53 protein-coding genes and 1 riboswitch (2 of these 54 running past the window's edge) are annotated in these 55,437 nt (G+C 64.1%); of the genes, 39 read left to right on the top strand and 14 right to left on the bottom strand.

Features of this window, described 5'->3' with window-relative positions; all coding sequences use genetic code 11:
* The 4 genes from I6L48_RS09425 to I6L48_RS09440 all read left to right on the top strand — a co-directional run.
* Positions 1-524, top strand: the 3' portion of a protein-coding gene (locus I6L48_RS09425) for an ABC transporter substrate-binding protein (RefSeq protein WP_010673442.1). The gene continues 244 nt to the left of window position 1, outside the view; only the last 524 of its 768 coding nucleotides appear in the window; its start codon lies beyond the left edge, outside the window; its stop codon occupies positions 522-524.
* Between the two features lie 91 nt (positions 525-615).
* Positions 616-2,097 (top strand): murein L,D-transpeptidase, encoded by a 1,482-nt coding sequence (locus I6L48_RS09430; RefSeq protein ID WP_045523555.1) that lies wholly within the window; start codon positions 616-618, stop codon positions 2,095-2,097.
* 148 nt (positions 2,098-2,245) lie between these two features.
* Positions 2,246-2,791, top strand: a complete 546-nt coding sequence (locus I6L48_RS09435; protein ID WP_113069836.1) for a DUF882 domain-containing protein — start codon at positions 2,246-2,248, stop codon at positions 2,789-2,791.
* A gap of 103 nt (positions 2,792-2,894) precedes the next feature.
* A complete protein-coding gene (locus I6L48_RS09440) occupies positions 2,895-3,146 on the top strand; it encodes a hypothetical protein (protein WP_010673445.1) in 252 nt (83 codons plus the stop codon).
* Positions 3,147-3,240: 94 nt separating this feature from the next.
* Here I6L48_RS09440 and I6L48_RS09445 read toward each other — a convergent pair whose 3' ends face one another.
* Positions 3,241-3,855 (bottom strand): trimeric intracellular cation channel family protein, encoded by a 615-nt coding sequence (locus I6L48_RS09445; protein ID WP_113069837.1) that lies wholly within the window; start codon positions 3,853-3,855, stop codon positions 3,241-3,243.
* A 134-nt stretch (positions 3,856-3,989) separates the two neighbouring features.
* A complete protein-coding gene (cysZ, locus tag I6L48_RS09450; protein WP_010673447.1) occupies positions 3,990-4,754 on the bottom strand; it encodes a sulfate transporter CysZ in 765 nt (254 codons plus the stop codon).
* A 110-nt stretch (positions 4,755-4,864) separates the two neighbouring features.
* On the opposite strand from cysZ, the gene I6L48_RS09455 reads away from it, so the two are divergent.
* From I6L48_RS09455 to ligA, 3 genes are all read left to right on the top strand, one after another.
* The gene (locus tag I6L48_RS09455; RefSeq protein ID WP_216988000.1) at positions 4,865-8,239 is read left to right on the top strand and encodes an AAA family ATPase; all 3,375 of its coding nucleotides are present in this window, start codon (positions 4,865-4,867) and stop codon (positions 8,237-8,239) included.
* A gap of 15 nt (positions 8,240-8,254) precedes the next feature.
* Positions 8,255-9,385, top strand: a complete 1,131-nt coding sequence (gene zipA / locus I6L48_RS09460; protein ID WP_113069839.1) for a cell division protein ZipA — start codon at positions 8,255-8,257, stop codon at positions 9,383-9,385.
* Between the two features lie 99 nt (positions 9,386-9,484).
* The gene (gene ligA, locus I6L48_RS09465; RefSeq protein WP_113069840.1) at positions 9,485-11,491 is read left to right on the top strand and encodes an NAD-dependent DNA ligase LigA; all 2,007 of its coding nucleotides are present in this window, start codon (positions 9,485-9,487) and stop codon (positions 11,489-11,491) included.
* 57 nt (positions 11,492-11,548) lie between these two features.
* Here the strand turns inward: ligA and I6L48_RS09470 are convergent, their stop codons facing one another.
* Positions 11,549-12,517 carry an ABC transporter substrate-binding protein gene (locus tag I6L48_RS09470; RefSeq protein WP_216988001.1) on the bottom strand — a complete coding sequence of 323 codons (969 nt, stop codon included), beginning with the start codon at positions 12,515-12,517 and terminating at the stop codon, positions 11,549-11,551.
* Positions 12,518-12,956: 439 nt separating this feature from the next.
* On the opposite strand from I6L48_RS09470, the gene nrdD reads away from it, so the two are divergent.
* The 4 genes from nrdD (at position 12,957) to I6L48_RS09490 (ending at position 16,450) form a co-directional block, all read left to right on the top strand.
* On the top strand, positions 12,957-15,074 hold the full coding sequence (nrdD, locus tag I6L48_RS09475) for an anaerobic ribonucleoside-triphosphate reductase (RefSeq protein ID WP_113069842.1): 2,118 nt from the start codon (positions 12,957-12,959) through the stop codon (positions 15,072-15,074).
* 113 nt (positions 15,075-15,187) lie between these two features.
* Positions 15,188-15,697 (top strand): anaerobic ribonucleoside-triphosphate reductase-activating protein, encoded by a 510-nt coding sequence (gene nrdG / locus I6L48_RS09480; RefSeq protein WP_010673453.1) that lies wholly within the window; start codon positions 15,188-15,190, stop codon positions 15,695-15,697.
* A gap of 57 nt (positions 15,698-15,754) precedes the next feature.
* Positions 15,755-15,925, top strand: coding sequence for a YqaE/Pmp3 family membrane protein (locus tag I6L48_RS09485; RefSeq protein ID WP_010673454.1), 171 nt, complete (start codon positions 15,755-15,757; stop codon positions 15,923-15,925).
* Positions 15,926-16,057: 132 nt separating this feature from the next.
* Positions 16,058-16,450 (top strand): energy transducer TonB, encoded by a 393-nt coding sequence (locus I6L48_RS09490; protein ID WP_254203238.1) that lies wholly within the window; start codon positions 16,058-16,060, stop codon positions 16,448-16,450.
* 58 nt (positions 16,451-16,508) lie between these two features.
* Here I6L48_RS09490 and I6L48_RS09495 read toward each other — a convergent pair whose 3' ends face one another.
* The 4 genes from I6L48_RS09495 to slyA all read right to left on the bottom strand — a co-directional run bounded on the left by I6L48_RS09495 (position 16,509) and on the right by slyA (position 19,621).
* Positions 16,509-16,868, bottom strand: coding sequence for an MliC family protein (locus tag I6L48_RS09495; RefSeq protein ID WP_010673456.1), 360 nt, complete (start codon positions 16,866-16,868; stop codon positions 16,509-16,511).
* A gap of 183 nt (positions 16,869-17,051) precedes the next feature.
* A complete protein-coding gene (locus tag I6L48_RS09500) occupies positions 17,052-18,080 on the bottom strand; it encodes a DUF2955 domain-containing protein (RefSeq protein WP_010673457.1) in 1,029 nt (342 codons plus the stop codon).
* Positions 18,081-18,090: 10 nt separating this feature from the next.
* Positions 18,091-19,146 carry an HlyD family secretion protein gene (locus I6L48_RS09505; RefSeq protein WP_216988002.1) on the bottom strand — a complete coding sequence of 352 codons (1,056 nt, stop codon included), beginning with the start codon at positions 19,144-19,146 and terminating at the stop codon, positions 18,091-18,093.
* A gap of 1 nt (position 19,147) precedes the next feature.
* The gene (slyA, locus tag I6L48_RS09510; RefSeq protein WP_010673459.1) at positions 19,148-19,621 is read right to left on the bottom strand and encodes a transcriptional regulator SlyA; all 474 of its coding nucleotides are present in this window, start codon (positions 19,619-19,621) and stop codon (positions 19,148-19,150) included.
* Positions 19,622-19,879: 258 nt separating this feature from the next.
* Here slyA and I6L48_RS09515 point away from each other — a divergent pair, with 258 nt between their 5' ends.
* Complete coding sequence (locus tag I6L48_RS09515) at positions 19,880-21,445, top strand: sensor histidine kinase (RefSeq protein WP_113069845.1); 1,566 nt, start codon at positions 19,880-19,882, stop codon at positions 21,443-21,445.
* Between the two features lie 3 nt (positions 21,446-21,448).
* Positions 21,449-22,141, top strand: coding sequence for a response regulator (locus I6L48_RS09520; protein ID WP_043152342.1), 693 nt, complete (start codon positions 21,449-21,451; stop codon positions 22,139-22,141).
* Between the two features lie 114 nt (positions 22,142-22,255).
* Here the strand turns inward: I6L48_RS09520 and I6L48_RS09525 are convergent, their stop codons facing one another.
* Positions 22,256-23,164: a LysR family transcriptional regulator gene (locus I6L48_RS09525; RefSeq protein ID WP_113069846.1), complete on the bottom strand. Its 909-nt coding sequence runs from the start codon at positions 23,162-23,164 to the stop codon at positions 22,256-22,258.
* Positions 23,165-23,263: 99 nt separating this feature from the next.
* Here I6L48_RS09525 and I6L48_RS09530 point away from each other — a divergent pair, with 99 nt between their 5' ends.
* Both I6L48_RS09530 and I6L48_RS09535 read left to right on the top strand, forming a co-directional pair.
* The gene (locus I6L48_RS09530; RefSeq protein WP_113069847.1) at positions 23,264-24,247 is read left to right on the top strand and encodes an aldo/keto reductase; all 984 of its coding nucleotides are present in this window, start codon (positions 23,264-23,266) and stop codon (positions 24,245-24,247) included.
* A complete protein-coding gene (locus I6L48_RS09535; protein ID WP_113069848.1) occupies positions 24,244-24,648 on the top strand; it encodes a carboxymuconolactone decarboxylase family protein in 405 nt (134 codons plus the stop codon). Before I6L48_RS09530 ends, I6L48_RS09535 begins: the two co-directional genes overlap by 4 nt.
* Before the next feature lie 94 nt (positions 24,649-24,742).
* Here the strand turns inward: I6L48_RS09535 and I6L48_RS09540 are convergent, their stop codons facing one another.
* Complete coding sequence (locus tag I6L48_RS09540; RefSeq protein ID WP_010673465.1) at positions 24,743-25,630, bottom strand: DMT family transporter; 888 nt, start codon at positions 25,628-25,630, stop codon at positions 24,743-24,745.
* A gap of 96 nt (positions 25,631-25,726) precedes the next feature.
* Here I6L48_RS09540 and I6L48_RS09545 point away from each other — a divergent pair, with 96 nt between their 5' ends.
* The gene (locus I6L48_RS09545) at positions 25,727-26,521 is read left to right on the top strand and encodes a helix-turn-helix transcriptional regulator (RefSeq protein ID WP_010673466.1); all 795 of its coding nucleotides are present in this window, start codon (positions 25,727-25,729) and stop codon (positions 26,519-26,521) included.
* A gap of 51 nt (positions 26,522-26,572) precedes the next feature.
* Here the strand turns inward: I6L48_RS09545 and I6L48_RS09550 are convergent, their stop codons facing one another.
* Complete coding sequence (locus I6L48_RS09550; RefSeq protein ID WP_139700619.1) at positions 26,573-28,090, bottom strand: aldehyde dehydrogenase family protein; 1,518 nt, start codon at positions 28,088-28,090, stop codon at positions 26,573-26,575.
* 290 nt (positions 28,091-28,380) lie between these two features.
* On the opposite strand from I6L48_RS09550, the gene I6L48_RS09555 reads away from it, so the two are divergent.
* From I6L48_RS09555 to I6L48_RS09640, 18 genes are all read left to right on the top strand, one after another.
* Complete coding sequence (locus tag I6L48_RS09555; protein WP_216988003.1) at positions 28,381-30,057, top strand: sigma-54-dependent Fis family transcriptional regulator; 1,677 nt, start codon at positions 28,381-28,383, stop codon at positions 30,055-30,057.
* A 283-nt stretch (positions 30,058-30,340) separates the two neighbouring features.
* Positions 30,341-31,627 carry a GGDEF domain-containing protein gene (locus I6L48_RS09560; RefSeq protein ID WP_201922294.1) on the top strand — a complete coding sequence of 429 codons (1,287 nt, stop codon included), beginning with the start codon at positions 30,341-30,343 and terminating at the stop codon, positions 31,625-31,627.
* Between the two features lie 68 nt (positions 31,628-31,695).
* A complete protein-coding gene (locus tag I6L48_RS09565; protein WP_010673470.1) occupies positions 31,696-32,106 on the top strand; it encodes a VOC family protein in 411 nt (136 codons plus the stop codon).
* Between the two features lie 102 nt (positions 32,107-32,208).
* Complete coding sequence (gene phoB / locus I6L48_RS09570; protein ID WP_010673471.1) at positions 32,209-32,898, top strand: phosphate regulon transcriptional regulator PhoB; 690 nt, start codon at positions 32,209-32,211, stop codon at positions 32,896-32,898.
* A 72-nt stretch (positions 32,899-32,970) separates the two neighbouring features.
* On the top strand, positions 32,971-34,266 hold the full coding sequence (phoR, locus tag I6L48_RS09575) for a phosphate regulon sensor histidine kinase PhoR (RefSeq protein ID WP_042014623.1): 1,296 nt from the start codon (positions 32,971-32,973) through the stop codon (positions 34,264-34,266).
* Positions 34,267-34,539: 273 nt separating this feature from the next.
* Positions 34,540-35,514: a PstS family phosphate ABC transporter substrate-binding protein gene (locus I6L48_RS09580; RefSeq protein WP_039039286.1), complete on the top strand. Its 975-nt coding sequence runs from the start codon at positions 34,540-34,542 to the stop codon at positions 35,512-35,514.
* A 152-nt stretch (positions 35,515-35,666) separates the two neighbouring features.
* Complete coding sequence (locus tag I6L48_RS09585; protein WP_010673474.1) at positions 35,667-36,482, top strand: M48 family metallopeptidase; 816 nt, start codon at positions 35,667-35,669, stop codon at positions 36,480-36,482.
* A complete protein-coding gene (locus I6L48_RS09590; RefSeq protein ID WP_113069851.1) occupies positions 36,470-36,976 on the top strand; it encodes a GNAT family N-acetyltransferase in 507 nt (168 codons plus the stop codon). The genes I6L48_RS09585 and I6L48_RS09590 overlap by 13 nt, the downstream gene beginning before the upstream one ends.
* 109 nt (positions 36,977-37,085) lie before the next feature.
* Positions 37,086-37,988 carry an ROK family protein gene (locus I6L48_RS09595; RefSeq protein ID WP_113069852.1) on the top strand — a complete coding sequence of 301 codons (903 nt, stop codon included), beginning with the start codon at positions 37,086-37,088 and terminating at the stop codon, positions 37,986-37,988.
* A 41-nt stretch (positions 37,989-38,029) separates the two neighbouring features.
* Entirely contained in the window at positions 38,030-38,755 is a 726-nt protein-coding gene (locus I6L48_RS09600) for a copper homeostasis protein CutC (RefSeq protein WP_180898774.1), read from the top strand.
* Positions 38,756-38,946: 191 nt separating this feature from the next.
* Complete coding sequence (locus tag I6L48_RS09605) at positions 38,947-39,558, top strand: FKBP-type peptidyl-prolyl cis-trans isomerase (protein ID WP_010673478.1); 612 nt, start codon at positions 38,947-38,949, stop codon at positions 39,556-39,558.
* Positions 39,559-39,694: 136 nt separating this feature from the next.
* Positions 39,695-40,576 (top strand): ABC transporter ATP-binding protein, encoded by an 882-nt coding sequence (locus I6L48_RS09610; protein ID WP_113069853.1) that lies wholly within the window; start codon positions 39,695-39,697, stop codon positions 40,574-40,576.
* 79 nt (positions 40,577-40,655) lie between these two features.
* Complete coding sequence (locus I6L48_RS09615; RefSeq protein WP_113069854.1) at positions 40,656-41,669, top strand: ABC transporter permease; 1,014 nt, start codon at positions 40,656-40,658, stop codon at positions 41,667-41,669.
* Positions 41,654-41,965: a DUF2845 domain-containing protein gene (locus tag I6L48_RS09620; RefSeq protein WP_029313965.1), complete on the top strand. Its 312-nt coding sequence runs from the start codon at positions 41,654-41,656 to the stop codon at positions 41,963-41,965. Before I6L48_RS09615 ends, I6L48_RS09620 begins: the two co-directional genes overlap by 16 nt.
* A gap of 460 nt (positions 41,966-42,425) precedes the next feature.
* The gene (locus tag I6L48_RS09625; RefSeq protein WP_042015020.1) at positions 42,426-43,445 is read left to right on the top strand and encodes an amino acid ABC transporter substrate-binding protein; all 1,020 of its coding nucleotides are present in this window, start codon (positions 42,426-42,428) and stop codon (positions 43,443-43,445) included.
* A gap of 62 nt (positions 43,446-43,507) precedes the next feature.
* Entirely contained in the window at positions 43,508-44,695 is a 1,188-nt protein-coding gene (locus I6L48_RS09630; protein WP_225159791.1) for an amino acid ABC transporter permease, read from the top strand.
* A 9-nt stretch (positions 44,696-44,704) separates the two neighbouring features.
* Positions 44,705-45,799 carry an amino acid ABC transporter permease gene (locus tag I6L48_RS09635; protein WP_010673484.1) on the top strand — a complete coding sequence of 365 codons (1,095 nt, stop codon included), beginning with the start codon at positions 44,705-44,707 and terminating at the stop codon, positions 45,797-45,799.
* A gap of 13 nt (positions 45,800-45,812) precedes the next feature.
* Complete coding sequence (locus tag I6L48_RS09640) at positions 45,813-46,556, top strand: amino acid ABC transporter ATP-binding protein (RefSeq protein ID WP_010673485.1); 744 nt, start codon at positions 45,813-45,815, stop codon at positions 46,554-46,556.
* Positions 46,557-46,651: 95 nt separating this feature from the next.
* Here I6L48_RS09640 and I6L48_RS09645 read toward each other — a convergent pair whose 3' ends face one another.
* Positions 46,652-46,867 carry a DUF1107 family protein gene (locus tag I6L48_RS09645; RefSeq protein ID WP_010673486.1) on the bottom strand — a complete coding sequence of 72 codons (216 nt, stop codon included), beginning with the start codon at positions 46,865-46,867 and terminating at the stop codon, positions 46,652-46,654.
* A 177-nt stretch (positions 46,868-47,044) separates the two neighbouring features.
* On the opposite strand from I6L48_RS09645, the gene yfcD reads away from it, so the two are divergent.
* The 3 genes from yfcD (at position 47,045) to I6L48_RS09660 (ending at position 49,251) form a co-directional block, all read left to right on the top strand.
* Positions 47,045-47,575: an NUDIX hydrolase YfcD gene (gene yfcD / locus I6L48_RS09650; protein ID WP_102948786.1), complete on the top strand. Its 531-nt coding sequence runs from the start codon at positions 47,045-47,047 to the stop codon at positions 47,573-47,575.
* A 112-nt stretch (positions 47,576-47,687) separates the two neighbouring features.
* A complete protein-coding gene (locus I6L48_RS09655) occupies positions 47,688-48,158 on the top strand; it encodes a peroxiredoxin (protein ID WP_113069855.1) in 471 nt (156 codons plus the stop codon).
* A gap of 124 nt (positions 48,159-48,282) precedes the next feature.
* On the top strand, positions 48,283-49,251 hold the full coding sequence (locus I6L48_RS09660; RefSeq protein WP_113069856.1) for a calcium/sodium antiporter: 969 nt from the start codon (positions 48,283-48,285) through the stop codon (positions 49,249-49,251).
* Between the two features lie 65 nt (positions 49,252-49,316).
* Here the strand turns inward: I6L48_RS09660 and I6L48_RS09665 are convergent, their stop codons facing one another.
* On the bottom strand, positions 49,317-50,465 hold the full coding sequence (locus I6L48_RS09665; RefSeq protein WP_113069857.1) for a type III PLP-dependent enzyme: 1,149 nt from the start codon (positions 50,463-50,465) through the stop codon (positions 49,317-49,319).
* Between the two features lie 507 nt (positions 50,466-50,972).
* Positions 50,973-51,083, top strand: a riboswitch (glycine riboswitch).
* A 107-nt stretch (positions 51,084-51,190) separates the two neighbouring features.
* On the opposite strand from I6L48_RS09665, the gene I6L48_RS09670 reads away from it, so the two are divergent.
* Positions 51,191-52,567, top strand: a complete 1,377-nt coding sequence (locus I6L48_RS09670; RefSeq protein WP_216988004.1) for a sodium:alanine symporter family protein — start codon at positions 51,191-51,193, stop codon at positions 52,565-52,567.
* A 201-nt stretch (positions 52,568-52,768) separates the two neighbouring features.
* Here the strand turns inward: I6L48_RS09670 and I6L48_RS09675 are convergent, their stop codons facing one another.
* Together I6L48_RS09675 and I6L48_RS09680 are read right to left on the bottom strand one after the other, a co-directional pair.
* Complete coding sequence (locus I6L48_RS09675; RefSeq protein ID WP_113069859.1) at positions 52,769-53,482, bottom strand: protein ligase; 714 nt, start codon at positions 53,480-53,482, stop codon at positions 52,769-52,771.
* 100 nt (positions 53,483-53,582) lie between these two features.
* Positions 53,583-54,980, bottom strand: coding sequence for a nucleobase:cation symporter-2 family protein (locus I6L48_RS09680; RefSeq protein WP_041213345.1), 1,398 nt, complete (start codon positions 54,978-54,980; stop codon positions 53,583-53,585).
* 243 nt (positions 54,981-55,223) lie between these two features.
* On the opposite strand from I6L48_RS09680, the gene I6L48_RS09685 reads away from it, so the two are divergent.
* On the top strand, positions 55,224-55,437 hold the 5' portion of the coding sequence (locus I6L48_RS09685) for a diguanylate cyclase (protein ID WP_113069860.1). 926 nt of this gene lie beyond the right edge of the window; 214 of the gene's 1,140 nt are visible here — the first part of the coding sequence; its start codon is at positions 55,224-55,226; its stop codon lies beyond the right edge, outside the window.

Consider the following 55,437-nt stretch of genomic DNA (forward strand, 5'->3'; position numbering starts at 1 on the left):
TTGAGCGGGGTCGGCTGGACATCGTGATGGAGGCGTATTTTGCTGATGAGAGGGCGCGTTATGCCTGGTTCTCCATCCCCTACAACCCGGGCCGGACATCGCTCTGGGTACGCAAATCCGGTACCGGTGAGGAGTCGGATCTGGCGAGCTGGCTGGCCCACGGGCATCGCCTCGGTGTGACCAGGGACTACTATTACGGCCCGGAAATCACCAAGGTTCTGCAGCGATACCGCAACCAGGTGAGCGAGGTCAACGATGTGCAAAACTATCGCAAGCTGCTGCTTGGGCGGATAGACGGTTTTCTCGGGGATAGTCTGGCCACGCCCTGGGGTCTGAAGAGAGAGGGGCTGTCGGATGCGGTCGTCCCCCACACCATGGCGATCCATGAGACGCCCACCTTTTTCATGTTGAGCAAGAAGACCCTGTCCGGGGAATTCGTAGAGCGGTTCAACGAGGCGATAGTGGCCGTCGGCGACAGCGGGGAGCAGGAACTCATCTGGCGTCGTTACACCTCCGTCCGCTAGCAAAGTCGTCGGCATTCACGCATCATGGGGTCCTGACCGTCGCGCCTGACAGGCCGAAATGAACCGATTTGAGGCAAGCGTGGTAAGAAGCATGGGTAAGAAGTATTGGTTGGCATTGGCGAATCTCATCTGGCTGGGCTGCTGGCCGGCCAGCATGGTTCATGCCAGCACGGAACAGGCGGTAGTGGCCAGTCCCAGCATCCAGCATGACTGGTATCAGAACGAGGTGGCCGAGCAGGCTCGTCATGAGCTTGAACAGCAGTTGCAGGAAGCGGTGCTGGCCCAGCTGCATCCGGATTTCTACCGCCTCTGGCAGCAGTTGCAAAAGACCCCGGCGGATCGACGCGGTGCCCTCTACGATGAGGCCTTTGGCAAGCTGGCCCGGTTCCAGCAGGCCTGGCGAGGGATGGATCTGGTCGCGCGCGAACAGATGCAGACCCTCAAGCTGGATCTGAACCGCCCCCTGGCCCATGCCCCCCAGGGAGACAATCTGCTGGAGCAGGTCAGGCAACTCAGGCCACAGGTGGCGGAATACGACGCCGTGCGCGAAGAAGTGCGCAAGCTGCTGGCCATGCCCATGGCCAAGCACTGGCCCACCCTCTCCATGCCGACCCTGCGGGCCGGGGAGAGCTCGACCGAGCTCGGCCAGATCCGCTCCATCCTGAACGAACTGGGGGACAGTGCCCCGACTCACCAGGACAGCCTCTACGATCCCGAGACCGAACAGGCCATCAAGCAGTTCCAGCGCCGCCACGGTCTGACGGCCGACGGCATCATCGGCCGTCAGACCCGCAGCTGGCTCAATACCGGCCCCGAGGTGCGCGCCAGCCTGCTGGTACGCAACCTGTGGCGCCGTGATCTGGTGGATCACCTTGCCGGTCGCTATGTGCTGGTCAACATTCCGGACTACCGCCTGAGCGTGGTGGAGTCGGGCAGCGAGGTCTTCACCAGTCGGGTCATCGTCGGCAAGGAGCAGCGGGCCACCCCCATCCTCGCCAGCGAGATCCGCTCCATCGTGCTGAACCCGGCCTGGCACGTGCCGCGCTCCATCCTGAGCAAGGACATTCTGCCCAAGCTCGGGCGCGATCCTGCCTACCTGGATCGCGAACAGTTCGAGGTGATCGACGGCGAGGGCAATCCGGTGCAGTTCAGCGAAGATGGCTGGCACCATGCGCTGGCCTCGGGTTTCCCATACCGGTTGCGGCAAAAGCCGGGGGATCACAATGCCCTGGGTCGCTACAAGTTCTATCTGCCCAACAACGATGCCATCTATCTCCACTCCACCCCGCGCAAGGCGCTGTTCGAGCAGGGGGCCCGTGCCTTCAGCTCGGGTTGCATCCGGGTGGAACACGCCGACGATCTGGCGGAGCTGCTGCTGGCGGACTCCCGCTATCAGCCGGACAAGGTGGCCAGCATCCTGAAAGAGACCCAGACCAAGTGGCTGCCCCTGAGCAACCCTATCCCGGTGTTTACCGTCTACTGGAGCAGCTGGATTGATGAAGAGGGACGTCAGCAATTGCGCAACGATATCTACGGATTCGACAGAGTCAGCTATCAAAGCCGCTTGCTGTGATCCTCGCCACAGAGTGAAAAGCCCGGCCCGTGCCGGGCTTTTTCATGGGTGAATGGGGTTTGACAGCGCTTTTTCTGGCAGGTAGTTTCGGCCCTTGTATCAAATTCATTCACCTGTGTGACTTCACCATGAGATGGACGGACAACGGATGCTGGGACAAGAGATAAGCCGACGCCGTCTGCTGCTGGGGGCGGGTTGCCTGATGGGGACCAGCCTGCTGTCGTTCCCTGCGCTGGCGAGCCGCAGTACTTCGGGACGGGAACTGAGTTTCTTCAACCTCAATACCGGCGAGCGGGTACGCGCCAGTTATTGGGAAGATGGCCACTATTTGAGCGACGGGCTGGCGGAGCTCAACCATATTTTCCGTGACTACCGTCGCAACGAAGTGTTCAACATCGACAGAAAGCTGTTCGATCAGCTCTTTCTGCTGCAACACAAGCTGGGACGCCACGGCGAAATCCAGCTCATCTCGGGTTATCGCTCCCCGGTCACCAATCAGCAGAAGCGGCGCAAGAGTCGCGGTGTTGCCAAGCACAGCTACCACACCCTGGGGCAGGCGGTTGACGTGCGCATCCCCGGCGTGCAATTGGCACACCTGCGCAAGGCCGCCCTGAACCTCAAGGTGGGCGGTGTGGGTTATTACCCTTCCGACAACTTCGTGCACCTGGACACAGGCCCCGTTCGCAGCTGGTGAGTCGGGATTTCCTCAAGGGTTGAGTGCCGATTGTGTCTTTTTGCCGCTGGCATTGAGGGGGACCAAGCTGCTAGGCTCTGGACTCCAGCCAGAGGAGAGAAAGATGAAGCAGATTGTGATCGGGGGGCTCATCGCCCTGTTGTTGACTGGTTGCGGCAAGCTCAACCGCGAGAGCTACGACAAGCTGAAAGTCGGGATGAGCTATGCCGAAGCGAGTGCCATCCTCGGCAAGGCCGAGCGTTGCGACGATGCTCTCGGTACCACGAGCTGTGTCTGGGGAGGGGAAGGCAAGAACATCAAGGTGCGTTTCATCGCCGACAAGGCGACCTTCTTCAGCTCGGAAGGGATCAACTGACCTTTTACTCTCTTGCCGATGCCCAACAAAAAAGCGCCGTATGGCGCTTTTTTGTTGCTCGTTATCCGTGCGATATGGCCAGGAACTGGCGTGTTCAATGGGTGGCGTACTGATAGTTGAAGGTGGGCAGTCCCCATTTGAAGCGTACCGCCAGGAGCCGCAGCACGAAACCGATGCCGATGGCACTGAAAGCGGCCCAGTCGTTGGGCAGCCCATGGTGCAGCGCAAAGCAGTAGAGCGCTGCGGTGATCAGCGAGACGGCGGCATAGAGCTCGCGCTTGAACACCAGCGGGATACGCTGGCACAGCAAGTCCCGCAGCACCCCCCCGAACACGCCGGTCACCACGGCCATGATGCAGGCGATGCCGGCCCCGTGGCCCATCTCGAGCGCCCGGGCAGCCCCGAAGATGGAGAAGACCACGAGCCCCAGGGCATCGAGCGCCAGGAACAGCTTGCCAAGGTAGCGCATCAGCGGGGCCGAGATGACCCCGGCCATGGCGGCGCCCGCCACCAGCAGCACGTATTCGGGGTGCTCGACCCAGAGCAGGGGATAGTGGCCCAGCAGCACATCCCGAATGGTACCGCCACCGATGGCCGTCGCCGATGCGATGATCACGACGCCAAACAGATCCATCCGTCGCCGACCCGCTGCCAGCGCGCCAGTCATCCCTTCGGCCACCAGGCCGAGCAAGAAGAGTGCATGTAACATGAGATATCCCAGGGTGCGAGAAAGGCCCGCATCCTAACAACCCTGAGCTGGGGCGACAAGCTATCTTGGTTATGCATTAGATTAAGTAATGAAAAGGGGGCTTTCGCCCCCTCTTTTGATCATGATGACGCGGTTCAGCGTCCAAGTTGCTCGCTGCGGTATTGGTCTACCCACATGGCGGTGGCGCCACAGATGGCCACCGGCATCACGAAGAGATTCACCACCGGGATGGCGGAGAAGAGGGTCACCAGGGCGCCGAAGCTCAGGCACTTTCCACGACGTTGCTTGAGGGCGTCGCGCATGGTGATGAAGCCGATCTTGTGGTTGTCGAACGGATAATCGACATACTGGATCGCCATCATCCAGGCGCTGAGCAGGAACCAGAGCACGGGTGCCAGGGTCTGGCCCACTACCGGTATCAGGAAGAGGATCAGGCAGCCGATGGCCTTGGGCAGATAGTATTTCAGCTTGGTCCATTCGCGGCCGAAGGTACGGGGCACATCTTTCACCACATCCAGCATGCCGGTGTCATTCATGGCTTCACCGGTGAGGATCTGTTCCACCTTCTCTGCCAGCAGGCCGTTGAAAGGGGCCGCTATCCAGTTGGCCACCGAGCTGAAGATGAAGGAGAAGACCACCAGTATGGTGATGAGGGCGATGGGCCAGAGCAGGTAATCAAGCCAGGAGAGCCAGCTCGGGATCTGCTGGTGCAGCCAGGCGAACAGGCCGTCCAGTTGTAGCAACAGGGCGTAGAAGGCACCGGCAAAGAGCACGAAGTTGACCAGCAGGGGGATCAGCACGAAGGTGCGGATGCCGGGCTGGCGGATGAGTGAGAACCCGCGCAGGAAGTAGTCTGCACCGCTGACCGAATCTTTGACCATGTGGGGTGATTGGCTCATGTGAGCTCCATCAGTGAATGGGGAAAGTGCCAGCATATTACAAACAAGCCTTTGATTTGGTAAAGTCGCCTGCCCGCCTCCTCTTTATTTCGTTACCCACATAGGCCGCCATGCGTCTGAAATTGATCAAACTCGCCGGTTTCAAGTCGTTTGTCGAGCCGACCCGCATCGAACTCAACGCCGACATGACCGCCGTGGTGGGCCCCAACGGCTGCGGCAAATCCAATGTCATCGACGCCGTGCGCTGGGTGCTGGGGGAGAGCTCCGCCCGCCATCTGCGCGGCGAGAACATGACCGACGTCATCTTCAACGGCTCCATCAACCGCAGCGCCCATGGCCGCGCCTCGGTGGAACTGGTGTTCGACAATCCCCACAACCGGGTACCCGGCGAGTTCGGCCGCTTTACCGAGATCTCGGTGCGCCGCGAAGTGCTGCGCGACGGCTCCAATCACTACCAGATCAACGGCCAGAAGTGCCGCCGCAAGGATGTGACCGATCTTTTCCTCGGCACCGGCCTTGGGCCTCGCAGTTACGCCATCATCGAACAGGGCACCGTCAGCCGGCTGGTGGAGTCCCGCCCCGCCGATCTCAAGCTGTTCATGGAAGAGGCCGCCGGGGTCTCCCGCTACAAGGAGCGGCGCCGCGAGACCGAGCAGCGCATCCGCCATACCCAGGAGAACCTGGAACGCCTTGGCGATATCCGTAGCGAACTGGGCTCGCGCCTCGAACATCTCAAGACCCAGGCCGAGACCGCCGAGCGCTACAAGCAGCTCAAGAGCCGCAGTCGCGCGGCCCGCAGCGAACTGATCGGCTCGGAACTGTGGGCGCTGGAGACGCGTCTTGGCGAAGCCAAGACCGAACTGGCCCAGACCGAGCAGGCGCTGGCGGCCCTCGATGCCAAGCGCACCGCAGACGAAGGACGCCACGTCACCCTGTCGGTGGCCCGCCAGGAGGCGCAGGCCGAGCAGGCCAGCCGCCAGCAGCAGATTTTCCTCGGCGGGCAAGCCATCGCCCGCCTCGAGCAGCAGCAATTGCACCAGAGCGAGCTTGGCCGCGACTGGCAGGCGAGGCGGCAGTCCCTCGGCGAGCGTATCGAGGGGCTCAAGGCCCAGCTGGCCGGCCAGCTGGAGCAACTGGGCGACAGCACGTTGCAGGGGGAGGTCGCGTCGGCGCGCCTCGAGCAGTGTGAGCAGTTGCTTACCGACCAGCAGAGCGTGCGGGCGGCTGCGGGCGATCGGCTCGAGCAGGCGCGCCAGCGTCAGCAGCAGTGGCAGCAGCAGCTGGGCCAGTTGCAGGGGCGGCTCAACCAGACCCGCGCCGAGGTGAATGGCCTGCAGGAGCTGCAGGCCAAGACCCGGCTGGCCCGCCTCAAGCTGGAAGACGAACAGGCCGGCCCCCTCGGCGGCGAAGGGGAGAACCTGCAACCGGCCCTCGATGCCCTGGCGGCGGAACTCTCGCTCTCCCGCGCCCGCCATGAGGAAGCCGATACGGCGTGGCAGGCCGGTGTGTCGCGCCATGAAGCACTCAAGGCAGAGCAGGGTCGCCAGCAGGGCCTGCTGCGCGAGCTGGAGGCGCGCCTCGCCACCCTGGATCAGATCCTGGGGGAGCAGATGGCGGGCGCGACCCTGGCGGATCGGTTGCAGGTTCCCCCCGAGTGGGCCCGGGGGCTGGACAAGGTGCTCGGCCGCTGGCTCACCGCAATCCCGGCGGACGAGTGCAACCTGGCGCAACCTGGACTCTGGATTGGCCCGGCCCAGCCAGCCAGGGCCGGTACCCTGGCGGCGCAACTGGGGGGCGAGCACATTCCGGCTTTCCTCAACGCCATCTGGCTGGCAGAGAGCAGGGAGGAGGCGCTGTCCCGCCTGCACAGCCTCTCTGCCGGTGAGTCGCTGCTCACTCCCGCCGGCGACTGGTTCGGCCCCAACTGGGCGGATCTGGGGGAAGGCATGGCCCTCGGTACCCTGGCGCTGCTCGGTGAGCGTGAGCGGCTGCACACCGAGCTGGCCGCGGGTCGGGAGGCGCTGCACAGACTCGACGAGCAGCTTGTCGCCGCCGATGCAGCGCGGGCCCAGCAGCATGGAGCGCATGAGCTGGCTCAGCGCACCCTGCGCGAGCAGGAGCAGCAGTGGCAGCAACTGCGCGAAGCCTGGAGTCTGCGCGAGGGGCAGCGCCAGGAGCGCTTGCAGCGCCTGGGCCAGCTGGGGGAAGAGCTGGCCCGGCTCGATAAGGAGCAGGCTGAGGAGGCGCAGCGGCTGGCGTCGGCCGGGGAGCGGCTTGAGCAGGATGAAGCGGCCCTTGGCGAGCTGCAGGAGCAGGGGGAGGTACTCGCCGAGGCGCAGCTGCTCGCCCAGGAGCAGGTGAGCGGGGCGGAACGGGCGCTGGAAGAGGCGCGCCTTCGCCGGGAGCAGCAGCAGGCGGCCTGCCAGCGGTTGCAACTGGAGCAGCAGAACCAGCGCCAGCTCATCACGCTGCGCGAGCAGGAGCTGGCCCGTCTCGGCCTGGAGCTGGCGGAACTCAAGGAGCCAGGGGCCGCTCCGAGTCAGGATCTGTCGCCCCTGCTGGCCGAGCAGCGCAATCTTGAGGCGCAGCAACTGGCCTGTCACCAACGGCTCGCAGAGCTGGATCGTCAGCTGACCGAGCTGGAGCAGGCCAGAAGCGCCGATCACAAGCAACTGGTGAAAATTCAGGAGAAGCTGGCGACCCTGCGGCTCGAGCGCGAGCGCAACCTGACGCGCCGGCAGGGACTGCACGAGCAGTTCGAAGAGCTGGGTGTGCGCCTGGTGGACCTCGATCAGGCGGTGCTGATTGCCGCTGATCGCGGCAAGCTGCGCCAGGAGATCCAGACGCTGGAGGCGCAGGTGGAGGCGCTTGGCGCCATCAACCTGGCGGCACTGGAGGAGTATGAGGAGGCGAAAACCCGTTCAAGCTACCTGGAAAATCAGTGCCAGGATCTGGAGCAGGCCCTCGACACCTTGAGCCAAGCCATTAAAAGAATTGATAAAGAAACACAAATACGCTTCCGCGACACTTTCGATAAGGTCAATGAAGATTTAAAATCCCTGTTCCCAAAAGTGTTCGGGGGGGGCAGTGCCTGGCTTGAGCTGACCTCGGATGATCTTTTGGAGGCCGGAGTGAGCATCATGGCAAGACCTCCGGGCAAGAAGAATGCTACCATTGCCCTGCTTTCCGGGGGGGAGAAGGCGCTAACCGCCCTTGCGCTGGTTTTTGCCATCTTCAGACTCAATCCAGCACCATTTTGTCTGCTGGATGAGGTGGATGCACCGCTCGATGAAGTGAACGTCGGTCGCTTCTGTTCTCTTGTCAAAGAGATGTCGAGCACAGTACAGTTCGTTTACATCAGTCATAATAAGGTCTCCATGGAGATGGCCGAGCAGCTGGTTGGCGTCACGATGCAAGAGCCCGGGGTTTCGCGCATAGTGTCGGTCGATATCGGTGAAGCCGTCGCTTTGGCTGAGCAAAACTAGAAAGAGAAGCAGCTAATGCAGGAATTGCGTTACATCTTGGTTGCCCTGGGCGGTATTGCCATCGCGGCATTGCTCATTCACGGGTTGTGGAGCAACAGAAAGAATCGTCAGGCACCGATCAAGGAGAAACCTCTGGGTCGGATGGAGTCCAAGTCCCGTGAGCGTGACAACGACGCCTTCGACAGCGATGGCATCGGTCAGGTGCGTGTGGTGAGCGGTGGCCGTCGTGCCGAGCCCAAACTGCGCGGCGACGAGGCCCGTCAGCCCGAACCCCGCCGTGTCGCCCCCGTTCCCGCCTTCGATGATGAAGATGACGACGCCGATCTGCCGCCTCCCGTGGTGCGCAAGCCTGCCGCTCGCCCTGTCCCCCCTCAGCCTGTGTATGAGGAAGAAGAGGACTATGACGAGCCGGTTGCCGCCCCTGTTGAAGAGGCCCCTGCCGCGCCGGTGCGCAAACCTGCCCAGGTGATCCGCCGTACCCCGGTACACCGTTCCCGTCCGCAGCGCGAGCCCATGATGCAGCCGCTGGACGAAGAGCCGCTGGTGGAGCCGGCCTATGCCCAGGCGCCGACCTTCGGTGCACGCGAGCCGGCACCGGTTGCCCAGCAGGCTCCCCGCTACGCCCAGCCGGCTTATGAAGAGCCCGCTTACGATGACGAGCCAGCCTATGAAGAGCCGGTTCACGCAGCCGAGCCAGAACCCGCCCCGGCCCCGGTCGAGAAGATCTGGCAGGATGTCTATGTCATCAACCTGATGGCCCGTCCCGGCCACGATCTGCAAGGTGCGACCCTGCTCTCTTCCCTGCTGGCGCTGGGCTTCAAGTTTGGCGAGATGGACATCTTCCACCGTCACGAAGATTTGGGCGGCAAGGGGGAGGTGCTCTTCTCCATGATCAACATGGTCAAGCCGGGTACCTTCAACCCCTATCGCATGGAGCAGTTCAGCACCCCGGGTGTGTCCCTCTTCATGCAACTGCCCCTTCGCAGCAATGCCGCCTTCGCCTTCGAGCACATGTTGCAGGCTGCGGATCAGCTGGCGAGCGATCTCGATGCCATGCTGACCGACGCCTCGCGCAGTCCCCTCAGCGACGACGACATCGCCCGCTACCGTCACGAGCTGGCGGCCTACGAGGCCAGCCGCGACTGAAGCGCCATGGGGTTTGAACAATGAAAAGTGCGGTACCCCGGTGCCGCATTTTTGTTTCTGCCCCAGACTGAATGTTCCATCACACTTCGAGACTTTTTCATGAGCGATATCCTCTCCCGCCACCGTCAACTGTGTGAGCTGCTGACCGAGTACGGCCATCAGTACTATGTGCTGGACAACCCCACGGTGCCGGACGCCGAATACGATCGCCTGATGCGCGAGCTGATTGCGCTGGAGGCCGAGCATCCCGAGCTGAAAACTCCGGCCTCGCCGAGCGTGCGGGTGGGAGGCCAGCCGCTGACCGCCTTCAAGCAGGTACGCCACGAGATCCCCATGCTGAGTCTGGATAACGTCTTCAGCAGCGAGGAGTTGCAGGCGTTCGAGCAACGCATGGGTGATCGCCTCAAGCGGGAGGTGACTTTCACCTTCTGTTGCGAACCCAAGCTCGACGGTCTGGCGGTGAGCCTGCTCTACGTGGATGGCCAGCTGGTACAGGCCGCCACTCGCGGGGACGGCACCACGGGGGAGGAGATCACCGAGAACGTGCGCACCATCAAGGCCATTCCCCTGACCCTGCGCGGCCAGGGGTGGCCGGCGCGGCTAGAGGTGCGTGGGGAGGTCTTCATGCCCAAGGCGGGGTTCGAGACGATGAACCGCGATGCGCTGGCGGCGGGGGAGAAGGTGTTCGTCAACCCGCGCAACGCCGCTGCCGGCAGCCTGCGCCAGCTCGATTCACGCATCACCGCCAGCCGCCCCCTCAGCTTCTATGCCTACGGCGTGGGAGTCGGTGGCGACGAGTTGGGGGATTCCCACTTTGGTCGCCTCAATCAGCTCAAGGCCTGGGGTCTGCCGCTCAGCCCCGAGGTGAAGCTGAAAGAGGGTGCCGCCGGCTGCCAGGCGTTTCACGATGATATCCTGGCGCGCCGTGGCGAGCTCCCCTACGAGATCGACGGCGTGGTCTACAAGGTGGATGACATCGCCCTGCAAGGGGAGCTCGGTTTCGTTGCCCGCGCGCCGCGCTGGGCCACCGCCCACAAGTTCCCGGCCGAAGAGGAGATGACGGCGCTTGAGAACGTCGAGTTCCAGGTGGGCCGCACCGGTGCCATCACCCCGGTGGCCAAGCTCAAGCCGGTGTTTGTCGGCGGCGTCACCGTGTCCAACGCCACCTTGCATAATGCGGACGAGATCGCGCGCCTTGGCGTGATGATCGGCGACACCGTGATCGTGCGCCGTGCCGGGGATGTGATCCCCCAGGTCGTGGCTGTGGTGGAGGCGCAGCGCCCGGCGGATGCCCGCGCGATCCTCTTCCCGACCGAGTGCCCGGTGTGTGGCTCGGCGGTGGAGCGGCTGGAAGGGGAGGCCGTGGCCCGCTGTTCCGGTGGTCTCTTCTGCGAGGCCCAGCGGGCGGCCGCCATCAAGCACTTCGCGGCGCGTCGCGCCATGGATGTGGATGGCCTTGGCGACAAGATAGTGGAGCAGCTGGTGGACAAGGGGCTGGTGAAGACCCCGGCGGACCTGTTCAGCCTCAACGCCATCCAGCTGGCCGGGCTCGATCGGATGGGGCAAAAATCGGCCCTCAACCTGGTGGCCGCCATCGATGCCGCCCGCAGCACCACCCTGCCCCGCTTCCTGTTTGCCCTGGGGATCCGCGAAGTAGGGGAGGCGACCGCCTTGAACCTCGCCAACCACTTCCTCACCCTGGATGCCCTGCGCGCCGCCTCGGTGGAGCAGTTGCTGGAAGTGGCCGACGTGGGAGACATAGTGGCCAAGCACGTCTACTACTTCCTGCGCCAGCCCCACAACATCGAGGTGCTCGACGCCCTGCTGGCCGCCGGTATCCACTGGCCGGCCATCGAGAAGAAAGAGACAAGCGATCAGCCCTTTGCCGGCAAGACCTTCGTGCTGACTGGTACCCTCACCGCCTTGTCCCGCAACGACGCCAAGGCGGCGCTGCAGGCCCTGGGGGCCAAGGTGGCGGGCTCGGTGTCGGCCAAGACCGACGTGCTGGTAGCGGGGGAGGCGGCAGGCTCCAAGCTCGCCAAGGCCCAGGAGCTGGGGATCACCATCTGGACCGAAGCCGAGTTGCAGGCGGCCATTCAGCCCTGAGAATGCACGTTTGAGCAGACAAACCCGGCCCACTGGCCGGGTTTGTCGTTGGTGGGCTCACTCGACGTAGCTCACCTTGTCCTGCCAGGCATCGGGAGCCGTCAGGTGCCAGCGTGCCAGTTCGCTCTTGCTGAACAGATATTCCCCGCGGGATGCGGCGCGGGGGGAGAGGGCGCCGGGCGCCGTGCCCGAGAGGATGGCATTGGCCAGTTCGGCGGCTCTCTCTCCCTGGCTGTGGCCGTCGAGCACCAGACCGCCGATGGCGGCTCCCCTGCCCACCGCAAAGGCCCAGAAGCAGAACAGTGGCACCGGACTGTTGGCGCTGGTCCATGCCAGTACCTGTTGCTCGCTTACATGCTGGCCCTGAGCGTCGGTGAGAGTGTGGTAGAGGCCGAGGAAGAGCGCCTGATAGCCGTTTTCCCGGCTGGCGAGCACTGCCTCCTGCCAGTGTCCATAGTCGGTGAACTGGCGGCTGCTGACCCGGGTCTGACCGATCGTCAGCTCGCCTCGCCCCTTGAACTCGTGGGCGACGGCGGTGCGGGACACCTCGCTTTCGTCAAACAGCACCAGGGCACGCTCCAGCCCTCCCATCAACTGACTCATCTCGCTGATGCTGCGCTTGAGCAGGGGGCGTTCCAGGACGCCGGTGATCAGGGGGTGGCCGACCAGCCCCTTGGGGCGCGGATTCTCGTTCATCCCGAGAAACACCACGGGCGTTCCCCGGGCGGCGATGGGTCGGGCGAGGGCGTTGATGGCGTTGTCAGCCCCCAGGATCACCAGCGCCGGCTGGTGGGTCCGGTAGGCGGCCATTCCCTTGGCGAGCAGTTCGTCACGGGTCTGGCCGGGCTGGCGCTTGGTGTCCAGATAGAGATAGCCGAGGTGATGCGCCTGCTTGAGGTGTTTCTCGAGGCCGGCACTGTAGCTCTGATCCCACTGGTTGCTCTGGTGATAGCTGCTGATCACCAGGATCTCGGCGGCCAGCAGCGGGAGGGGGAGGAGGGAGAGCAGGAGCAAGACCTTGGTCACGTGTGTTTTCCGCAAGGGACAGACTGTTCCCCAGTATGTGCTCTCCCGCTCTCTGGCGCCTCGGTCAATTGTTGTCGGAAGGCGTGCCCCTCTCTTTTTATCCCTTGCCGGGCGGGAGCCCGCATCCCGTCTGGGGTGAGCAAAAAGAGCGCCTTTTGGCGCTGGTCGTGAACTGCCCCACTCCTTCCAAAACCTGTTCTGGATCAAGAAACAGGGTACCGCTTTGGTGCCTAATAGACCCCACATATAGGGGTAAGCATAAAAAAAACACCCATATATAGTGTCATAAAGCTGTGCATAAGTGGTCGCCCTCTCAGTGTCAGCCCAGGTGTTTCAAGCCTTGGCTGACCTTGTTTGCGCCGGGGACGGGCGTGGAGAAGGGGACTCAACGAGGGTGAGCCGAGGGTGGCCACCAGGTCTTTCAATACGGGGAAAATCGATGAAACCGGTAGTGATCAAACGCGATGGATGTCGTGCACCATTCAATGGCCAACTGATCCGCGATGCGGTCAGCCGGGCTGCGGCAGCGGTCAATCAGGCCAGTCCGGCGCTGGCCGAGCGCATTGCCGCCGCCGTCAGCCAGGAGCTGGAGGGGCGAGGGGAGGTAGACATCCACGAGATCCAGAACCGGGTCGAGAACCACCTGATGGCTTCCGACGACAAGGCCATCGCCCGTGCCTACATCGAATACCGTCACGACCGGGATCAGGCCCGCGAGGCCCGGGGTCGCCTGGCCCAGGAGATCCGTGGCCTGGTGGAGCAGACCAACGCGGCCCTGCTCAACGAGAACGCCAACAAGGACTCCAAGGTGATCCCGACCCAGCGTGACCTGCTGGCGGGCATCGTCGCCAAGCATTACGCCATCAGTCACATGCTGCCCCGTGACGTGGTGCAGGCCCACGAGAGCGGCGACCTGCACTTCCACGATCTCGACTACTCACCCTTCTTCCCCATGTTCAACTGCATGCTGATCGATCTGCAGGGGATGCTGACCCACGGCTTCAAGATGGGCAACGCGGAGATAGACACTCCCAAATCCATCAGCACCGCCACCGCGGTGACCGCCCAGATCATCGCCCAGGTGGCGAGCCATATCTATGGCGGCACCACCATCAACCGCATCGACGAAGTGCTGGCACCCTATGTGACCATCAGCTGGCACAAGCACCGGGAGGTGGCCGAGGAGTGGGGGATCCAGGATGTGGACGCCTACGCCATGGCTCGCACCGAGAAGGAGTGCCACGACGCCTTCCAGTCCCTCGAATACGAGGTCAATACCCTGCACACCGCCAACGGTCAGACGCCGTTCGTCACCTTCGGCTTTGGCCTGGGGGACAGTTGGGAATCGCGCCTCATCCAGCGCGCCATCCTAGGCAACCGCATCGCCGGCCTTGGCAAGAACAGGAAGACCGCCGTCTTCCCGAAACTGGTGTTCGCCATCAAGGATGGCCTGAACCACAAACCGGGGGATCCCAACTACGACATCAAGCAGCTGGCGCTGGAGTGCGCCTCCAAGCGGATGTACCCGGACATCCTCAACCACGACCAGGTGGTCAAGGTCACAGGCTCCTTCAAGACCCCCATGGGGTGCCGCTCCTTCCTCGGTGCCTACGAGGAGAATGGCGAGCTGGTCCACGAAGGGCGCAACAACTTGGGGGTCGTGAGCCTCAACCTGCCGCGCATTGCCCTGAAATCCCGCGATGAAGCGGACTTCTGGGACAAGCTGGACGCCGCCCTGCGGGTGGCCAAGACAGCGCTCATGTACCGCATCAAGCGCCTGGACGGAGTCAAGGCCCGGGTCGCTCCCATCCTCTACATGGAGGGGGCCTGCGGGGTGCGCCTCAAGGCCGATGACAACATCAGCGAGATCTTCAAACATGGCCGCGCTTCCATTTCGCTGGGTTACATCGGGGTACACGAGACCATCAACGCCCTCTATGGCACAGACGTCCACCTGTTCGACAGCGAGACCCTGCGCCAGAAGGCCATCGCCATCATCGCGCGGCTCAAGGCGGCCACCGACGAGTGGAAGGAGGAGACCGGCTACGGCTTCAGCCTCTACTCCACCCCGAGCGAGAACCTCTGCACCCGTTTCTGCCGCATCGACGCCAAGGAGTTTGGCGTGGTGGCCGGGGTGACCGACAAGGGCTACTACACCAACAGCTTCCACCTGGACGTGGAGAAGCAGGTGAACCCCTACGACAAGCTGGACTTCGAGGCGCCCTATCCGCCCATCGCCAGCGGCGGCTTCATCTGCTACGGCGAGTACCCCAACATCCAGCACAACCTGGAGGCGTTGGAGAACGTCTGGGACTACAGCTATGACAAGGTGCCCTACTACGGCACCAACACCCCCATCGACGAGTGCTACGACTGCGGCTTCACCGGCGAGTTCGAGTGCACCTCCAAGGGCTTCACCTGCCCGCGCTGCGGCAACCACGACCCGGCCAAGGTGTCGGTGACCCGCCGGGTGTGCGGCTATCTCGGCAGCCCGGATGCGCGCCCCTTCAACGCGGGCAAGCAGGAAGAGGTCAAACGCCGGGTCAAGCATATGTAAGCGAGCAGACCCCACCCCAGCCCTCCCCTTGGCAGGGAAGGGGGCAAAGAAGCTCCTCTCCCTTTCGAAGGGGGAGGTTGGGAGGGGGTTGGCCGTTAACCCAGAGAACTCGAATGCACTACCACCAGTACTACCCGGTCGATGTGATCAACGGCCCAGGCACCCGCGCCACCTTGTTCGTGTCGGGTTGCGAGCACCAGTGCCCCGGCTGCTACAACCAGAGCACCTGGCGGCTCGATGGGGGCAAGCCGTTCGATGAGGCGATGAGCGATCGCATCATTCACGATCTCAACGACAGCCGCATCAAGCGGCGCGGACTGTCGCTCTCCGGCGGCGATCCGCTCCACCCCGCCAACGTGCCGCATGTGCTGGCGTTGGTGAAGCGGGTGCGGGCCGAGTGCCCCGGCAAGGACATCTGGTGCTGGACCGGCTATCTGCTGGCCGATCTCAGCCCGGCCCAGCGGGAGCTGGTGGCCTTGCTGGACGTGCTGGTGGATGGCAGGTTCGAGAAGGCCCTGGCGGATCCCGGTCTGCTCTGGCGTGGCAGCAGCAACCAGATGGTTCACGACCTCAACGCATGGCGGAAAGGAGGAGAGCGGATCCCCTGTCTGGTTTGCAGTTGAGGCCTTGGGTGTTTATGGTTAGGCCAACCCCAAGCGCTGTTTACACGAGGAATCCCGATGAACAATCTGCTCAAGATCCTGCTGGCCATCTTTCTCCCCCCGGTCTGCGCCTTTATCCAGGTAGGCTTCAGCCTCCATTTCCTCATCAACATAGTGCTGACCCTGCTGGGCGGTCTGCCCGGCATGGTTCATGCCCTCTGGCTGGTGGTAAGCGACAAGCGCGCCTGAGCCGTGAGAGATCACAAGGCCAGCCCTCCGGGGTTGGCTTTTTTTGCCTGCCAGATGGGGGCTTCCCGGATGAGCCCCTTTGCCTGACACTGTCGCGTCGCTCATGGAGTCGAGCAATACAACGAAGAGGGAATGTCAGTGCGAGTGAAAGGGTTGTTGCTGTGGGCCGCCCTGGCCCTGCTCGGGGGCTGTGCCAGCCCCACCGCCAAGCTGAATCAGCCTCCGGTGGATGCCACCTGGGAAACGCTGCCCGAATACTGGGTTCTGGTGGGGGATGCCATCAGGTTTAACCCGGTCGGGGGGCTGCCGGCGAAGAGGCCGGTCAAGGGGTATGTGACCCTTCGCTACCTCATCGATTCCAATGGCACGCTGTTCAGCCCAGAGGTACTGGAGTCCCAGCCGCCCGGCGTGCTGGATCTCATCGCCATCTCCGGGCTGGCGCAGCTGCGCTACCGGCCATCGGAGCAGAATCAGCAAGCCATTCCGGCTCGGGTTGTGGCCCGATTTGAAGTGGAAGTGAAATGACAAACACCCCGGCCAGGCCGGGGTGTTTCGTGTGGGCTGTGTGCCATGACGGCGCGGATCACTGCTCCTTGCAGTCGTTGTAGCGGCTCTGCCACTCCCCGGCGTCATCACGCATCTCGACGAACCCCTCCTTGCCCTTGTTCCACCAGACCACCTCGTGATCGTCGGTATAGCGGGCGCCGGAGGCGGAAACCGCCTGGGGCAGGGTGTAATCCTTGCCATCGGGGAGGGAGAGCTTGACGAAGTTCAGGCTCTCGTCCGAGAGGGAGAAGTAGCGAACCTGCACTTTCTGGTTCTGTTCACACAGATAGGTGACGGGATCGCCGCCGGTCACTCCCAGCTTGCCGCTGCCCAGATCGCAGCCGCCGAGCAGGGTGATGGCGCCCGCCCCCAGTAGAAAGAGCTTGGCGTGTTTCATGTTTGATCCTCACAACGGTGTCATATGGCCTTGAGCCTAACAGGATGAGGCACAACTGCAACCTCGTGGCGGGAGCCCTGCGTCGGGATGCGTCCGTCTCCCTCTGGTCCGTGGGGCAGGCAAAAAAACGCCCCGGCAGGCAAGCGGGGCGAAAGGGAGCCATCCAATGGCTGCAGAAAAGGGTCAGTGGCCGAACCGTGTCGCCTCGAAGCGATTGAGCAGCCGGTGGATGAGGTAGCAGGCGAGCAGGGTGACCACGATGGCAAAGAGGATGCTGCTCACCCGATAGAGGGCGCTGAACACCAGGTCGTTGCCCGGGGTCAGGTACTGGCCGAACAGGATGCCGAGGGTGGTGAGGGCACCGAAGCCGACTCCGGAGCCGCTCGCCTCCTTCACATGGGCATAGCTGAACAGCATGGCACCGAGCCAGAGCACCGGGGTCACCAGCAGCAGCAAGCCGGACCAGTCATAGAGCACCAGCTGCCCCAGGATGCCGAAACTCACCCCCAGCAGGGTGCCCATGGCCCGCTTGCGGGCATAGTCCAGGGCGCCGTTCCAGTGCATGGGGAAGAGCAGCAGCAGGGTGGTGGCCTGGGCAGACATGGAGTCGCGCAGATCGAAGATCTGGAACACCAGGAACGAAAGGGTCGCGATGGACGCCCCCAGCAGGGCTTCGTGGCGCATCCGGTGCGGCGCCTTGGGGGAGGGGGCCGGCCTGGGGCGCTCCTCCACGTCCGGAATGAGGGCCGTCATCAGATAGGCGATGAGCACCGACAGGACGCTGGCCCAGAGGTTGCTGAAGATGAGGTCGTTCAGATCAATCCCGGGGTAGCTGGCAAAGTGCAGCATGATGCTGAGGCTGAGCACCCCGTTGGCACCGAACAGGAACAGGCTGCCCCGGGACATGGCGGCGAAACGGTAGAGGAAGAGCAAAAAGACCAGGGGGGTCATGAGGCCCGGGTGGCCGCCGAACAGGCCGCCGAGCAGCCCTACTTCCAGACCGCACATGGCGGCGGAGGCGATGAGCTGGCGGGCGGCGTGACCGTTCATCACCGGCACCAGGCCGAGCAGCAGCACCGGGGTGACGGTGAAGAAGACCCCGTTGCTCCAGCCGAAGATCTTGCACAGCACAAACCCCAGGGTACAGCCAAAGGCGATGCGCAGACACTGGCGCAGTTCGTTGGGGGTGAGGGGTCTGTGCCACAGGTTCATGGTCGTCATCTCAATAGATGTAGTGCAGCAGGCTGAGCAGACGGATCTGGCCGCGGGCCAGCAGCCCGGTCAGGGTGTTGTCCGGCAGCAACTGCACCGTGGCGCGGGCCCCGGCCGGCAGGTGGGCGGGCAGTTGCTCCAGGGTCAGGTGCAGGCGCAGGCGCTGGGCATCGCGCACCCAGCGATCGGACTCGACGGGGTTCGCAAGCTGGCCGTTGGCGTCAAACTGGCCGGCGCTGACCCCGGCATCCAGGCTGGCGACGCGGGCCGGATAGAGACGACCGGGCTCGCCGTCGAAGGCGACGAGGGCCTGACTGCCGGCGCTGACGTGGCGCAGGCTCTTCTCGCGAAAATCGGCGATCACGTCCACCTGCTCGGAGACCAGGGCCAGCAGGGGGGAGCCCGCATTGGCCACGCTGCCAGGCTTGAGCTGCAAATTGGTGATGATGCCGTCCTGGCTCGCATGAACCCGGCTGTAGGCGAGGTTGAGCTCGGCCTGGGCGAGGCGGTTGCGGGCCTGGCGCAGCAGCAGGTTGTCTTCCCCTGGCAAGCCGCGGTTAACGCGGGCCTGCTCTACCCGGGCCTGGCTGCCGAGCAGGTTGGCACGGGCGGTGCGGGCGGCGCTGTCGGCGTCATCTTTCTGCTGTTCAGAGACCATGTGACGGCGGTAGAGGGCGTCGATGCGCGCCGCTTCCCGCTGTTTCTGGTCGGCCTGGGTGCGCAGCGAGCTGTACTCCGCCTCATAGGCGGTCAGGGTCGCGTCCAGCTGGCGGTTCTGCTGCCTGGCCTGATCCAGGGCGAGCCTGGCCTGATCCACGGCGAGCTGGAAGGGTTCCGGGTCGAGGGCGAACAGCAGATCCCCCTGCTTGACGTGCTGGTTGTTGGCGACGGCGACTTCGACCACCTTGCCGCTGACCTGGGGGGCCATCCGGGTGACGATCCGGGTGGCCATGGCCTGGGGGGTCAGGGGCATCTTGATGTCGGCCAGCAGAAAGTAGCCAAACACCAGGACGAAGCAGACGATGGCCCACTTTATCCAGCGCTTGAATTGTTGATCCGGTGTCATCTTATTCTCTCTCTTCATGCTGTGCGGCTATCTTGCCGAGGGCGTTGGCGGAGATGCGGTGCACAATGTCTTCAAACTGGGCCAGCTCCTGCTGGCTGATGCCGGTGAGCAGCTCCCGGCGCACGGCGATGATGCGGCCCTCGATCTGATCGAGCAGCGCCTTGCCCGCCGGGGTCAGGGTGACGATGCGGGCCCGCTTGTCCTGGCTGCAGCAATGGCGCTCGATCAGCCCCTGCTCCTCGAGCTGACCCAGGGTCCGCATCAGGGAGGGGAGCTCTATCTCCAGGGCCTCGGCCAGGGTCTTCTGGCTGAGGTGGCCGCCGAGGCGGCTGAGTTTCCACAGGGCGGTCCAGCGGGGATGGGTGAGCCCCAGAGGTGCCAGCTCGAGATCGGCCACGGTGCGCCAGAGCCGGTGCAATCGCCCCAGTTGCTCGGCGAGGGAGAGTTCTCGCAACATCTCCAGATCCTTTTTCATGACGGGCACCTCAATTACTTAGCTTGCGAAGCATTATATTTATTTCGCAGGCTAAGTAAATAGTGTGATACAGCTCACGTTCAGGTTTTTTGCCCGGACCGTGGTGTTTAAGTTTTTATATGGCTTTGCGGGCCAGCTAACCGACAACGGCCGGGGGAGGCGCTAGAGTGGCCACCTTTGAGGTGCGCCAGGCTGGCCATTGACCCGGCCGGGGGACACCCTCACCCTGGGCTTTCCTGTCCGCTGCAAGGTTGAACGATGAAACTGCGCCACCAGCTAGTCACCCTCTCGCTTGGCTTGTCACTGCTGCTGATCCTGATCCTGGGCTGTCTGCTCGCCCTCTTCATGCGCCACCTGCTGGAGAACAACCTGAAGGAGAAGGGGAGCGATCTGGCCCGGGTGCTGGCGGCGGACAGCCGGGTGGTCCGGGCCCTGGAGAAGGGGAGCGATCCCGGGCTGCGGGATTATGTGCAGGGGATCTGCAGCCGCACCGACGCCGCCTACATGGTGGTGACCGACGAACATGCCAGGCGCCTGAGCCACCCCTCCCCCGAGCTGGTGGGCCAGACCTTCCGGGGGGAGGACATCTGGCCTGCACTCCAGTCGCGCGAGAGCTACTGCTCCCGGGACGTGGGCACCCTGGGCCCCGCCATCCGCTGCTTCGCTCCCGTGGTGGGGCCCGATGGCCAGGCCATCGGCGCGGTGGCGGTGGGTTATCTGATGCGCACCGTGGAGGGCATCTATCAGGAGCGGATCGCCCTGCTGGTCGGCGCCATCGCGGCGGTGCTGGGGTGCGGCCTGCTGCTGGCGCTCTGGGTGCAGCACCTGCTGCGGCGCACCCTGCTGGATCTGGAGCCGGAAACCATCGCCAATCGCTTCGCCCAGCAGGATCTGGTGCTGGAGGGGATCTCGGAGGGGATAGTGGCCCTGGACAACCAGCACAGGATCACCATGCTCAACAGCGCCGCCTTCTATCAGTTGCGACTGCCCGGCACCGGGCGCCACGCCCTGCTGGGCCGCTCCCTGGCGGAGCTGGCCCCCGGCCTCGTGCCCACGTTGCAGCAAGGGGGGGCGGTCAGGTTCACCGTGCAGGGGGATGACTTCGTCGGCCACTGGCAGGAGCTCAGCGGTCGCGAGCCGGGGCGCATGCTCATCTTCAGCCGGCCAGACGGCACCGGCAGCCTGGGCATGCAGGTGACCCACCTGCGCCAGTACGGCGAGATGCTGCGCATCCAGACCCATGAATTCGCCAACAAGCTCAGCAGCCTCTCCGGTCTGCTCCAACTCGGCCACGTGGATCAGGCGGTAGACCTCATCCAGCAGGAGAACGAAGCCTGCCAGAACATGTTGCAGGATCTGCTGCGGGTCATCGAGAACAAGCCGGTGGCCGGGCTTATCCTCGGCAAGTTCAGCCGGGCGCGGGAGCTGGGGGTGGAGCTGGTGCTGGATGCGGGGTCGGCCCTCGGGGAGTATCCGGCCGAGGTGTCGGCGGATCTCATCACCTGCATCGGCAACCTGCTGGACAACGGCATTCGCGCCGCCTGGGGGAACCGCGAGCACGCCGCGCCCAGGGTGCTGCTCTCCCTCGATGATCTGGGGCGGCGGCTGGTGATCGAGGTGGAGGACAGTGGCGAGGGGGTGGACGAGGCGCTGGCGGATCACCTGTTCGACTACGGTGTCAGCCGCCAGACCGGGGATCACGGGGTCGGCCTCTTCCTGGTCAAGAAGACGGTGGCCAGGCGGGGGGGCGTGATAGAATGGCGCCGCACCGCCGAGCAGACGACCCTGTTCGGTATCTATTTGAATAAAAACCAATTGGTGTAAGTCATGAAGCCAATCTTCACGCTGATTATCGAGGATGACGAGCGGATAGGCGCCATGTTGGGGGAGCTGGTCTCCTCCACGGCCGGGTTCTCCCTGATGGGGCGGGCCGGCACCCTGGCCGAGGCGGATCGCCTGATGGCGGGGAGCGAGCCCCGCTTGCTGATGGTCGACATCTCCCTGCCCGATGGCTCGGGCCTGGAGTGGGTGAGCCGGCTGCGCAGCCACAACCGGGAGGTGATGGTGATGATGGTGACCGCCTCCTGCGACGTGGAGACCATACAGCAGGCCCTCAACCTGGGTGTGCAGGACTACGTCATCAAGCCGCTGCGGCTGTTTCGCATCCAGCAGAGCCTGGAGGAGATCCTGGTCCTCCATCGCCGCCTGTGCGAGCCGGGGGAGCTGGCCCAGAGCGACCTGGACCGCCTGATGGGCAAGGCGCGCAACCAGGGTCGGGAGGCGCGGGAAACCCCCAAGGGGATCGACGCCATCACCCTGCGCCAGGTGCTGGACCTGCTGGCGGGGGAGCCGGACAACACCTTCTCCACCGACACCGTGGCCCTGCGCCTCTCCCTGAGTCGCACCACGGCCCGCCGCTACCTGGAGTTTCTGGAGTCAGAAGATCGGCTGGACGTGGAGCTCAGCTACGGCCAGCGTGGCCGCCCGGAGCGGCGTTACCACTGGCGCCGGGAGTCGTGACCCCGCCGCGGGCACAACGCCGAAGAGGCCGCGCACACCATGCTGCGCAGGCCGCGCAGATAAAAGGGAGCCTTTGAGCTCCCTTTTGTTTCGCCCCGATGCGACCCGGCCCCTCTATCTGGGGTCGCCCGAGAAGGGGTGCAGGGCGGGGCGGGCGCGCTCGAACAGGGCGATGAGGTGATCCGCCACGGCCCGCACCCGCCGGGAGTGGGCGAGATCGCTGTGGAGCACCAGCCAGATGGGCTGATCCACCCCGAGCTCCGGCAGCAGGCAGACCAGATCCGTCTGGCGGGCCAGGTAGTGGGGCAGCACCGCGAGCCCCAGACCGGCCTGGGCGGCGGCGAGCTGGGCCGCCAGGGTGCCGGTCTCCACCCGGCAGGGGCGGCCGCGCAGCATGCGGGTCATCCATCTGGCGGCGGGCAGGTGGCTCTGGGTTTCGTTCCAGCCGATGAAGTCATCCTGATCGAAGCTGGCGGCATCCACCCCGGGGCTGCGGGCATCCAGGTAGGCGGCGGTCCCGTAGAGGCCAAAGCCCAGGGTGCCCAGGCGCCGCAGGGTGAGGTGGCCGGCATCGGGCTTGACCATGCGCACCGCGAGATCGGCATCGCGCCGGTGCAGGTTCACCGTCTGCACCCCGGTGACCAGCTCCACCCTCAGCTCGGGGTGCTGGGCAAAGAGCGTCGGCAGGGAGGGGATGATGAGGGGATTGGCCAGGTTCTCGGCGGTGGCGAGGCGCACGGTGCCGGCCACCTGTCCCTGCAACTGCCCCGCCTCGCCAAAGGCCAGCCCCGCATGTTCCAGCGCTTCGGCTCGCTCAAGCAGGGCCTCCCCGTCGTCGGTCAGGCGATAGCCCTGCTGGTGGCGGCTGAACAGGGGCAGGCCGAGGGCCGCCTCCAGCCTGTCCAGGCGCCGGGAGACGGTGGCCACCCCCATGCGCAGGGCGTGGGCGGCACCGCTCAGGGTGCCGCTGCGGGTGATGGCCAGGAAGACGCGGGCGTCGTCCCAGAGCAGGGGATCGTGCATAGTTTTTCCATAATCGGAAGATAGGTTGCCAGTTATCTCTATATCTCATTCATTTTCGGAAGACCATACTCCCCTGCAACTTGTCAGGGAGAAAATGCGATGCAACGACGAACACTGGGAGCCAATCTGCAGGTCTCTGCCCTGGGGCTGGGCTGCATGGGGATGAGCGAATTCTACGGGCCGCGGGACGATGAGACGTCCTTGCGGGTGCTGGCGGAGGCGGTGGAGCGGGGCATCGACCTGCTCGACACCGCCGACATGTACGGCCCCCACCACAACGAGGCGCTGATCGGGCGTTTTCTCGCGACCCGGCGGGGGCAGGTGAAGGTCGCCACCAAGTTTGGCATCGTGCGCCAGCACGGGGAGTACAGGCGTACCCTCGACAACAGTGCCCCCTATGCGCGCCAGAGCTGCGAGGGCTCCCTGCGCCGCCTCGGCATCGAGCAGATCGATCTCTACTATGTGCACCGCCTCGATCCGGCCCATCCCGTCGAGGAGACCATGGCCGGGCTGGCGCAGCTGGTGCAGGAGGGCAAGATAGCCCGCATCGGTCTGTGCGAGGTGAGCGAGGCCACCTTGAGGCGCGCCCATGCCGTGCACCCGGTGGCGGCGGTGCAGACCGAATACTCCCTCTGGACGCGGGAGGTGGAGGCGGCGGTGCTGCCCGCCTGCCGGGAGCTGGGGATTGGTCTGGTGGCCTACTCCCCCCTGGGGCGCGGGTTTCTGACCGGGCGCTACCAGCAGGAGGCGGTGTTCGAGGAAGGGGATTTTCGGGCCGGTCTGCCGCGCTTTCAGGGGGAGAACCTCGCCACTAACCGCACCCTGGTGCAGGCGGTCATGGCCCTGGCGCAGCAGAAGGGATGCTCGGCGGCGCAGATAGCCCTGGCCTGGCTGCTGGCGCAATGGGAGGGGATAGTGCCCATCCCCGGCACTCGGCGCCTGACCCACCTGGCGGATAACCTCGGTGCCCTCTCGGTGTGCCTCTCCCCAGCAGAACTCGGGGCCCTGGGACAGGCCATCCGGACCCTGCCGGTGGCGGGGGAGCGCTATACCGCCGAGGGGATGAAGGGGGTGAACGCATGAGCGGCTCGCACACGGATCGTCGTGAACGGGCGTTCGCGCTGCTGGCCCGGCTCGATCCCCAGGCGCCCACGCGGGTCGCCGCCAGCCTGGATGCCCTGTCACCCGAGCTTGCCGAGCTGGTGCTGGGGTTTGCCTTTGCCGATGTGCTCGCCCGTCCCGGCATCGATCTCTGCACCCGCGAGATGCTCACGGTGGCGACCCTGATGGGAATGGGCACGGCGCCCGGACAGCTCGAGTTCCATATCCGGGCCGCCCTCAATGTGGGGGTCAGCCGGGAGACCATCATCGAGATCCTGCTCCAGGTCGCCGTCTATGCCGGAGTGCCCGCCTGCATGAATGGCATCCGTGCGGCCCGCTGCGCCTTCGCCGCCCATGACAAGGGGCGGGGGGGCAGGGATTAGGTGGAGACGCCACCAGGGCGAAAAGGTCAGGTGTGCCCTGACGAGGGCAGCAAGAAGGGAGCCGAGGCTCCCTTCTTTCATGGTGCTGGCGGGCTCAAGCCCCTTCCGGCAGAGGACGGCGTACCCTCGGCTTGAGCTGGGAGAGCATGACCCCGGTCAGGATGAGGCCGCCCCCCAGCAGGTGATAGCCGTGGATGGGCTCCCCCAGGGTGATGACAGCGATGAGGGCCGTGCACAGGGGCATCAGGTTCATGAAGACCGAGGTGCGCTCCGCCCCCAGGGTGGCGAGGCCGCGCATCCAGCAGTAGGCGGCGAAGATGGAGGAGGCGAGGCCGGCGAACAGCACCATGCTCCAGCCCTGGGCGGGAATGGCCAGGGAGTCGGCAGAGAGGGCCACCGGGATGAGCAGCAGCACCGCCAGCAGGATCTGCAGGTAGAGGTTGAGCCAGGGGCCGAACGGCAGTTGCCAGCGGCGGATCAAGAGGCCATAGAGGGCATAGCTGGCCGCCCCCAGCAGCATCATGCCGTCGCCGGGGTTGATGCCGCTGTGCAGCAGTGCCAGGGGGTTGCCCTGACCCAGCAGCCAGAGCACCCCGAACAGGGAGAGGCTCATGCCGAGCAGCGCCTGCTTGCCCGGCTTCTGGCCAAAGCAGCAGGCCCCGATGAGCAGGGTGAGCAGGGGCAGCAGGGAGCCGATGACCCCCATGTTGGTGGCCGAGGTGCTGTGGGCGGCGTAGTAGGCGAGGCACTGGTAGAGCACCATGCCGAGCAGGGAGAGCACCAGCAGCTTGCCGAGCCAGGGGCGGATGTCGGCCCGGCGGCGCCAGAGCTGCGGCAGACAGAAGGGGGAGAGCGCGAGGGCGGCGATCACCCAGCGATAGAAGGAGATGGCGGCGGGATCCAGCACGCCGGCGGCGGCCTTGGAGACCACGGTATTGGCGGCCCAGATCAGGATGGCGAGCAGGGGGAAGAGAAAAGGCATAGGCACTCCTTGGTACGATGGGGAGAGTCTAGCCTTGTCTTGAACGAGGTAAGTAGCGTAAATAAGACATGTCATAACCGCTTTGGGACAATCTGCATGGGCACCCTCACCCTGGCCGAGCAGGATCGCCTGCTGGCCGACCCCAACCCCCTCTACTTTCGCTACAGCCAGATCCAGGGGGGCAACGCCTGCGCCGAGCACGCCCACCCCTGGGGTCAGCTCAGCCTCATCAGCCTGGGGGTCATGGTGGTGGAGGTGGGGGGAGAGCGGCTGGTGGCGCCGCCGGACTACCTCATCTGGGTGCCGGCGGACCTGCCCCACACCGCCTTCAACGAGCAGACCCTGGATTACACCTCCATCTACGTGAGCCACGCCCTGGCCCCGCGCCTGCCACGGGAACCCCAGCTGCTGGCCCTCACCCCCTTGCTGCGGGCCCTGCTGGAGGACTTCACCCAGCGCCGGGTCGGGCACATGGAGGATGAGTGGGATGCCCGTCAGGGTGAACTCTTCATCGAGAAGCTGGCCCGCACCCGTTGCCAGCCGAGCTACCTGCCCCAGAGCCGGGATCGCCTGCTGGCCCCCTTGCTGGCGGCATTGCAGGCGGCGCCGGAGGACAACCGCACGCTGGTGGAGTGGGCCAGGGCGCTGCACACCACGGAGCGCACCCTGGCGCGGCGTTGCCAGAAGGAGCTTGGCATGAGCCTGGGCCAGTGGCGCACCCGGCTGCGGCTGGTGAAGGCGCTGGACTGGCTGCGGGGCGAGATGCCGGTGCAGGAGATCGCCTGGCGCCTCGGTTACGCCTCCACCTCGGCTTTCATCGCCATGTTCCAGCGGGAACAGGGCTGCGCCCCCCAGCGCTATCGCCAGCAACTGGGCCAACCCGTGGCCTGAACCGCATGAAAAAGGGCGCCCGCAGGCGCCCTTGTGGATCACGGGATGGGCTTAGAAGAAGCCGAGGGGGTTGATGTCGTGGCTCACCAGCAGGTTCTTGGTGTTCTGGTAGTGGTCCAGCATCATCTTGTGGGTCTCGCGACCGATCCCTGACTTCTTGTAGCCGCCAAAGGCCGCATGGGCCGGGTAGGCGTGGTAGCAGTTGACCCAGACCCGGCCGGCCTGGATGCCGCGCCCCATGCGCCAGGCCAGGTTGCTGTCCCGGGTCCACAGGCCCGCCCCCAGTCCGTACTGGGTGTCGTTGGCAATGGCCAGGGCATCCGCCTCGTCCTTGAAGGTGGTGACCCCGAGCGCCGGCCCGAAGATCTCCTCCTGGAACACCCGCATCTTGTTCTGGCCCGAGAAGATGGTGGGCTGGATGTAGAAGCCCCCCTCCAGCCCGCTCACCTTGGCCGGGCCGCCGCCCAGCAGCATCTTGGCCCCTTCGCCGCGGCCGATCTCCATGTAGCTCAGGATCTTGTCGAACTGCTCGCGGGACGCCTGGGCCCCCACCTGGGTCGTGGTGTCGAGGGGGTTGCCCTGCACTATGGTGCGGGCGCGGGCCAGCACCCGGTCCATGAAGTCGTCATAGATGCTGGCCTGCACCAGGGCGCGGGAGGGGCAGGTACACACCTCGCCCTGGTTGAAGAAGGTCATCAGCATCCCTTCCACCGCCTTGTCGATGTAGCTGCTCTCGTGCTGCATCACGTCGGCGAAGTAGATGTTGGGGGACTTGCCGCCGAGCTCCACGGTGGAGGGGATCAGCTTGTCAGCGGCGCAGCGCAGGATATGGGCGCCCACCTCGGTGGAGCCGGTAAACGCCAGCTTCTGGATCCGGTTGCTGGTGGCGAGCGCCTGGCCTGCCTCGGCGCCGAAGCCGTTGACCACGTTGACCACGCCGGGGGGCAGGATGTCCTTGATGAGATCCATCATCAGCATGATGGTGACCGGGGTCTGCTCGGCGGGCTTGAGCACGCTGCAGCAGCCCGCCGCCAGTACCGGGGCCAGCTTCCAGGCGGCCATCAGCAGGGGGAAGTTCCACGGGATGATCTGGCCGACCACGCCGATGGGCTCCTTGAAGTGGTAGCTGACGGTGTTCTGGTCCAGCTCGGCGGCGGAGCCCTCCTGGGCGCGGATGCAGCCGGCGAAGTAGCGGAAGTGATCCACCACCAGGGGCAGGTCGGCGGCCAGGGTCTCGCGCACCGCCTTGCCGTTCTCCCAGGTCTCGGCGACGGCGAGCACTTCAATGTTCTGTTCGATGCGATCGGCGATGCGCAGCAGCAGGTTGCTGCGCTCGGTGACGCTGGTCTTGCTCCAGCTGGCGAACGCCTTGTGGGCCGCGTCCAGGGCGAGCTCGATGTCGGCGGCGTCGGAGCGGGCCACCTCGCAGAACACCCGGCCATCCACCGGCGAGATGTTCTCGAAATAGCGGCCGGCGCGCGGCGCCACCCAGTCGCCACCGATGAAGTTGTCATAACGGGATTTGAAGCTGACCAGGGCACCTGCCTGACCGGGAGCGGTATAAATCATCTCATCATCCTTATGTGTGTGTGGTCCTGACCGGCCTGGCGGGCAGTCCGGTTGCTTCCTGTCATCGCAAGGGGCGTGCCAGCGGGCGGCGCTCTACACAAAAAGGTTGCAAAAACGTTATCAAACGGGGTGCCAAGGGGTATCTTGGTTAACCAGTGCCCCCCAGGGCGGCCCCCGAACTGTGCCGTTTCTGAACATCGGGTGTGACACTGTGCAGTTTGTGAACAGGAGACGTGATGAAGGCGCTCCCCCAAGGCGGCCCTATTCGCGAGTGTGTAGAAGGAGGTGTGATGAGCGAGTTGCCTCAATCCGGTGCCAGCCCAATCCAGCGCTCCTGGGAGCGCTGCCTGCATCAGGGGCTGAGCCGCCAGCAGAGCGCCGAGCTGGACTTGCTGCCCCAGGGGGAGCTGTCGGCTCGCCAGGAGCAGCACAGGACGCTCATCGCCTGCTTCCAGCGCTTCGTGCTGCCGCTCTTTGGCCAGTTGCTGGCAGGCAGACCCTGTCGTCTGCTGCTGTGTGACGGCGAGGGGGCCATCCTCGCGGTGAGCGGAGACGACCGGTTTGCCCGCCATGCCGAGCGCATTTTTTTGCGCAGCGGCGCCCGCTGGGGGGAGGCGAGCAAGGGCACCAACGCCATCGGCACCGCGCTGGCCGAGCAGAGCGAGGTGCAGGTGCTGGGGGCGCAGCACTTCTTCGCCCAGCACAGCTTTCTCAGTTGCAGCGCCTGCCCCCTGCTTGGGCCGGACGGGCAACTGCTCGGCGTGCTCGACATCTCCACCGATGCGGCCCACCACGGCGGCGACATGCTGGGCACCGTGCGTCTCCTGGCCATGACCCTGGAAAACGCCCTGCTGGCCCGCCAGCCGGGCTGGCTGGTGGATCTCGATCCCCAGAGTCTCTGGTCTGCCCGCCTGCTGCTGGGGGAGGGGGGCGAGCTGCTCGGGGCCAACCGGGCCGGTCGGCTCTGGCTCGGCCAGCACCCCTTCGACGGCCAGCAGTTGCTGCGCGAGCGCCGCGGCCTGCGGCTGGTGCCGGAGGCGGGGGAGCGCGCCGCCAGGCTCCCCCTGCCGAACGCGGTTGAGGAGGGGGGATCGCAGGCGCAGCAGGTGCCGCTCAAGATGCTGGAGCGCGGCATCTCATTGCTCATCGAGGGGGAGACCGGCAGCGGCAAGGAGCACCTGGTGCGCACCCTGCACGCCAGTTCGAGCCGTCGGGAGCGGCCTCTGGTGTGCGTCAACTGCGGCGCCCTGCCGGCGGAGCTGGTGGAGGCCGAGCTGTTCGGCTACGTGGGGGGGGCCTTCAGCGGTGCCCGCAGCCAGGGCAGCCAGGGCTATCTGCGCGCCGCCCACGGCGGCATCCTGATGCTGGATGAAATTGGCGAGCTGCCGCTCCAGGCCCAGACCCGGTTGCTGCGGGTACTGCAGGAGCGCGTCGTCACCCCGGTAGGCAGCCACAGACCCGAGGCGGTGGATTTCTGGCTGGTCAGCGCCAGCCATCGGGATCTGGCGGCCATGGTGGCGGCCGGCACCTTTCGCGAAGATCTCTACTACCGCATCTGCGGCTGGCGCCAGCAACTGGCCCCCCTGCGGGCCTGGTCGGTGCCCGAGCGTCAGGGGTTGATCCTGAACCTGCTCGCCCAGATGGACCCGGCGCTACAACTGAGCCGGGAGGCGGAGCAGCGGTTGCTGGCTCACCCTCTGCCCGGCAACGTGCGCCAGCTCAAACAGGCGCTGGAGGTGGCCTGTGTACTGGCAGAGGGGCAGGGCTGGATTGAACCTGCCCATCTGCATCTGCCCGCCGTGGAGGGGGGAGCGAGCTCACCTTTGGGAGGGAGTACCCTGCGCGAGCAGAGCCGGCAGCGGGTGCAGCAGACCCTGGCAGAGTGCGGCGGCAACGTGAGCGAGGCGGCGCGCCGCCTCGGCATCAGTCGCACCACCCTCTATCGGGCGCTGCGGGAGGAGGGGTGAAGGGTGTCGCGCCATCCAGCGCTTGTGTAGACTGCGGTGGCAAGGACGTTTTTTCGTTATGTTTCCATCGCAGGGAGTGCGCAATGACCCATCTCACCACCGACGAGGCCCCCCGCCTCTCTCCCGGCTGCTGGCCGATGCCGCTTGCGCCCCATGGGGCCCGTGCCGGTTAGTCGGCACCCGTCTGCGCCCGGTGCGGCGCGTGTAATAACCTTGGATCTGGATCAGCGCGGTCCGGCGCTTCAAGGTGTAGGGTAAAAGCCCTTTTTCAGGTGTGATGCCGATGATCCCTTCCTATTCCCGCATGACGACGCTGTTGTTCTGGTGCCTGCTGGCGGCGAGCCTGCTGGCCATGGTGTTATTCGAATTCGGACCCGAGCGGCGGCTCGACATCCTGAGCCAGGCCGGTTTGTCCGTGCGTGCCCAGGATGACAGGGCCCACAAGGGCTCCTCCGTCGCCACCCTGAGTCAGGGGGGCGACAGACCCGCCATCCAGTGCACCCTGCGAAGCCAATATGCCTATCCTTTCTGCGAGCTGGTTCTGACCCTGACCAACCCCGAGCGGGGGCTGGATCTTTCCGGCTTCACCGGGGTGCGGGTGAGGCTGGATGTAGAAGGGCAGGGGGAACAGGCCTGGCGCCTTTATCTGCGCAACTACGATCCCGTCTACTCGACGCGGGAAGACGAGAGTTCCCACAAGTTCAACGAAGTGCTCTTCACCGCCAGGGATTTTGGCCGTGAGCAGGATGTCCCCCTGAACGTCTTTGCCCCCAGCTCCTGGTGGGTGCAGCAGTACGACATTCCGCTGGTCCAGCAGGGGCCGGATCTGCACCATGTATATGCCATCGAGATCGCCTCCGATGACAAGATGCTGCCGGGGGAGTACCGGTTGCGGCTCGAGCGGCTGGAGTTCTATGGCCGCTGGTGCAAGCCGGGGGACTTCTATCGCTATCTGCTGTTGGGGTGGCTTGTCTACGGCGTGCTGCTCTTCCTGGTCCAGAACCTGATGTTTGGCGATCGGCTGCGCAAGGCCAGGGAGGCGCGCCTCGCGGCTGAAGCCCTGAGTGCGAGCCTGTGCGAGCAGAACCGGCGCACCGAGGAGGAGGCCCGCTACGATCCCCTGACCGGGGCCCTCAACCGGCTCGGCGGCGAAAAGCTGCTCGGAGAGCTCGGCGAGATGCCGCTCTCCTTCATCTATATCGACATCGATCACTTCAAGGGGGTCAACGACGGTCACGGTCACCCGGTGGGGGACGAGGTGCTCAAGCACATGGTGAGCGAGCTGCTGCGCCATTGTGACAGCCTGTGCCGACTGGTGCGCTGGGGCGGGGAGGAGTTCGTGCTGGTCTGCCTCCATTACGACGAGGGACGGGCCGCCGCCCTGGCGGAGCGGCTGAGAGGGGCGCTGGAGGGGTACAGGCACTGGCCGCTGGGGCTCGGGATCACCGCCTCCTTCGGGGTGGCCGAGCGGCGCAAGGATAGCCTGGAGCAGGCGCTCAAGCGGGCCGACGAGGCGCTCTATCAGGCCAAGCAGAATGGTCGCAACCGGGTGGAGGTGGCGCCCGACTGATCCGGCGCTGGAGCCCATGGCCGGGCGGGGCTATCATGCGCCCCATCATTTATCTGAGGAGAGATGCCATGGCACAACACATTGGCGCCCTGACGCTGCTGGTGGCGGATTACGACGAGGCCATCGCCTTCTTCACCCGGGGAATGGGCTTCGAGCTATTGGAAGACACCCCCCTCGACGAGCCGGGCAAACCGGGCAAACGCTGGGTGCGGGTCGCTCCCAAGGGGGCTCCCGGCTCCGCCCTGCTGCTGGCCCGCGCGGCCAACGAGGAGCAGCGCGCCGCCATCGGTCGCCAGGGGGGCGGTCGGGTCTTCCTGTTCCTTGAGACCGACGACTTCTGGGGCGATTACGAGCGGATGCAGGCCTATGGCGTTCATTTTTGTGAACAGCCGCGCCTCGAACCCTACGGCACCGTGGTGGTGTTCGAGGACATCAGTGGCAATCGCTGGGACCTGCTGCAACTCGCTGCTGCCAACTGAATCTGAAAACGTTTATCATCCCGCCCGTCATAAAGTCATAAAAGTGTCACAGAAAGTTCTAATAATTGGCGCACCCATCTTCACAGAGGAGAGAGAAGGGATATGGCTAAGCGAATTCTGGTGGTCGAGGACGAGGCACCGATCCGCGAAATGCTCTGCTTCGTGCTTGAGCAGAAGGGATATGAAACAGTAGAAGCAGAAGATTACGCCGATGGACTGGCAAAGGTGCGCGAGCCCTACCCCGAACTCATCGTGCTGGACTGGATGATGCCAGGTGGCAGTGGTATCCAGTTCCTCAAGCAGCTCAAGCAGGATGAGATGACTCGCCAGATCCCGGTGGTGATGCTGACTGCCCGGGGCGAGGAAGAGGACAAGGTGCGCGGGCTCGAGGCCGGTGCCGACGACTACATCACCAAGCCCTTCTCCCCCAAGGAGCTCACCGCCCGCCTGCACGCCGTGATGCGCCGTGTCTCTCCCACCTCGGTGGACGAGGTGATCGAAGTGCAGGGGCTCAAGCTGGATCCTGTTTCCCACCGGGTCAGTGCCGAGGAGAAGGCTCTCGACATGGGGCCGACCGAATTCAAGCTGCTGCACTTCTTCATGACCCACCCCGAGCGGGTCTACAGCCGCGAGCAGTTGCTCAACAACGTCTGGGGTACCAATGTGTATGTCGAGGACAGAACCGTGGACGTGCACATTCGCCGCTTGCGCAAGGCCATCGAAGAGACGGGGCACGACAGATTGATCCAGACGGTGCGCGGGGCCGGCTACCGCTTCTCGACCCGTCTCTAGGTCAGGGCCAGTGCCGCCAGCGCCTGCCGGCGGGCATTGGACCCGGCTCTTTGCTGTCTCTAGGAGATCTTAATGTTGCAACCTTACGCCTGGCGGCGACAGTTGTGGCGAATGGCGTTCTTCTACAGCCCCTTCGTCTTGGTAGGTTGGTTAATCGATCATCTCGTTCTTTGCCTGCTGGTGGCCACGGTGCTGCACCTGGTCTGGCACTACCGCTTCCAGAAGCGGCTGTCGGACTGGCTGTGGCACGATCGCAGCCTGGTGCCGCCCCACGGCAGCGGCAGCTGGGAGCACATCTTCAACGGCATCTACAAGTTGCAGCAGCGTCACCGGGCCCGGCGCCGGGAGCTGGCGGGCCTCATCCGCCGCTTTCGGGAAGGGGCGGAGGCGCTGCCCGATGCGGCCGTGGTGTTTCGCACCGACGGCAGCATCCTCTGGTGCAACCGGCTGGCGGAGCAACTGCTCGGCTTTCGCTGGCCCGAGGATGCCGGCCAGCACATCGGCAACCTGATCCGTCACCCCGCCTTCGTCGCCTATCTGGGCAAGGGGCAGTATGACGAGCCGTTCGAGATGCACTCCCCCATCAACGAGGAGAAGTTCCTCGAATTTCGCATCATGCCCTATGCGGAGGACCAGGCCATGCTGGTGGTGCGGGACGTGACCCGGCTGCGCAGCCTGGAGAAGACGCGCAAGCACTTCGTCTCCAACGTCTCTCACGAGCTGCGCACCCCCCTCACCGTGCTCAAGGGGTATCTGGAGATGACCGAGGAGCCACCGCCCCCCGCCATGTGGGCCAAGGCGCACAAGGTGATGATGGAGCAGACGATCCGCATGGACAATCTGGTCAACCAGCTGCTCACCCTGTCGCGCATCGAGGCGGCGCCCACCGTGGATCTCTCCCATCTGGTGGACATGCCCGCCATGTTGGGGCTACTGGAGCAGGAGGCGCGGGCGCTCTCCGGCGAGCGGGCCCACGAGATCGTCTTCATGGTTCAGCCCAATCTGCTGGTGCGCGGGGATCAGGATCAACTGCGCAGCGCCGTCTCCAACCTGGTCTACAACGCCATCCACTACACCCCGGCGGGGCGCAAGATCACCGTGGAGTGGCGCAAGCAGGGGAGCATGGCGCTGTTTGCGGTCCAGGATGAGGGGGAGGGGATCCCCCCCGAGCATCTGGCGCGGCTCACCGAGCGGTTCTATCGGGTCGACAAGGCCCGCTCGCGCCACACCGGAGGGTCCGGGCTCGGCCTTGCCATCGTCAAGCATGCCCTGAGTCATCACGATGCCCATCTCGATATCGAGAGTCGGGTCGGTGCGGGCAGCCGCTTCAGCTTTCTCATTCCCGCCCGCATGGTGCTGGTGAAATAATATTTTGTGTCAATGTGTTGGCAACGAGAGAAGGGCTGCATCGCAGCCCTTTTTTCATCCGGGCCACTCTCGGCCCATGTCATCAAAGTGTCATATAAATTCCATAAATTTGTCACTGCCAGGCCAGATACTGGCGCCGTCTTAAAGAACGGACCTTCTGTAACACTGGAGAAGGAGTGGTGCTGGCCCACGGATCATTGCGATCGGGTGTCAACCACGTTTAGACGTCAACCTGACGATTGCCTTCTGCAACCTTGGACTTGGAGAGATTGGATGAAACTCAACAAACTGGCTGGTGTCATCGGATTCACCGCTGCAACCCTGTTTTCTGTCAGCGCTCTGGCTGCCGGTGTGGATAAAGACCTGCCGGAATACACACCGACCAGCGGCATCTCGGGCAACCTGTCCTCTGTCGGCTCGGACACCCTGGCCAACATGATGACCCTGTGGGCCGAAGAATTTAAGCGCATGTATCCCAACGTCAACGTGCAGATCCAGGCCGCCGGTTCTTCCACCGCACCGACTGCCCTGACCGAGGGCGTCGCCCAGTTTGGCCCCATGAGCCGCGCCATGAAGGCCGGTGAAGAGGAGGCATTCGAGAAGCGCTACGGCTACAAGCCGACCGCCATCCGCGTCGCCGTCGATGCCCTGGCGGTGTTCGTCAACAAGGACAACCCCATCAAGGGGCTGACCATGTCGCAGATCGACGCCATTTTCTCCAGCACCCTCAAGTGCGGCGAAGCCAAGGCGGCCACCAAGTGGTCTGATCTGGGTCTGGACGGCAGCTGGTCCGGCAAGGATCTGCAACTGTTCGGTCGCAACTCCGTGTCCGGTACCTACGGTTACTTCAAGGAACACGCCCTGTGCAACGGTGACTTCAAGAGCGGCGTGAACGAGCAGCCGGGCTCCGCCTCCGTGGTACAGTCCGTCTCCTCCTCCCTGAACGGCATCGGCTACTCCGGTATCGGCTACGTCACCTCCGGCGTGCGCGCCGTTCCGCTCTCCAAGGATGGCAAGACCTTCATCGAGGCGAGCTCCGACAACGCCATCACCGGCAAGTACCCGCTGTCGCGCTTCCTGTACGTCTACGTGAACAAGCATCCGAACAAGCCGCTCTCCCCGATGGAGCAGGAGTTTGTGAAGATGATGCTCTCCAAGGCGGGCCAGACCATCGTTGCCAAGGACGGCTATGTGCCGGTCCCGGCCAAGGTGGTTCAGGCCGACCTGAAGAAGCTGGGCATCATGTAACAGAACGAGCCCTTGCAGAAAAACGAGCCCCATGCGGGCTCGTTTTCATTGGTGCGCCCCAGGATCTTTTTGGTCGCAGGGCGCAGCGCCCGGCTTGCGCCGGGCGGCGGCATTTCCGAGAATAGGGCAACTTCACGGCAAAGGACCCTCTCATGCGCGCATCTTCCCTCTCCAGACTGGCCCTGACGGCCTTGTGCAGCGCCCTGCTGGCCGGCTGCGCCCAGTCGCCGACCGGTCGCAACCAGATGCTGCTCTTCTCCCCCCAGCAGATGAACCAGCTGGGGGCCGACTCCTTCACCCAGATGAAGCAGCAGGAGAAGGTGAGCACGGATGCCAGGATGAATGCCTATGTGGGCTGCGTGGCCAAGGCGGTGACCGCCCAGGTGCCTGCCAGCTATGGCATCACCAGCTGGGAGGTGGTGGTGTTCGACTCCAAGGAGATCAACGCCTTCGCCCTGCCCGGCGGCAAGATAGGCGTGTACAGCGGCCTGCTGAAAGTCGCCAAGAATCAGGACCAGCTCGCCACCGTCATCGGTCACGAGCTGACCCACGTGCTGGCCCAGCACTCCAACGAGCGCCTCTCCCGGGATCAGTTGACCGGTATCGGGCTGGCGGTGGCGGACGCCGCCATCGGCAGCAGCGACAGCCTCGGGGGCGCTGCCACCATGGCCGCTCTGGGCCTCGGGGTCCAGGTGGGGATAGCCCTGCCTTATGGCAGAACCCAGGAGAGCGAAGCGGACCGGCTCGGTCTCGAGCTGATGGCCCGCGCCGGGTTCAACCCGGCCGAAGCCGTCACCCTGTGGCAGAACATGAGCGCTGCCTCCGGTGGCAAGGCACCGCCCCAGCTGCTCTCCACCCACCCCAGCGACCAGAGCCGGATCGCCAACCTGCAGGCCCAGCAGGCCGAAGTGCAGCCCCTGTACCAGCAGGCGAAAGCATCAGGGCTGGTTCCCCAGTGCAAGGCGTAAGCCTGCGCCTGGCGCGTCCCGCCGATGCCGCCGCCATGACGGTGATGCAGCGGGCGAGCTGGCTGGCGGCCTACGGGGAGGTGCTGGGGGCCGACATGCTGGCCCAGCTGGCGGTGACCGACCACCTGCAGATCTGGCGACATCGGCTCGCCGAGCCCGGCCCCGTTCCCATGCTGGTCTGTCAGGACGACGTGGTCATCGGCCTGCTCTACTGGCAGCCCTCTTTGGAGGAAGGCTTGATGACGGCACGGATCCGGGCGCTCTACCTTCATCCCGAACACTGGCGTCAGGGTCATGGCAAACGGCTGTGGCAGGCGGTGGCGGTGCAGATGCGCCGGGCCGGTTGCGAGTGCGTCAGGCTCTGGCTGCTGGATGGCAATCACATCGGCGAGGGATTCTACCTGCGCCGCGGCTTCATGTTCGACGGTCAGGAGCGTACCTTGATGAGCCTCGGACAACCTTGCCAACAGCGACAAATGTTCCGTTTGCTTTGAGCTGGCTCCCGTTTTTCGTCCCCGATCACTTTATTTTTTTTGCGAATTAATACAATGTGCCCCATCTGGACAGACTGAGGTGGCCGGGTCCACCGCAAGGGAGTGTGGCATGTACTACGGATTTGACATTGGCGGCACCAAGATAGCGTTCGCTGTGTATGACGGCACCTTGAATCTCTGTCACGAGGAGCGCATGAGCACTCCCGGCAATGATTACGAAGGGTTGCAGCAGCTGATCCGCGAGCGGGTCGAGGCGGCGGATGCGCGCTTCGGGGTGAAAGGGGCCGTCGGCATCGGGTTTCCGGGGATCCTCAATCGCCTCGACGGGAGCATAGTGGCGGCCAACCTGCCCGCCATCCATGGCCGCCATCTGGGGGCGGATCTGGCCGAACTGCTGGGCCGACCGGTCAAGGTCGACAATGACGCCAACTGTTTCCTCTGGTCGGAAGTGCATCAGGGGGCCGCAGACGGTGCTGGCAGCGCCCTCGGCGTCACCATAGGCACCGGCATCGGCGGCGCCGTCTACCTGGCGGGCAAGCTCATCCAGGGGCGCAACTGGCTGGCGGGGGAGATAGGTCACTACCCGCTGCCTGCCACCATCCTGATGAAATACCCGGATTTGCCCCGTCCCCGCTGTGGCTGCGGGCGCCTGGTCTGTTTCGAAACCTATGCGTCGGGCACGGGCCTGGAGCGGCTATACCACCATGTTCATGGGGAACGGGTGAGCGGCCACCAGATCGTCGCCCGTGCCGATGCCCGTGAGGCGGCGGCCCTCTCGACCATCGACTGCTGGCTCGAGATCATCGCCGCCGGCCTCGCCACCGCCATCTCGGTGGTTGATCCCGATGTGGTGGTGCTGGGGGGCGGCCTGAGCGCCCTGCCAGCCCTCTATGAGGAGTTGCCCAAACGTCTGCCCGGCCACCTGCTGCCCGGTGTCGCCCTGCCGGCGATCCGCGAGGCCCGCTTCGGTGGTGCCGGCGGTGTGCGCGGTGCAGCCCTGCTCAATCTGTGAGATCGGACAGAGGGTCTGATCTCCCCGAACAAGGAGTCATCATGACCCGTCTTGAAATCTGTATCGACAACCTCGAATCCCTGTTCACCGCCCAGGCGGCCGGCGCAGATCGCATCGAGCTCTGCTCTGCGCTGGGGCTGGGCGGTCTCACTCCCTCCTATGGCTTCATGCAGCAGGTGGCGCGCCACGCCACCATCCCCGTCTACGCCATGATCCGGCCCCGTGCCGGGGATTTCTGTTTTGGCGAGGGGGAGTTCGACATCATGCTGCAGGATATCGCCGCCGCCCGTGCCGCCGGCCTGCAAGGGGTGGTGGTCGGTCTGCTGGATGAAGATGGACGGGTACCCGAAGGCAAGCTCCGGCAACTGGTCGAGGCGGCGGGGCCGCTTGGCGTCACCTTCCACCGGGCCATCGATCTCTCCTCCGACTGGCGGCTGGATCTCGAGACGATCGTCGCGGCGGGTTGCGAGCGCATTCTGAGCTCCGGCCATGCGCCGACCGCGCTGGCGGGGCTCGAAACCCTGCAGGCCATGCACCAGGCGCTGGCGGGACGGGCCAGCCTGATGCCGGGGGCCGGGGTCAACGCCGACAACGTGCGCACCATCATCGAATTCACCGACGTCAATGAAGTACACATGTCCGGCATGGGCTGGCGCGGCGGCATGGTTCCCCATGGTGTGAACATGGGCACCTCTGACGATGGCCGGGTCAACATCACCGACGGCGCCAAGGTCGCAGCGGTGCGGGCGTTGCTGGACAGGACCTGATACAGGCCGTGCGGCGGCATGGTGCTCTGTTTTGCTCCCTTCTCCCCTTGCGGGAGAAGGGGCGGGGATGAGGGGGCCGATGTGAAGCGTCTCCCACCGACGGGCAATTGAGGGGCGTCTTGGCAGCACGGTGCGAAAAAGTCTGTTATCATCCCGTTTCTTTTACCATCAGGACCCGGAGCAATCTCTCAATGTCCCAATACGACTCTATCGAACAGAAGGCCAGCTACGGCATCGGCCGCAACATGGGCGACCAACTGGCTCAGCAAGCCTTCGCCGGTCTGGATATCCCGGCCCTGCAACAAGGTCTGGCTGATGCCCTGAACGGTCTGGAGTTCGCGGTCAGCCGTGACGATATCAACGATGCCTTCCAGGTCATCACCGCCCGCATGCAGGAAGAGCAGGAAGCTGCCGCCAAGGCCGCTGCCGCCGAAGGCGAAGCCTTCCTGGCCGACAACGCCAAGCGCGCCGAAGTGAAGACCACCGACTCCGGTCTGCAATATGAAGTCATGGTCGAAGGCAATGGTGCCGTGCCGGTTGCCGGTCAGTCCGTGCGCGTGCACTACCACGGTACCTTCACCCACGGTGGTGTGTTCGACAGCTCCGTTGCGCGCGGCCAACCGGCCGAGTTCCCAGTGACCGGCGTGATCGCCGGTTGGGTGGAAGCGCTGCAGATGATGCCGGTTGGCTCCAAGTGGAAGCTCTACATTCCGCAGGATCTGGCCTACGGTGCCCGTGGCGCCGGCTCCATCCCGCCGTACTCCGCTCTGGTATTCGAAGTGGAGCTGCTGGACATCCTGTGATCCGGCTGGCGTGATGCAAACGGCGACCCTGGGGTCGCCGTTTGTTTTTGGGCCGCCCAACGGGCCATGTGCCTTCGGCGGGGATTTGGATATAGTGAGAGCGTCGTCCATTCCGGCCATGTGAGGGAGACACGCCATGGCAGCCATCATCGAGGTCGTCGATCTCGTCAAGCACTTCCCCGGTGTCAGGGCGGTGGACGGGCTCAGCTTTGCCATTCCCGCCGGCAGCTGCTTCGGTCTGCTCGGCCCTAACGGGGCGGGCAAGACCACGACCATCGAGCTGCTGGAGGGGATCCTCACCCCGGACAGCGGCCAGATCCTGTTTCACGGCGCCCCGCGCGGCCCGGATTATCGCTCCCGCATCGGCATCCAGTTCCAGCACACGGCGCTACAGGATTTCCTGACGGTGCGCGATACCCTGCGCCTGTTCGCCAGCCTCTACCCCAATCCCTTGCCACGGGAGCTGCTCATCGATCTGTGCGCCTTGGGCGAGTTCATCGACAGGGACAGTCGCAAGCTCTCGGGGGGCCAGCGTCAGCGCCTGCTGCTGGCTCTGGCCCTGCTCGGGGATCCCGAACTGCTGTTTCTGGATGAGCCCACTACAGGACTGGATCCCCAGGCGCGCCACCACTTCTGGCAGCGAATAGAGGCGATCAAGGCCCAGGGCAAGACGGTGGTGCTCACTACCCACTACATGGACGAAGCGCAGCAGCTGTGCGATCTGATTGCCATCGTCGATCACGGCCACCTGCTCAGTCTGGATACGCCGGCTGCCTTGCTGGCGCAACACTTCGACGGCGTGCTGGTGCGCCTTGGGGGGCACCCGGCCCTGGCTGGGCTCGGCTATCCCCTGCGTCCGGTCGGCGATCAGGTGGAGCTCTGTTGCCCTGACGTGGCGACCCTGTTGCCAGCCTTGCTGGATCTTGGTGTGCCGCTCACCGGCATGCAGGTGCGCTCCCCCAATCTGGAGGATCTCTTCCTGAACCTGACCGGCCACAGCCTGCGGAGCGGCGCATGAGAGGGATGACCGAGTTCTGTCTGACCGTGGCCCCCGTGTTGCGGTACGCCTTGCCGACATGCAATCCCGGGAGTGGACGATGAAGGGATCCCTCAAGCGCATCGGGGCGCTCTTCTATGCCCGCACCCTCGAGTTCGTACGCGATCGCGCGGCCCTGGTGTGGAACCTGCTTTTCCCGCTCCTGCTGGTCATCGGCTTCTCTCTCATCTTCTCCGGCCCGCCCAAACCGCTGGTGCAGATCGGGGTGGTGGGGGAACTGCCCGCAACCTATGCCCCGCTGCGCGCCGTGCCGCTGCTCAAGATCATCCCCTATGACGACGCGTCGAGAGGCCAGCTCAAGGTGCGTCACCATCAGCTGGACCTGCTGTTCTCACCCGCCGGGGGGCGTTACTGGATAAACCCGGACGCCCCTCAGGGGGCCATGGCCGAGTATCTGCTGCGCCAGGCGGTGCAGGCGCCCTTGCAAAGAGAGACCCTGAGCGGGCGCGCCATCCGCTACGGCGACTGGCTGCTGCCCGGGGTGATCGGCATGAACCTGATGTTCTCCGGCCTGTTCGGGGTCGGGTTCGTCATCGTGCGTTATCGCAAGAACGGGGTGCTGAAACGGCTGCGAGCCACGCCGCTCGGCGCGCTGGAGTTTCTCTTCGCCCAGTTGCTGTCACGGGTGCTGATCACCCTGGTGGTGAGCCTGCTGGTCTTCTGCGCGGCCTACTGGCTGCTGGATGTGCCCCTCATCGGGTCGGGGTGGCTGCTGCTGGTGATCGCCCTGGCGGGAGGAACGGCCATGGCCTCCCTTGGCCTGCTCATCGCCGCTCGCCTGCAGAACGAGGAGCTGGCGAGCGGTTTGCTCAATCTCATCAGCTTGCCCATGATGTTTTTATCCGGTGTCTGGTTCTCGCTGGAAGGCGCGCCCGCCTGGCTGCAGCAGCTTGCGGCCAGGCTGCCCCTCAGCCAGATCATCGAAGCAGCCCGCGCCGTGATGCTGGAAGGGGCGGGATGGCAGGAGGTGGCAGGCCCTCTGGGTCAGGTCATGGTGTTCGCCCTGGTGTGCATCTCGCTGGGAACCATGCTGTTCAAATGGAGTGCAAAATGAAACCTGTTCTGTGGTTGTTGCTGGTGGCCGCCTTGCCTGTGCAGGCAGGCACCCTGCGTTGCAAGAACGCCTTGCTGACCGAGGGAGACACCACGGCAGAGCTGCTGGTTCGCTGCGGCCAGCCGATGCTCAAGGAAGATCTCACCCGCTTCGAGGAGAACGGCTTCGGGGCGAGAGTGACGGTCAAGTATGCCGAGCGCTGGACCTACAACTTCGGCAAGCGGGAATTCATGCAGTTTGTCACCGTCGAAAACGGCGTCATCACCGACATTGCGGATGGTCCACGGGGAGGATGACCTCCTGGTTTTCTGAAGCCCAGCCTGCGGGAGATAAGGTCGCCATTTCCCCGCCTTTTACCTCTTTTTCTGTTGCTTTTCCCTGCCTGTTATCGCCATTTTTCCATATGGGGTCATGCTGCCTCACTCTGGTGCTTTTGGCATAAAACCGAATCTGATGAGTCAGTTGTCAGCAGAAATGGCTGCCCCAATGCGGTGCAGCCGATTTATTTTCGAAAAATAATCCTCATGCCAAGAAGGGTTTTAAGCAGCAGGCTATTTGGCAAATAAGGGTCTACTTTTGATTCTGAGAGTGCATATTCCCCCGTTCAGATATTTTGTTCTGTTGCACCATGGTTGGGCCGGATTGCACCGATTGACAGGTTTTTCTGCGGCTGGATAAGCTGCCAAAAAGCAGGGAAACGATGGCATCTCGCTAGATTTTGATGCCTGTTCGAATCAAACCACAGGGAAGAGTGACATGAAGCAGATACACAAGGCAGGTATGGTGATGGCGCTGTCGCTGATGGCAGCCAATGCGTGGGCGGACGGTACGCTGGATGCCGTCAAGAAGAAGGGATTCGTGCAGTGCGGGGTCGGTGACGGCCTGCCCGGGTTCTCCAACCCGGATGCCAAGGGAACCTGGACCGGGCTCGACGTGGACGTGTGCCGCGCCGTGGCCGCCGCCGTGCTGGGGGATGCCGGCAAGGTCAAGTATGTCTCCCTCACCGCCAAGGAGCGCTTTACCGCCCTGCAGTCCGGGGAGGTGGATCTGCTCTCGCGCAATACCACCTGGACCCTGACCCGGGATGGGTCGCTGGGCCTCACGTTCGCCGGGGTGAACTACTACGACGGGCAGGGGTTCCTGGTCAAGCAGTCCCTCGGGGTCAAGAGCGCCAAGGAGCTTGACGGTGCCGCCGTCTGTATCCAGTCCGGTACCACTACCGAGCTCAACCTGGCCGACTATTTCCGCGCCAATGGCGGCATGAAGTACACCCCAGTGGTGTTCGATACCTCGGATCAGACCGTCAAGGGCTTCGAAGCCGGCCGCTGTGACGTGCTGACCTCGGATCAGTCCCAGCTCTATGCCCTCAAGATCAAGCTCACCAAGCCAGAGGAAGCCGTGGTGCTGCCGGAGGTCATCTCCAAGGAGCCGCTGGGCCCAGCCGTGCGTCAGGGTGACGATCAGTGGTTCAAGGTGGTGCGCTGGAGCCTCAACGCCATGCTCAATGCCGAGGAGGCCGGGGTCACCTCTGCCAACGTGGACGAGATGCTCAAGTCCACCAACCCTGACATCCGTCGTCTGCTGGGGCTGGAAGAGCCCAAAGGGACTGTGCTGGGGCTGGATGACAAATGGGCCTACAACATCGTCAAACAGGTCGGCAACTACGGTGAATCCTTCGATCGCAACGTCGGTGCCGGCTCCCCCCTCAAGATTGATCGCGGCATCAATGCCCTCTGGAACAAGGGCGGTCTGATGTACGCGCCACCCATCCGCTGAGTCGACAGTCACCGGGGGGCCTGGCCCCCCATGTTTTCCCTGGCTTTGTCGGAGTCATCCTCATGGCGTTACACGCATCAAACCATAGGAAAGAACAGGGCCGCTGGTGGTATGACGCCAAGGTGCGGGCGCTGTTCTTCCAGTGCCTGGCCATCGCGGCGGTTATCGGGTTTCTGTTCTACATCGTCAACAATGCCCTGACCAATCTGGCCACCCGTGGCATCACCACAGGCTTTGATTTTCTGGGCAATACGGCCGGTTTCGGCATCTTGCAGAGCCTCATCCCCTACGACGAGACCTATACCTTCGGTCGCACCTTCGTGGTGGGCCTGCTCAACACCCTGCTGGTCTCCGTGCTCGGCATCCTGTTTGCCACCCTGCTCGGGTTCGCACTCGGGGTCGCGCGCCTGTCGCGCAACTGGCTGGTGGCCAAGATAGCGGCCGTCTACATAGAGACGTTTCGCAACATCCCGCTGCTGCTGCAGATCTTCTTCTGGTACTTCTCGGTGCTGCGTACCCTGCCTTCCCCGCGTCAGAGCGTGGATATAGGTGGGCTCGCCTTCCTCAACGTGCGTGGCTTCTATCTGCCCAAGCCCCTGTTCGAAGAGGGATTCGGCTACGTGCTTTGGGCACTGGTGCTGGCGGTGCTGCTGAGCTGGGGGCTGGGCCGCTGGGCTCGCCGCCGTCAGGCCCTGACCGGCAGGATCTTCCCGTTCTGGCGCTGTGTGGCCGCCCTGGTCATGCTGCTCCCGGGTATCACCTTCCTGCTGGCGGGCAGCCCGCTTAGCTGGAGCGTGCCTGCGCTGCAAGGGTTCAACTTCCGGGGCGGGCTGACGGTGCTGCCGGAGCTCGCGGCCCTCTTGCTGGCGCTCACCATCTATACGGCGGCCTTCATCGCCGAGATAGTGCGATCCGGCATCCTGGCCATCAGCAAGGGTCAGACTGAGGCGGCTTCCGCCCTCGGGCTCTCGCCCACCAAGACGCTGCGGCTGGTGATCATTCCCCAGGCCATGCGGGTCATCATCCCTCCCTTGACCAGCCAATATCTGAACCTCACCAAGAACTCCTCGCTGGCTACGGCCATCGGCTACCCGGACCTGGTGTCGGTCTTCATGGGCACCACCCTCAACCAGACAGGGCAGGCCATCGAGGTCATCGCCATGACCATGGGGGTCTATCTCGTCATCAGTATCACCACCTCGGTGCTGATGAACATCTACAACCGCAGAATGACGCTGGTTGAGCGCTAGGGAGCTGTCATGTTCGTGAATGAATTGCAGGAGGCGCTGCCGCCTCCCAACCACCGTCGGGGGCCGCTCGCCTGGATCAGGCAGAACCTTTTCCCCAACTGGTGGAACGGCCTGCTGACCCTGGTGCTGGCCTATCTGTTGCTGCCACTCATCTGGTCTGCACTGGACTGGGCGCTGTTCTCGGCCACCTGGCAGGGGAGCAGCCGCGAGGCTTGCGTCCAGGGCGGTGCCTGCTGGATCTTCATCGAGAGCCGGCTGGGGCAGTATCTCTATGGCTTCTACCCGGCTGATCAGTACTGGCGCATCAACCTGACCTTCGCCGGTCTGGCGGCGCTGCTGGCCTTGCTCATCTGGCCAAAGACCCCGCGCAAGGGGTGGCTGGCGCTCTTCACCCTACTGGTGTTCCCTGTCATCGCCTTCTTCCTCATCCATGGGGGAGCGGGACTGGAGGTGGTGGAAACGAACCGCTGGGGCGGGCTGATGCTCACCCTGGTGCTGGCGGTGGTGGGCATAGTGGTAGCACTGCCGTTCGGCATCCTGCTGGCACTGGGGCGCCGCTCCCACATGCCGGTCATCTCCAGCCTCTGTACCGTCTACATCGAGTTCTGGCGGGCGGTGCCGCTCATTACTGTGCTCTTCATGGCGTCCGTCATGCTGCCACTGTTCATGAGTACCGAGGTGGAGCTCGACAAGCTGCTGCGGGCGCTCATCGGCATCATCCTGTTCCAGGCGGCCTATGTGGCCGAGGTGGTGAGAGGGGGGCTGCAGGCGATCCCCAAGGGGCAATATGAGGCGGGGGATGCCCTCGGGCTCTCCTACTGGAAGGTGATGGGCCTCATCATCATGCCCCAGGCCCTCAAGATCACCATTCCTTCCCTGGTGAACACCTTTATTTCCCTGTTCAAGGACACCAGCCTGGTGCTGATCATCGGGCTGTTCGATCTGCTGGCCATCTCCAAGGTGGCACTGGCGGATCCGGCCTGGCTGGGGTATTCCACCGAAGCTTATGTCTTTATCGCCATGATCTTCTGGATGTTCTGTTTTGGCATGTCCCGCTACTCCATCTATCTGGAGCGCAAACTCAACACGGGCCACAAGCATTAGGAGTCGTTCTGATATGAAAACGGACGCAGTTGTCGAACTGAAAGAGGTCAACAAGTGGTACGGTGAGTTTCACGTGCTGCGCAACATCAACCTGCAGGTGGGCAGAGGGGAGAAGATCGTCATCTGCGGACCATCGGGGTCGGGCAAGTCCACCATGATCCGCTGCATCAACCGGCTGGAAGAGCACCAGAGCGGAGACATCCTGGTAAAGGGCACGGCCCTGACCTCGGATCTCAAGAACATCGAGACGGTGCGCCGGGAGGTGGGCATGGTGTTCCAGCACTTCAACCTCTTCCCCCACCTGACCGTGCTGGAGAACTGCTGCCTGGCGCCCATCTGGGTCAAGCAGTTGCCGCGCAAGGAGGCCGAGGAGATCGCCATGAACTTCCTGCGCCGGGTGCGGATCCCCGAACAGGCGCTCAAGTATCCGGGGCAGCTCTCCGGTGGCCAGCAGCAGCGGGTCGCCATCGCCCGCAGTCTCTGCATGAATCCCCAGGTCATGCTGTTTGACGAGCCGACGTCTGCGCTGGATCCCGAGATGGTGCGGGAAGTGCTGGATGTGATGGTGGAGCTGGCCCACGAGGGGATGACCATGCTCTGCGTCACCCACGAGATGGGGTTTGCCAAGCAGGTGGCGGACAGGGTGATCTTCATGGACCGGGGGCAAATCATCGAAGAGAACGTGCCGGATCAGTTCTTTGACAACCCCCAGTCCGATCGGACCAAGCTCTTCCTCTCCCAGATCCTGCAGCACTGAGGCAGGGCACAACCTTCAGAAAAACAGCCCGCACGCTCGAATGAGCGGCGGGCAAATGTGTACATGGAAGTCGACGACAGACAGAAAGGAGTATGTCAGCCCGGCAACAGGGTGGTGGTGCGCAGATCGCGCACGGCCAGGTTGATCTGCCGGGCCAGGCTCAGCGCCTGATGACAGCTCAACGGCTTCACATCGATGATCCCCCCTTGAAACTCAAACCGCCCCAGTGCTTCAACCATGAAACTTCCATGATGGAAGCTCTTGATATAGCGAGCAATTCGACGGGGAGACCACTGCTTGAACACCTTCATGGCAAGAGACCCTGTTGTTTGGACAGGGCACACTATGCCGACGGACCGTGACACTGATGTGACACTTGATAAAGATTTGTATGAATCTGTCTTGTGATCGACTGGCGTGCAGCTCCGGCGTTGAAAAAGTAGTGAGAGTCCGGGTCCGGGGCCCGATATACTGCGGCCATTGCAGACATGACAAAGGTGCCGCACGTGGAGTGGGTGGACATAGTAGACGAGCAGGACAGGGTGATCGGGGTGGCCGAGCGCGCCAGGGTGCGTCAGGAAAACCTGCGCCATCGTGCCAGCTACATCCTGGTGCTGGATGAGGGTGAGCGCATCCTGGTGCAGCGGCGCACCCCGAGCAAGGATTTTTGCCCCGGCATGCTGGATGCCTGCGCCGGTGGCGTGGTGACCACGGGGGAGGCCATGGCCCTTTCCGCCCGGCGGGAGCTGGCCGAGGAGCTGGGGATCCGCGACGTGCCCCTGCAGGATTACGGCACATTCTATGCCGAAGGGGAGGCGAGCGGCAGCCGCTACCGGGTCTGGGGCGGCCTGTTCAGCTGTCACTATCAGGGGCCGCTGCAACTGCAGGCCGAAGAGGTGAGCGAGGTGCACTGGATGAGCCTGGGCGAGATAGCCGATCGGGCGGACGAGTTCACGCCCGACTCCCTGCTCGCCATCGCCACCTGGCAGGCAAGGCGCCTGCCATCAGGCCAGAAATAGGGGCGACAGGCGTTCGCTCCCCAATCGCGTTGTTGCTGCTCGATGGACCCCTTCGCCTTCTGGTGGAATGGGGTAGACTGGGCCTCTTTGAACCACAGAAGGATGCGTCATCATGATCACGGTCGGTCAATCCCTGCCCGCAGGGGAATTTACCTTTATCACCGCCGAGGGCAAGCAGGTGAAGGATACCCAGGCCCTGTTTGCCGGCAAGCGGGTGGTGCTCTTTGCGGTGCCCGGCGCCTTCACCCCCACCTGCTCCAACGCTCACCTGCCGGGCTACGTGGTGCTGGCCGATCAGTTCAGGGCCAAGGGGGTGGAACTGTGCTGTCTGTCGGTCAACGATGCCTTCGTGATGAAGGCGTGGCAGGAGGCCCAGAACGCCGCTGACATCACCATGCTGGCGGACGGTGACGGCAGCTGGACCCGGGCACTGGGTCTGGCCAAGGAGACCGGCGCCTTCGGCGGCGTGCGGGCCCAGCGTTTTGCCCTCATCGCCAACGATGGTGTGGTGGAGCGGCTCTTCGTGGAGGTGCCAGGCAAGTTCGAGGTATCGGATGCCCAGAGCCTGCTGGCGGCGCTGTGAAAGATTAATCGGTGTTTGATTACACCTTGAAATAGCAAGCGGCCCCGTTACACTGAGGCCGCGTTTGGATGGAGCCAGGCAACTTGCCTGGCTCTCGTGTTTGCCGTGGATGAGATAGAACAATATGACCCTGGCTTTTGTTGCCCTGATTGCCGGACTGGCGTTGCTGGTCTGGAGTGCCGACAAGTTCGTGGACGGCGCCGCCGCCACCGCCCGTTACGCCGGTATGCCGCCGCTGCTGATCGGCATGGTGATCATCGGTTTTGGTACCTCGGCCCCCGAGATGGTGGTCTCCGCGCTGGCGGCCTCCCAGGGCAATCCCGGGCTCGCGCTCGGCAATGCCTATGGCTCCAACATCACCAATATTGCCCTGATCCTGGGTCTGACCGCCCTGATCAGCCCCATCGCCGTCGCCTCCCAGGTGGTGCGCAAGGAGATCCCCATCCTGCTCGGCATCACCCTGCTCTCCGGCGCCCTGCTCATCGACGGCCATCTGGGCCGTATGGACGCCGCCATTCTGGGGGCCGTGTTCGCAGTGCTGATGGGCTGGTCCATCTGGGCCGGCATGAACGGCAAGGGGGATGCGCTGGATACGGATACCGAGGAGGACATCGTCTCCGAGGGTATGTCTCTCAAGAGCGCCATCCTCTGGCTCATCGTCGGCCTGGTGCTGCTGATCGGGGCTTCCCGTCTGCTGGTGTGGGGGGCGGTGACCATCGCCCAGGGCTTTGGCATCAGCGATCTGGTGATTGGCCTGACCATAGTCGCGGTGGGGACCTCCCTGCCGGAGCTGGCATCGTCCCTTATCGCCATCCGCAAGAACGAGCACGATCTGGCCCTTGGCAACGTGCTGGGTTCCAACCTGTTCAACACCCTGGCCGTGGTGGGCATCGCCGCTGGCATCCACCCGCTCGAGGTGGCGCCCGAAGTGCTTTCCCGCGACTGGAGCATCATGATGGGGCTGACCCTGTTGCTGCTGGTGATGTGTCTGGGCCGCAAGGGGCAGGGGCGCATCAACCGGCTGGAGGGGGGCGTGCTGCTCGCCTGCTTCGTCGCCTACACTGGCTGGCTGCTGACGAGCCAGTTCATCTAGTCTGGTGATGAAATGAAAGAGGGGACGCCGCGGCGTCCCCTCTTTTTTGTGCGCGGGGCCTGGTCTCAGGCCACGGCAACCAGCTTCTGCTTCTGGGTGCTGTCCAGGATCAGGATGCTCGCCTTGGGGAAGAAGTTGAAGGTGGACGCGGAGGCCCAGGTGTAGGCCCCCATCACCCGACCCACCACCAGCTCGCCGATCTCGAGATCCGGCAGCATGATGCTGTCGCGGATGACGTCCACGCTGTCGCAGGTGGGGCCGGAGAGCACCGCATTGTGCAGTTCGCCGTGGGCATAGGGCGTGCTCACCGGGTAGGTGACGTGGTCGTAGAGCTGGCCGTTGTAGCTGCCGTAGAGACCGTCATCCAGGTAGTACCAGATCTTGTCGCCGCGGTGGGCCTTGCCCATCACGCTGGAGACCGAGGTCATGGCCGGCGCGCTGATGAAACGGCCCGGCTCGGCAATCTTCTGCACCGTGGCGGGCAGCTTGGCCAGGGCCTCGCGGATCGGTGCGCAGAAACCGTCGATGTCGAACTCGCCGCCGTCATAGTCCACCGGAAAGCCGCCGCCGATATCCAGCACCCAGGGCTTGAGCCCGAGCTCCCAGGCCTGCTCCATGATCTCGCGGCAGGCGTCGATGGCCTGCACGTGGCGACGGGCGTGGGGCACCTGGGAGCCGACGTGGAACGACAGCCCCATCACCTTGATCCCCTTGGCCTGGGCCAGTTGCAGCAACGGCAGTGCCTGCTCCGGGGTACAGCCGAACTTCTTGGAAAGATCGACCTTGGTCTCGGGGTTGGGGAAGCTGACCCGCAGCAGCAGTTTCACTTCATCCTTGTAGGGCAGGAACTTTTCCAGCTCCAGCGGGTTGTCATAGACAAACACGGTGCAGCCGAATTCCAGGGCATAACGGATGTCGCTGTCACGCTTGATGGGATGGGTATGGATGCAGCGTCCCGGGCGAACCCCTTGGCTGCGCACCAGATCCACTTCGCCATTGGTGGCCAGATCGAAACAGGCCCCCTCTTCCTTCAAGACAGAGACCACCGCCTCGTGGGGCAGGGGCTTGAGTGCATAATGCAAGCGCACATCGGGCAGGGCGGCCGCCAAGGCCCGATACTGTTTGCGGACGGCTGCCTTGTCGAGCAGCAGCAGGGGGGAGCCGAATTGTTCAACCAACTGACGGTAATCTTGTGCGACCAGGGTCTCGTTCATTCTCTTTTGATAGTCCTTAGGGGGCGTGATATGCCCAAGCCATATGCGATTGAACCGGCGACGGCCGGCTCAGGCGAGCGGTCCGGAGGGACCCACCAGGCACATTGCATAACTCCCTTGCAAAGTGCTTAGTTATGCGCGGGATTATCGGCTTATTGAGTTTGTGTGCAAGCATTTTGATTGGATATGTCGGCAAGTTTTTCTGGTCGAGACGAAACAGGCTCTTGATACGGGGAGCGATCAGGGCCGTGATGGGGAGCACCTCCGAAGGGAGCTTGATAAGCTGTTGATAGTTAACGAACTAATAACATCAGGCCCGGGGGTTGCAGCCAGGTAAAAAAGGGGGCGCCGGGGCCAGGGAGTGCGAGACAGCTCACATTTTTTGGATTACCATGCCCGCTTCCTGATCCAAACTAGTTCGGATGAAGGTAGCAGGAGAGCGATGGGCAACCATCCACCGAAGAAGTGAATCTTTCAGGTACCGGGCAACCGGTGTGGACTGCTACTGGACGATACTCTGGAGAGACCCGTTGAATCGGGCGCCGAAGGAGCAAGGCACCGTGATTGCATCGCAATCTGGCGCCGGAAACTCTCAGGCAAAAGGACAGAGGGGATGGGATGGTTGTACCTGGGCTTGGCCCGCATCCGATCGCCTCTGGTTGATCGCGACACCTATGGGAAGATCATCCTTCTCCTCCTTAATCGTTGTTTTTTAAGGAGGATGCATGTCATCAATTCAATCGGCGCTCGCCGCCATCGATAGCTTTATCTGGGGTCCCCCCCTGCTGATCCTGCTGGTCGGGACCGGTATCTATCTCACCTGGCGATTGGGTCTGCTTCAGATCGTGCGTTTGCCGCTGGCCCTCAAGCTGGTCTTTGGCCGCGATCAGGGGCAGGGCAAGCAGGGGGATGTTTCCAGCTTTGGTGCCCTGTGCACCGCCCTCTCCGCCACCATCGGCACCGGCAACATCGTCGGGGTCGCCACCGCCATCAAGCTGGGCGGCCCCGGCGCCCTGTTCTGGATGTGGATGGCCGCCCTGTTCGGCATGGCCACCAAGTACGCCGAGTGCCTGCTGGCGGTGAAATATCGCCAGCAGGACGCCAACGGCCAGATGGCGGGTGGCCCCATGTACTATCTGGAGAAGGGGCTCGGCTCCAAGCCGCTCGCCAAGCTGTTTGCCCTGTTCGGCATCGGCGTCGCCTTCTTCGGCATCGGTACCTTCCCCCAGGTCAACGCCATCAGTGATGCCATGAGCCTCTCCTTCTCGGTACCCCGTGAAGTGACCGCCGTGGTGCTGACCCTGATCGTGGCGCTGGTGACCCTGGGGGGTATCCAGTCCATCTCCAGCGTGTCGAGCAAGGTGGTGCCCTTCATGGCCATCTTCTACATCGTCGCCTGTGCCGGGGTGCTGGTGAACAATGCAGGCGCCCTGCCCGATGCGGTCATGCTGGTGATCGGGAGCGCCTTCACCGGCCATGCGGCCACCGGCGGTTTCGTCGGCGCCGGCATCATGCTGGCGATCCAGTCCGGGGTGGCGCGCGGGGTCTTCTCCAACGAGTCGGGTCTGGGCTCGGCCCCCATCGCGGCGGCGGCGGCCAAGACCGATTCCTGCGTGGAGCAGGGGCTGGTATCCATGACCGGCACCTTCATCGACACCCTCATCATCTGCACCATGACCGGCCTGACGCTGGTGGTGACCGGGGTGTGGAGCGGCGATGCGAGCGGTGCGGCCATGACCAGTCTGGCTTTTGCCCAGGGGCTGGATGCCCATGTGGGCCAGTATCTGGTGAGCATCGGCCTCCTGTTCTTCGCCTTTACCACCATCCTTGGCTGGAACTACTACGGCGAGCGCTGCACCGAGTACCTGTTCGGGGTGAAGGCGATCAAACCCTACCGCCTCATCTATCTGGTGCTGGTGGCGAGCGGTGCCTTCCTCCATCTGGACCTGATCTGGCTCTTGGCCGACATCGTCAACGGCCTGATGGCGGTGCCCAACCTCATCGGCCTCATCGGCCTGCGCCACGTGGTGATTGCCGAGACCCGCGCCTACTTCAGTCGGGACCGGGATACGGAAGCCGAGCCCGAGCCGCAGACGGCCTGATGAGAAGCGGGCCTGCGGGAAGTCCTGTCAGCGGGCCCCTGTCCATGGCGTCAACCGGGATCCGGGCTGGGATGGCAAAACCCGGGGCTTGATCCCGGCTCCTCTGACAATATCTGTGCGAAATACGCAAAAGCCACGACGCTCATCGTGGCTTTTTTGCATTTTACGCAATGAATATCGACGCTTGTTGCCCCCAGGGGGTCAGGGGGAGGGAATATCTCCGGTGAGCCGCTGCGCCAGCGCCCTGCTCACCCGGCTCACCAGGGCCGCCTCATCCCCCTGCCAGCCAATGGCGTGGGCCAGGGTGGTGGAGGTGCCCGGAGCAAAGCGCAGCTCGCCCCCGGCCAGTTCGTAGAAGCGGCTCGCCATCCGGGTGCCCTCGTCCACATCCCCCGCCACCAGCAGCATGGCCTGGGCCAGCACGGCGCCGTCGTGATCCCGGCCCGGCGCCAGCCAGCGCTGGGCGGTGCCGGTCACCTTGCGCCCCCCGATCACCAGGTTGTACTGGCCGTCGCAAAACGAGCCGGGCACGAAGTCGTAGCTGCCCGCAAGACCGTACTCCTCCAGCAGGGCGAGCAGGGGCGCCCCCAGCAGCCGGTAGTAATGGGCCAGATCCGTGGTGGTGCGGGGCAGCATAAGGGAGAGGTTGAGGATGCCGGCGCCGTGGGGCACGGCGGTGCCGCCGCTGTCGCGCACGAACACCGGCCAGCCCTCGGCGGCAAGCTGTTCGCAGGCGGCCTGGTAGCGGGGCAAACGGGTGTCCTTGCGGGTGACGATGAGGCATTGGGGGCCCTGCCAGAGGAGGGCCCTGGGCTCGCCGTCACCGGCGCACTCCCGCAGCCAGCGCTGCTCCTCGGCCAGGATCTGGTCGGGTGTCTGGTGGGCGAGCGGCGGGGGCTGCAGGGTATAAGGCATGAAAGGCATCCTTTGGCAGAGGCTGCCAAGCACAGTACGCGCGGGGGCAAACAAGGTAAAGCCCCGCATGGCGGGGCTTTGGTGCAAGGATGGCGGAGTGTCAGGCCTGTGCGGCGGCGCGCCTGGGCAGCAGCAGATTGAGCAGGATGGCGGTGAGGCCGCCGGTGGCGACGCCGTAGGAGAGCACGCTCCTGGCCAGCTCCGGCAGGTGTTGCAGCACCTCGGGCACCTGGGCCACTCCGAGACCCATGGCGAGCGACACCGCCAGGATCATCAGGGCGCGGCGGTCCAGCTCCTCGCGGGAGATGATGCGCACCCCGGCGGCGGCGATGGTGCCGAACATGACGATGGTGGCGCCGCCGAGCACGGGTTCAGGTATTTGTTGCACCAGGCTCGCCACCGCCGGGAACAGGCCGAGCAGGGCCAGCATGGCGGCGATGAAGAGGCCGACATGGCGGCTGGCCACCCCGGTCAGCTGGATGACGCCGTTGTTCTGGGCGAAGGTGGACATGGGGAAGGTGGAGAAGACCGCCGCCAGCATGGAGTTGGCGCCGTCGGCCAGCACGCCCCCCTTGATCCGCGCCATGTAGACCGGCCCTTCCAGCGGCTCGCCGGAGATGTCGGAGGTGGCGGTCATGTCGCCGATGGCCTCCAGCGCCGTCACCACGAAGATGATGGCGAGCGGCACGAACAGCTGCCAGTCAAAGCCGAGTCCGTAGTGGAGCGGAACAGGGACCATCAGCAGGGGGCCGTCGAAGGTGGGGGCTGCCACCTTGCCCAGCAGCAGCGCCACTGCATAGCCCGCCAGCATGGCGATCATGATGGCGGAGAGGCGCAGCCAGGGGTTGCGACTGCGCTGCATCAGCACGATGAGGCCGAGCACCAGCAGGGAGAGAAAGAGGTTGGTGTGGCTGGCGAAGCTGCCGTCCGCCAGCGCGCCATAGCCGCCCCCCATGCTGATGAGCCCTACCTTGATGAGGGTCAGGCCGATGAGCAATACCACGATGCCGGTCACCAGCGGGGTGATGATCCGTTTGACCAGGTGCAGGAAGCGGCTCATGACGACGATGGTGAGGGCCGCTGCCAGCATGGTGCCGAACAGGGTGCCCAGCAGATCGTCGGTGGGCATGGCCGCCTGCTTGAGGGCGAGGCCGGAGGCGATGATGGGACCGAGGAAGTTGAAGCTGGTGCCCTGTACCGAGAGCAGGCCGGAACCGAGGGGGCCGAAACGGCGGGTCTGGATGAAGGAGGCGATGCCGGACATGACCAGGGACATGGAGACGATGTAGCGGGTGTCGTCGGCGGGGAGGCCGAGGGCATTGGCGATGATGAGGGGCGGGGTGATGATGGCGACAAACATGGCGAGCATATGCTGCAGGGCGGCGAACAGGGTCTGGGGCAGGGGTGGGACATCCTCGATGCCGTAGACCAGTTCGCTGTGGGCTCGCCTGGGGGGATGGGCCTCTCGGATGGCGCTTGGGGCGGCAGCCTGTTCCATAAATACCTCGAATGTGTGGGGGGATGGGAGAAAATTGGGCGCTATTTTAGTGATTGGCATCGCGCTTTCCAGCGCTAATTGAGCGCAAACTCGTTTATTTCTCGATGGGTTGAAACGTTTTCCTGTGGCGATTAAGATCCGCCGGTTTGTGTGAGACCGATCCCTCACAAAGGGGAGGGAGGCTGATGCATCAGGATGGGGACGGTGTAGAATGAGCCCTCGGTTCGAAGATGGAGACTCTGGATGCTGAAGCTGTCGGAGTTCTGGAGTGCCCGCGCCCACTCCGAAGATTTTACCCTGACCCGGATGGGCTTCATGACGGTGCGGCTGCGGCTGCTCACCTGTCTGCTGATGGCGGGGCTCCCGAGCTGGGCCCTGGTGGACTGGCTGACCCTGCCAGCCATCCAGTTCGAGGCACTGTTCCAGGTCAGGATCTTCTGCCTGCTGGCCCTCTCGC

The organism is Aeromonas sp. FDAARGOS 1418 (assembly GCF_019048585.1).
Classification (GTDB): domain Bacteria; phylum Pseudomonadota; class Gammaproteobacteria; order Enterobacterales; family Aeromonadaceae; genus Aeromonas; species Aeromonas caviae.

What these genes read in the sequence shown, in the direction of transcription:
- I6L48_RS09430 (WP_045523555.1), top strand. Translation starts at nt 616, where the DNA reads ATGGGTAAGAAGTATTGGTTGGCATTGGCGAATCTCATCTGGCTGGGC.
- I6L48_RS09435 (WP_113069836.1), top strand. Translation starts at nt 2,246, where the DNA reads ATGCTGGGACAAGAGATAAGCCGACGCCGTCTGCTGCTGGGGGCGGGT.
- I6L48_RS09440 (WP_010673445.1), top strand. Translation starts at nt 2,895, where the DNA reads ATGAAGCAGATTGTGATCGGGGGGCTCATCGCCCTGTTGTTGACTGGT.
- I6L48_RS09445 (WP_113069837.1), bottom strand. Translation starts at nt 3,855, where the DNA reads ATGTTACATGCACTCTTCTTGCTCGGCCTGGTGGCCGAAGGGATGACT.
- cysZ (WP_010673447.1), bottom strand. Translation starts at nt 4,754, where the DNA reads ATGAGCCAATCACCCCACATGGTCAAAGATTCGGTCAGCGGTGCAGAC.
- I6L48_RS09455 (WP_216988000.1), top strand. Translation starts at nt 4,865, where the DNA reads ATGCGTCTGAAATTGATCAAACTCGCCGGTTTCAAGTCGTTTGTCGAG.
- zipA (WP_113069839.1), top strand. Translation starts at nt 8,255, where the DNA reads ATGCAGGAATTGCGTTACATCTTGGTTGCCCTGGGCGGTATTGCCATC.
- ligA (WP_113069840.1), top strand. Translation starts at nt 9,485, where the DNA reads ATGAGCGATATCCTCTCCCGCCACCGTCAACTGTGTGAGCTGCTGACC.
- nrdD (WP_113069842.1), top strand. Translation starts at nt 12,957, where the DNA reads ATGAAACCGGTAGTGATCAAACGCGATGGATGTCGTGCACCATTCAAT.
- nrdG (WP_010673453.1), top strand. Translation starts at nt 15,188, where the DNA reads ATGCACTACCACCAGTACTACCCGGTCGATGTGATCAACGGCCCAGGC.
- I6L48_RS09485 (WP_010673454.1), top strand. Translation starts at nt 15,755, where the DNA reads ATGAACAATCTGCTCAAGATCCTGCTGGCCATCTTTCTCCCCCCGGTC.
- I6L48_RS09490 (WP_254203238.1), top strand. Translation starts at nt 16,058, where the DNA reads ATGTCAGTGCGAGTGAAAGGGTTGTTGCTGTGGGCCGCCCTGGCCCTG.
- I6L48_RS09495 (WP_010673456.1), bottom strand. Translation starts at nt 16,868, where the DNA reads ATGAAACACGCCAAGCTCTTTCTACTGGGGGCGGGCGCCATCACCCTG.
- I6L48_RS09500 (WP_010673457.1), bottom strand. Translation starts at nt 18,080, where the DNA reads ATGAACCTGTGGCACAGACCCCTCACCCCCAACGAACTGCGCCAGTGT.
- I6L48_RS09505 (WP_216988002.1), bottom strand. Translation starts at nt 19,146, where the DNA reads ATGACACCGGATCAACAATTCAAGCGCTGGATAAAGTGGGCCATCGTC.
- slyA (WP_010673459.1), bottom strand. Translation starts at nt 19,621, where the DNA reads ATGAAAAAGGATCTGGAGATGTTGCGAGAACTCTCCCTCGCCGAGCAA.
- I6L48_RS09515 (WP_113069845.1), top strand. Translation starts at nt 19,880, where the DNA reads ATGAAACTGCGCCACCAGCTAGTCACCCTCTCGCTTGGCTTGTCACTG.
- I6L48_RS09520 (WP_043152342.1), top strand. Translation starts at nt 21,449, where the DNA reads ATGAAGCCAATCTTCACGCTGATTATCGAGGATGACGAGCGGATAGGC.
- I6L48_RS09525 (WP_113069846.1), bottom strand. Translation starts at nt 23,164, where the DNA reads ATGCACGATCCCCTGCTCTGGGACGACGCCCGCGTCTTCCTGGCCATC.
- I6L48_RS09530 (WP_113069847.1), top strand. Translation starts at nt 23,264, where the DNA reads ATGCAACGACGAACACTGGGAGCCAATCTGCAGGTCTCTGCCCTGGGG.
- I6L48_RS09535 (WP_113069848.1), top strand. Translation starts at nt 24,244, where the DNA reads ATGAGCGGCTCGCACACGGATCGTCGTGAACGGGCGTTCGCGCTGCTG.
- I6L48_RS09540 (WP_010673465.1), bottom strand. Translation starts at nt 25,630, where the DNA reads ATGCCTTTTCTCTTCCCCCTGCTCGCCATCCTGATCTGGGCCGCCAAT.
- I6L48_RS09545 (WP_010673466.1), top strand. Translation starts at nt 25,727, where the DNA reads ATGGGCACCCTCACCCTGGCCGAGCAGGATCGCCTGCTGGCCGACCCC.
- I6L48_RS09550 (WP_139700619.1), bottom strand. Translation starts at nt 28,090, where the DNA reads ATGATTTATACCGCTCCCGGTCAGGCAGGTGCCCTGGTCAGCTTCAAA.
- I6L48_RS09555 (WP_216988003.1), top strand. Translation starts at nt 28,381, where the DNA reads ATGAGCGAGTTGCCTCAATCCGGTGCCAGCCCAATCCAGCGCTCCTGG.
- I6L48_RS09560 (WP_201922294.1), top strand. Translation starts at nt 30,341, where the DNA reads ATGATCCCTTCCTATTCCCGCATGACGACGCTGTTGTTCTGGTGCCTG.
- I6L48_RS09565 (WP_010673470.1), top strand. Translation starts at nt 31,696, where the DNA reads ATGGCACAACACATTGGCGCCCTGACGCTGCTGGTGGCGGATTACGAC.
- phoB (WP_010673471.1), top strand. Translation starts at nt 32,209, where the DNA reads ATGGCTAAGCGAATTCTGGTGGTCGAGGACGAGGCACCGATCCGCGAA.
- phoR (WP_042014623.1), top strand. Translation starts at nt 32,971, where the DNA reads ATGTTGCAACCTTACGCCTGGCGGCGACAGTTGTGGCGAATGGCGTTC.
- I6L48_RS09580 (WP_039039286.1), top strand. Translation starts at nt 34,540, where the DNA reads ATGAAACTCAACAAACTGGCTGGTGTCATCGGATTCACCGCTGCAACC.
- I6L48_RS09585 (WP_010673474.1), top strand. Translation starts at nt 35,667, where the DNA reads ATGCGCGCATCTTCCCTCTCCAGACTGGCCCTGACGGCCTTGTGCAGC.
- I6L48_RS09595 (WP_113069852.1), top strand. Translation starts at nt 37,086, where the DNA reads ATGTACTACGGATTTGACATTGGCGGCACCAAGATAGCGTTCGCTGTG.
- I6L48_RS09600 (WP_180898774.1), top strand. Translation starts at nt 38,030, where the DNA reads ATGACCCGTCTTGAAATCTGTATCGACAACCTCGAATCCCTGTTCACC.
- I6L48_RS09605 (WP_010673478.1), top strand. Translation starts at nt 38,947, where the DNA reads ATGTCCCAATACGACTCTATCGAACAGAAGGCCAGCTACGGCATCGGC.
- I6L48_RS09610 (WP_113069853.1), top strand. Translation starts at nt 39,695, where the DNA reads ATGGCAGCCATCATCGAGGTCGTCGATCTCGTCAAGCACTTCCCCGGT.
- I6L48_RS09615 (WP_113069854.1), top strand. Translation starts at nt 40,656, where the DNA reads ATGAAGGGATCCCTCAAGCGCATCGGGGCGCTCTTCTATGCCCGCACC.
- I6L48_RS09620 (WP_029313965.1), top strand. Translation starts at nt 41,654, where the DNA reads ATGGAGTGCAAAATGAAACCTGTTCTGTGGTTGTTGCTGGTGGCCGCC.
- I6L48_RS09625 (WP_042015020.1), top strand. Translation starts at nt 42,426, where the DNA reads ATGAAGCAGATACACAAGGCAGGTATGGTGATGGCGCTGTCGCTGATG.
- I6L48_RS09630 (WP_225159791.1), top strand. Translation starts at nt 43,508, where the DNA reads ATGGCGTTACACGCATCAAACCATAGGAAAGAACAGGGCCGCTGGTGG.
- I6L48_RS09635 (WP_010673484.1), top strand. Translation starts at nt 44,705, where the DNA reads ATGTTCGTGAATGAATTGCAGGAGGCGCTGCCGCCTCCCAACCACCGT.
- I6L48_RS09640 (WP_010673485.1), top strand. Translation starts at nt 45,813, where the DNA reads ATGAAAACGGACGCAGTTGTCGAACTGAAAGAGGTCAACAAGTGGTAC.
- I6L48_RS09645 (WP_010673486.1), bottom strand. Translation starts at nt 46,867, where the DNA reads ATGAAGGTGTTCAAGCAGTGGTCTCCCCGTCGAATTGCTCGCTATATC.
- yfcD (WP_102948786.1), top strand. Translation starts at nt 47,045, where the DNA reads ATGACAAAGGTGCCGCACGTGGAGTGGGTGGACATAGTAGACGAGCAG.
- I6L48_RS09655 (WP_113069855.1), top strand. Translation starts at nt 47,688, where the DNA reads ATGATCACGGTCGGTCAATCCCTGCCCGCAGGGGAATTTACCTTTATC.
- I6L48_RS09660 (WP_113069856.1), top strand. Translation starts at nt 48,283, where the DNA reads ATGACCCTGGCTTTTGTTGCCCTGATTGCCGGACTGGCGTTGCTGGTC.
- I6L48_RS09665 (WP_113069857.1), bottom strand. Translation starts at nt 50,465, where the DNA reads ATGAACGAGACCCTGGTCGCACAAGATTACCGTCAGTTGGTTGAACAA.
- I6L48_RS09670 (WP_216988004.1), top strand. Translation starts at nt 51,191, where the DNA reads ATGTCATCAATTCAATCGGCGCTCGCCGCCATCGATAGCTTTATCTGG.
- I6L48_RS09675 (WP_113069859.1), bottom strand. Translation starts at nt 53,482, where the DNA reads ATGCCTTATACCCTGCAGCCCCCGCCGCTCGCCCACCAGACACCCGAC.
- I6L48_RS09680 (WP_041213345.1), bottom strand. Translation starts at nt 54,980, where the DNA reads ATGGAACAGGCTGCCGCCCCAAGCGCCATCCGAGAGGCCCATCCCCCC.